This window comes from Pseudomonas sp. S1(2024) (genome assembly GCF_046557535.1).
Genome location: NZ_JBKGFP010000074.1, coordinates 1 through 51,214, shown reverse-complemented (window position 1 = coordinate 51,214; position 51,214 = coordinate 1). Strand labels below are relative to the sequence as shown.

Genomic DNA, 51,214 nt, shown 5'->3' with positions numbered 1-51,214 from the left:
AGCGGGTTCACCCGCGAATGCGTTGGTGGCTTCACCATCGCATTCGCGGGTGAACCCGCTCCTACAGGGCCCTGCCAAGTCAGTTGCTTCGGTGTTTTAGCCGACCATGTCCGGCTCGAAGGGGATGCTCTGCACCACCTCCAGCTCATACCCCGCCAGCCCCGCGTATTTCAGCGGCGGGCCCAGGTGGCGCAGCTTGCCCACGCCCAGATCCTGCAGAATCTGCGCGCCTGTACCCACCTCCGAGTACACCTTCGATTGCCCACGCTGGTAAGGCCGCACCGGCTGGGTCAGCTGCGGCACGCGCTCCAGCAGCGCCTGCGAGGACTCATGGTTGGCCAGGATCACCACCACGCCGGCGCCTTCCTCGGCCACCTTCTGCAGCGCCGCCCAAAGCGTCCAGTTGGCGGGGCCGGCGTATTCGGCGCCGACCAGGTCGCGCAGCGGGTCGATCACATGCACTCGCACCAGGGTCGGCTGCTCGCGGCGGATATCGCCCATGACCATGGCCATGTGTACGCCACCTTCGATGCGGTCTTCGTAGGTGACCAGGCGGAAGGTGCCATGCACGGTCGGCAGCTCGCGTTCGCCGATGCGCTTGATGGTCTGCTCGGTGCTCAGGCGGTAGTGGATGAGGTCGGCGATGGTGCCTATCTTGATGCCGTGCCGGGCAGCGAACACCTCCAGGTCCGGGCGGCGGGCCATGGTGCCGTCATCGTTGAGTACTTCGACGATAACCGACGCCGGGGTGAACCCGGCCAGGCGCGCCAGGTCGCAGCCGGCTTCGGTGTGGCCGGCGCGCGTCAGTACACCGCCTTCGCGGGCACGCAGGGGGAAGATGTGGCCGGGTTGCACCAGGTCTTCCGGGCGGGCATTGGGGGCCATCGCCGCTGCCACCGTACGTGCCCGATCAGCAGCGGAAATACCGGTGGTAACGCCCGTGGCAGCCTCGATCGACACGGTGAAGGCGGTACTGAAAACGCTGCCGTTGGCCGGCACCATCTGCTCCAGGCCCAGACGTTGGCAGTGATCGTCGGTCAGCGTCAGGCAGATCAGCCCGCGCGCTTCACGGGCCATGAAGTTGATGGCCTGGGCGTCGCAACGCTCGGCGGCGATCAGCAGATCGCCTTCGTTTTCCCGGTCCTCGTCATCCACCAGCAGGACCATCTTGCCTTGCCGGTAGTCCTCGAGAAGTTCTTCGATGCTGTTGAAAGCCATGTTGCACGCTCACTGTGGTGGGATGATTATTATGGTATACCATCATACACAAATATCGCCGTAACAGGAGAGCAGCGCATGAAGGCCTATTGGATCGCCCATGTGGACGTGAACGACCCCGAGCAATACCAGCAGTACACCCAGCGCGCCCCGGCTGCCTTCAAGGCATTCGGCGGCCGTTTCCTGGCCCGTGGCGGGCGTAGCGAGGCAATGGAAGGGCGGCCTACCCCTCAGCGTAGCGTGGTGATCGAGTTCGATTCGTACGAGCAGGCGCTGGCGTGTTACCGGTCCGAGCTGTACCAGGAGGCTTGCAGCCATCGCCAGGGGGTGGCGAAGGCTGAGGTGATCATCGTCGAAGGGTTGAGCCCTGAGTGATGGCTGTTGGCCCTATCGCCGGCAAGCCAGCTCCCACAGGTTAAACACTGCCTTGAAGACCTGTGCAGTACCTGTGGGAGCTGGCTTGCCGGCGATAGGGCCATTACTGTCGAAGCAGAAACTCAAGGCATGCCCGGCAATTCATGCGGCCGCAGGTCGAACACCAGCACCTCGGCATCCACCCCGTTGCCCAGCTCCAGCACCTGTTCCTGCCTCACCCGCACCCCATCCCCTTCATTCAGCAATTGCCCATTGAGCTCGATGCTGCCCCGGGCCACATGCACGTAGGCATGGCGGTTTTCCGGCAAGTTCAGGGTGGCACGCTCGTCACCGTCGAACAGGCCGGCATACACCCGCGCATTCTGCCGTACCTGCAATGACCCCTCGGCGCCATCCGGCGAGATGATCAGGCGCAGCTTGCCGCGCTTTTCCTCGGCACTGAAATGCTGTTGCTGGTAACGCGGCGTTGCCCCCTGCACGTTCGGTACGATCCAGATCTGCAGGAAGTGCACCGGCTGCACCTGGCTGTGGTTGAACTCGCTGTGGGCCACGCCGTGGCCAGCGCTCATCAGTTGCACATCGCCCGGGCGGATCACCGAGCCGGTGCCCAGCGTGTCCTTGTGCTCCAGCGCGCCTTCCAGCACGTAGGAGAAAATCTCCATGTCGCGGTGCGGGTGCTGGCCAAAGCCCTTGCCGGGGATGACGCGGTCGTCGTTGATCACCAGCAGGTCCGAGAACCCTTGCTCGTCCGGGTTGCGGTAGTGGCCGAAGGAGAAGGTGTGGAACGATTTCAGCCAGCCATGAAAGGCCAGGCCGCGGTCTTTGGCGTTGCGAACGGTGAGCATGACGGACCTCCTGAACCGGCAGGGCACCAGGCCCTGCCGCATGCGTGGATAAGGTTACTGCAGGTGCACTTTCAGCTCGCCGGCGGCCTGGCGCATGGCCGCTTGCACGGCCGGCACCTGATGCAGCGGGTTGAGCAGCCCGTAGTCATGGATCATGCCGTTGTAGCGCACCGAGGTCACAGTCACGCCAGCGGCATTCAGCTTGCGGGCATACGCCTCACCTTCATCGCGCAGCACGTCGAACTCGGCCGTTTGCACCAGGGCCGGCGGCAGGCCCTTGAGCTGTTCACTGCTGGCCCGCAGCGGCGAGGCGTAGATCTGTTCCCGCGCCTTGGCATCGGTGGTGTAGTTGTCCCAGAACCACTTCATCATCCCGGTGGTCAGGAAGTGCCCCTCGGCAAACTGCTTGTACGACGCAGTTTCGAAGCTGGCATCGGTCACCGGCCACAACAGCAGCTGGAAACGCAGGGCCGGGGTGCCGGCCTCTTTGGCTTTCAAGGCCACTACTGCCGCCATGTTGCCGCCGACGCTGTTGCCGGCCACGGCCAGGCGCTTGCCGTCCACGCCAATTTCCTTGCCATGCTCGGCCACCCAGCGGGTGGCGGCGTAGGCCTGGTTGATCGCGGTCGGGTAGTGCGCTTCCGGCGATGGGGTGTAGTCGACGTAGACCGCCACTGCGCCAGAGCCAACCACCAGGTCGCGGATCAGCCGCTGGTGGGTCGGGAAATCGCCGAGCACCCAGCCGCCACCGTGGAAGAACATGAACACCGGCAGGTCACCCTTCACGTTGGCCGGGCGCACCACTTGCAGTTTGATCGACTCGCCATTGGCCTGGATGGTGCGTTCCTTCACCTCGATACCCGAGAGATCGACCTTTACCGAGGCCTGGGCACCGGTCAGCACCGCGCGGGCGTCTTTCGGGCTGAGCTGCTCCAGTGGCTTGCCGCCGCCTTGTTCCAGGGCTTCGAGGAAGGCCTGGGTGTGCTGTTCGATACCCGGGCTGCCAGCGGCGAAGGCGCTGGAAACGGACAGGGCCAGAAGGGAAGCGGTAAGGGTTTTGTGGACAATGTTCATGAGCGAATCCTTTTCTGTTGAATGTTGGTAGTGGGCGTCTTGCCTGGCCTTCAGGGCCATCGCTGCGACTTGTGCGTAGATTAGGGAGATGCGTTGATGGGAAAAAGCCGCTATAAAGCGTTTGACTGTCACCAAGAGCGAGACAATGAACCCTTACGAAGACATGCGGATCTTTGCCCAGGTCATGGAAGCTGGCAGTTTCACTGCGGCTGCCGACCGCCTGGGGATGTCCAAGCAATCGGTCAGCCGGCGCCTGATGCAGCTTGAGGAGCGCCTGGGCGTGCGCCTGCTCAACCGCTCCACCCGGCGCCTGGATGCCACGCCACTGGGCCAGCACTACTACCAGTCGGCGTTGCGCCTGCTCGGCGAAGTGCAGCAGGTGGAGCACGACATCAGCGGCCAGGCCCAGGCCTTGCGTGGCACCTTGCGTCTGAGTGCGCCGCTGTCGTTCGCCATGGCGCACCTGGGGTGCCTGCTGACCGAGTTCCTGCAGTTGCACCCGCAGGTGGATGTGGAGGTGGATTTGAGCGACCGCGCAGTGGACCTGATCGGCGAGGGCTATGACCTGGCGCTACGGATTGGTGCGCTGGAGGATTCCAGCCTGATTGCGCGGCGCATTGCCAGTGTCGAGCGGGTGTATTGTGCGAGCCCGGCGTACCTGAAGGCTCGGGGCGTGCCGGCCAGGCCGGAGCAACTGGCTGGGCATGATTGCCTGCCGTATGGTCATTCGCGGCAGGTGCAGTGGCAGTTCCGCCAGGGCGGCAAGGTACAGGCGATCCAGGTAGTCGGGCGGATGCGGGCTAACAATGGCGAGCTGCTAAGGGATGCGGCGATTGCCGGGATGGGGGTGACTTATCTGCCAACCTTCATCGTGGGACAGGCGCTGGCGGATGGGCGACTGGTGAAAGTGCTGGATGAGTGGCAGCCGCCAGCACTGCAGTTGTCGGCGGTGTACCCCCAGCACCGGCAGGTGGCGCGGCCGGTTCAGGGGTTTGTGAACTTCCTGCGTGAGCGCTTGGTGCAGCTCTGACCTTCGGTACCGAGTGCGCTTCTTCGCGGGCACGCCCGCTCCCACAGGTACTCCAGAGCCCCCAAGCCCAGTGATTACCCTGTGGGAGCGGGTTTACCCGCGAAGAGGCCGGTGCAGGTCAACGCATCAGTTCATCTACCCCGACCCACCCACCATCGAACTCGTCCATGGCATCCAGCACCGCTTCACGGAAATACGCCAGCGACGCCCGATCAAACAGCAACTGCAAGGCCGGCCTCTCATCGCTCCCCACATTCAGCACGATCACGTTGATCCGCGCCGCCGAGGTCTGCGCCACCGCCCCAACGGGAAACGCCCGGGCGCGCAAGTCCACCCCGCACAACTTGGCCATCACCGCGCTGCAATGCACTCCCGAGAGCTGCAGCCAGGCATGGCTATCCTGGCGCGGCAGCAGGTAGTTGCGCCGAGCATCCTGCACCCCCCCAGCCTCTTCGGCAGCCACCCGTGCACCGCCGTCGGCCAGGCTGCCCAGCAGCAGGTACTCGGTCTGCGACAAGCGTGCTACCCAGCCACTGTCTTCCTGGCGCACGGCCTGGTTGGGTAGCGACGGCAAGCGGTAGCCACGCGCCTGCAGGCAAGCGGCACTGTCGCCCCCTCGAAACCCGACCCGTGCCAGATCGGTCAGGTCAGTCAACGCGCAGGTATGCAGCAGTTCGGCCCGCGGGCCGGGTGAAATAAAAGCTTTGGCTTGCAAACTGGTCATGGCTCAGAGCTCCTGGCGCAGGTTGTCGGGATCGTGAAACGGCAGTGGCACCACCTTGGCATTGACCATCACACCGCCCTCCACGCGGATCGGGATGTGCGTGCCAGGCGTGGCCTGATGGGCACCGGCGTAAGCCAGGCCGATGATCTGTCCCAGGGTTTGCGAGTATTCGCAGGATGTGACGTTGCCGCTGATGTCCGCCCCGTCCAGCACCAGATGCCCCTCCAGCGGCTGCGGGCTGCCCTTGGGCAGGGTGAAGCCGACCAGTTTGCGCTTGAGCGGCTGCGCTTCGAGGATCTCGATCGAGCGTTTGCCGACGAAGAATGGCTTCTTGCGGCCGATGGCCCACTGCATGTCGATCTCCGCCGGGTGGGTCATGCCGTCGGTGTCCTGGCTGATGATCACGTGGCCCTTTTCCAGGCGCAGCAGGCGCTGGGTCTCGACGCCGAACGGGCGAATGCCCAACCCCGCGCCAGCCTGCATCAAGGTATCCCACAGGCGCTCGGCGTGGCGCGCCGGCACATGCACTTCGTAGCCCAGTTCACCCACAAAGCCCACCCGCAGGATGCGCGCGGCAATGCCGGCCACTGTGCCCTGGCGTACGCCGAGGTAAGGGAAGGCCTCGGCCGACAGGTCCACATCGTCACACACCTTGGCCAGCACCTGGCGTGAAAGCGGCCCGGCCAGGTTGACCGCGGCCAGGGCGGCGGTGACGTTGGTGACGTCCACATCCAGGCGCCATTGCGCATTCCACTTCAGCATCTGCTGGTAGATGCGGTCGACACCGCTGGTGGTGGCGGTGACGTAGAAGTGCTGCTCGCCCAGCCGGGCGCACACGCCGTCATCGATCACCACGCCATGCTCGTTGGTCATCAGCGCGTAGCGGGTGCGGCCGATGGCCAGCTTGGCGAAGCCGAAGGTGTAAAGGCGCTCCAGCAGTTCGGCGGCGTCGGGGCCGCGCACATCCAGGCCACCGAGGGTGGAAACGTCGATCAGGCCGACCTTCTCGCGCACATGGCGGGCTTCCTCCTGCATGCAGCGTTCGCGGTCCTCGGGCTTGCCATAATAGGCCGGGCGCTGCCAGATGCCGGCCGGCATCATCTTCGCCCCGGCTTCCAGGTGGCGGCGGTGCATGGGCGTTTGCCGGTACGGGTCGAAGGCGCGGCCGGCGACGTGGGCCAGTTTTTCCGCCTGGAACGGTGGACGGGCGGTGGTCACCCCGGTTTCGCTGATGCTGCGCCCGGTGGCGTGGGCCACCAGGCGAGCGGTCGGCAGCGCCGAGTGGCGGCCCTGGGACGGGCCCATGCCGACCGTGGAGAAGCGCTTGACCAGTTGCACATCGCGGTAGCCGCTGCGCGTGGCGTTGACGATGTCGCGCACTTGCAGGTCTTCATCGAAGTCGACGAAATCCTTGCCCTTGGGGTGGGGGAAGATCGGCCAGGTGAAGTTGACCTTGGCTTCGGCGCTGAACACTGGCTGCACCGGCGCTTCCAGGCCCAGCGCTGCCAGCGCATCGGCAGCCCCGCGAGTGGCGTCGGCCAGCACATTGCCCAGTGCGTGACGGCCGTTCACCGAACCGGCGATATCCAGCCCGGCCGGCAGGTTGCTGATGACGAATTCGTCGCGGTTCACATCGTAGGCCAGCTTGCCGCCAGCCTGGCACGGCAACTGGTACACCGGCATGTAGCCTGCCGACATGCACAGCAGGTCGCAGGCCAGGCGCAGGCCATGCGGGCCGACCTTGCCCTGGCCGGTGATCGGGCGAATATCCACGCCACTCACGTGGCGCATGCCCGCTTCGTGCAGGGCTTCGTACACGGTGCTACCCAGCTGCACGGGTATATTGCGGCGCTTCAGTTCTGCGGCCAGTGCGGCATCGGCTGGCGCGGCGCGCATGTCGACCACCGCGGCCACGGCCACGCCTTGCTCCTGCAGGTCGAGGGCGGCGAGGTAGCCGTCATCGTGGCCGGTGAGGACTACCGCGCGCTGGCCGGGTTTTACCGCGTACAGCTTCATCAGCCGCTGCACGGCGCTGGTCAGCATGACCCCCGGCAGGTCGTTGTTGCGGAACACAACTGGCTGGTCGAACGAACCGGCCGCCACCAGGCCGCGGCTGGCTCGCACCTTGTACAGGCGTTTGTGCTGGATCACCGGCAGGTAGTTGTCGGTGAACCAGCCGTTGCAGGTGGCGTCCAGCAGCACCTGGATGTTCGGGTGGCCCTCGACGGCAGCCAGCAGTTCCTGGCGCAGGCTGGTAGCGCGGGTGCCGGCAATGTCGAAGCGGGCGTAGGTGAGCGAGCCGCCAAGTACCGGCTGTTGCTCGATCAGCAACACCTTGGCCCCGGCATTGGCCGCGTCCAGTGCCGCACGCAGGCCCGCCGGGCCAGCGCCGATGACGGCCAGATCGACGAACAGATAGGCCTTGTCGTAATACTGCGGCCTGAAGCCTAGGTCGAGCACGCCCAGGCCGGCCTTCTTGCGGATCAGCGGCTCCCACACCTTCCACATGCCCTTGGGCTTGTAGAACGAGCGGTAATAGAAGCCCACCGGCATGAAGCGCGAAAACTTGCCCAGGTAGGCGTCGCGATCGTGCGTCAGGCTACCGTTGAAGTTCTGCCCTTCGACTACCTGGCCATCGCGGGCGGCTTCCAGGTCGGCCAGCACATTGGGCTCGTCCGGCAGCTGCACAAGGGTGTTGGCATCCTGCCCGGCCATGCTCAGCGGGCCGCGCGGGCGGTGGTACTTGAACGAGCGCGACAGCAGCCAGCGGCCACTGCCGAGCAGGGCGCTGGCGATGCTGTCACCGGCAAAGCCCTGGCAGGCCTGGCCGTCGAACTGGAAGTGCAGGGGCCGCTCGCGGTCGATCAGCAGGCCCATGGGCGCGGGGAGGCGAGTGTGGCTGTTCATCCGGCAATCTCCGGGGTGGCGGCGGGGGTGAAGTCGACGCGGCGGTCGAACAGTTCTTTCGGGTCGAAGGTGCGCAGCACCTGGTCGCTCACCGTGTGGCGTTCGGCCAGGAACCAGTAGCTGGAGGCGTTGTGCAGCCACCATTCGATCACCACGCCGGCAAGGTTGTCGCTGTTGAACACATAGTCGGCCCATTCCGCATCGCTGCAGCTGGCCGGGTCGGGCATGTGCCTGAATTCGCCGCCGTAGGTGAACTCGCTGATATTGCGCGGGCCGTTCAAGGGGCAGGTCAGGATCTTCATCGTCGTCGCTCCTTAGTGGCTGGCCGCGGTGGCGCCCATTTCGTTGACTTGCTGGAAGCGGCTGAAGCGCTCCAGGGCAAAGGGTGCGATCAGTTCCGGCACCTTGCCGCCACTGGCGACCAGCTCGGCCATGGTCTTGCCGCAGATCGGCGTGGCCTTGAAACCCCAGGTGCCCCAGCCGGCGTCCAGGTAATAGTTGTGCACCGGCGACAGGCCCATGATCGGGCTGTAGTCCGGGGTCATGTCGGTGATCCCGGCCCACTGGCGCATCAGCTTGGCGTTGGCCATGAACGGGAACATCTCGATGGCGTGTGCCAGCAGGCTCTCCTTGAGGTCGAGGGTGGAGCGGGTGTTGTACAGCGGGTATGGGTCGGAGCCGCCGCCAAAGACGATCTCGCCGCGGCTGGTCTGCTGCACGTAGCAGTGCAGCGCCGAGGAGCTCACCAGTGGGTCGAGAAACGGCTTGAACGGCTGGGTGACCATGGCCTGCAGCGGGTAGGTGTGGATCGGCGCACGAATGCCGGCCTTGGCCATCAGCAGCGAACTGGCCCCGGCCACGGCCTGCACCACGCAACCGCACTGCACGGTGCCACGGTTGGTCTTCACCGCCTCGATGCGCCCGTTGCGGATCAGCAGGTCCTGCACTTCGGTCAGCTGGTGGATCTCGACGCCGCGCTTGGCCGCCTGCCTGGCGTAGCCCCAGGCCACTGCGTCGTGGCGCGCGGTGGCGCCGTCGATGTGCCACAGGCCGGCCAGCACTGGCAGGTGGCCCGGGTCCAGGTTCAGGCTTGGCACCAGTTCGTGGATCTGCTGGCGGTCGATCATTTCCGTGCGGCCACCGAAGTGCTTGTTGACCTCGGCGCGCTGGCGGAAGGCGCGCACGGTGGCGTCGGTGTGCGCGAGGGTGAGCTGACCGCGTTCGGAATACATGATGTTGAAGTCGAACTCGTTCGACAGGTTCTGGAACATGCGCACCGATTCTGCGTAGAAGCGCACACCCTCACTGGTGAGGTAGTTGGAGCGGATCACCGCTGTGTTGCGCGCAGTATTGCCGCCGCCCAGGTAGGCCTTTTCCAGCACGGCGACATTGGTGATGCCATGGTACTTGGCCAGGTAGTAGGCGATGGCCACGCCGTGGCCGCCGCCGCCGATGATCACCACGTCATAGCGTGGCTTGAGTTCGCACGGCGGTGGCAGGTCGACCTCTACCGGGTAGTCGGCGCTCAGGCCGTATTTCAGCAGGGCGAAAGGCATGGGGTGCGCTCCTGGTGGGCAGCCTGTTGTTGCAGGTCGAGGGCGAGCAGGGTGTTTTTCATCAGGTAGGCGATGGTCATCGGGCCGACCCCGCCGGGCACCGGGGTGATGCCGGCCACCTGGGGCAGGGCGGCGGCGAAGTCGACATCGCCGACCAGGCGGCTGTGGCCGCCTTCGTCGATGCGGTTGATACCGACATCGATCACAACCGCGCCAGGCTTGAGCCAGTCGGCACCGATCAGCCGTGGCTTGCCCACTGCGGCCACCAGGATGTCGGCCTGGCGACACAAGGCCTGCAGGTCGCGGCTGCGCGAGTGCACCACGGTCACCGTGCAGTCGGCCTGCAGCAGCAGGGCGGCCATGGGCTTGCCGACGATGTTCGAGCGGCCGACCACCACCGCATGCTTGCCATGCAGTTCGCCACAGGCATCGCGCAGCAGGCGCATGCAGCCGCTGGGCGTGCACGGGGTGAGCACATCGCGGCCCTGGGCCAGGCCGCCGACGTTCTCGCTGTGGAAGCCGTCCACATCCTTCAGTGGGCTGATCGCCTGGAGAATGCGGTGTTCATCGATATGGGCCGGCAACGGCAGTTGCACGAGAATGCCGTTGACCTCGGTGTCGCGGTTGAGGCGGTCGATCAGGGTCAGCAGCTCGGCCTGGCTGGTGCCTGCGGGCAGGCGATGCTCCAGCGAGCGGATGCCCACCTCTTCGGCACGCAGCACCTTGTTGCGCACGTACACCTGGCTGGCAGCGTCGGCGCCGACCAGCACCACCGCCAGGCCCGGTTGCACGCCGCCCTGGCGCAGCTCTTGCACCTGCTCGCGTACCTCGGCCAGCACCCGCGTCGCGGTGGCCTTGCCGTCGATCAGCTTGATACTGGGAGTGGCGTTCATTTGAAGATCACCGTGCGGTCGTGGTTCAGGAACACCCGATGCTCAAGGTGGTATTTCACGGCGCGGGACAGGGCGATGGTCTCGGTGTCGCGGCCGATGGCTACCAGGTCATCCGGTGCGTAGGCATGGTCCACACGCTGCACTTCCTGCTCGATGATCGGGCCTTCGTCCAGGTCGCTGGTGACGTAGTGGGCGGTGGCGCCGATCAGCTTCACCCCGCGCTGGTAGGCCTGGTGATAAGGCTTGGCGCCTTTGAAACCGGGCAGGAACGAATGGTGGATGTTGATCGCCCGGCCTGACAGCTGGCGGCACAGGTCGTCGGAGAGGATCTGCATGTAGCGCGCCAGCACCACCAGTTCGGTGCCGGTGTCCTCGACGATGCGCAGCAGCGCGGCTTCCTGTTCGGCCTTGGTGTCCTTGCTGACCGGCAGGTAGACGAAACGGATGCCTTGGCGCTCGGCCATCGGGCGCAGGTCCAGGTGGTTGGAGACCACGGCGGTGATCTGCATGTCCAGCTCGCCCTTGGCATGGCGGTACAGCAGGTCGGACAGACAGTGGTCGAACTTGCTCACCATCAGCAGCACGCGCATCGGCCGGGCACTGCTGTGCAGGCTCCACTGCATGTCGAAGCGCTGGGCGACATCGGCAAAGCCGGCTTCCAGCTGCGGTGTGTCACCCGTGACACCGGTGTTGTAGCGGAACACCGCGCGCATGAAGAAGCGCCCGTTGTCCTCGTCGTCGAACTGCGCCATCTCGCTGATGTAGCAACCGTGCTCGGCCAGGTAGGTGGTCACCGCGGCGACGATGCCGGACACGGCCGGGCAACTGACGCGCAGGATGAAGTGATCGGGAGCGGGATGCATGTCGGATAGGCCTCGTGATGGAGTGGGGCAGGTCGGGCACAAGGGCAAAAGAGGCTTCGCGTGGAGGCGAAGAAATATTTCTTGGTAGGAATATAAATTTCCTTTAGGCGATTTATAGGCGAAGAGTCGGGTGACGGTCTAGAGGTTTGTGAATTTTTTTTGCCTGGCAGGAAAGTTTTAGCCGGGACCTGTAGGAGCGGGTTCACCCGCGAATAGGCCGGTACAGGCTATGATTGCTCCATGAGCACTACACCGCCTCTGCGCCAACCTTGCCCCCCTGGCGCCTGCGACTGCGGCCGCGAACACCTGGTCGATCACCCGCAGGCCGCTCAGCGCATCCTCCTGCTGACCCGCCAGGAAGAGAAACGCCTGCTCGACCGCCTGGAAAACCTCAAGGACCTGGAAGACCTGCAACGCCTGCAGCAGCGGATGTATGAAAACCTCGGCATTCGCGTGCACATTGCCCCCGGTTTCAACGAAGTGCGAACCATGCGCGGCATCGTCATCGAACTGGACGACCAGCCCGGCCTATGCCGCAAGACCCGGCAGTCGATCCCGGCGGCGATCCGCCGTGGGCTGGAGCGCAACCCGCAGGTGGCCTTCCGCTTGCTCGATACCCACGACCTGTTGCGGGATACCTGAAGACCGCGTCAGCCCCACTAATTTTTTCGCCACTCGCCACGTCTACTTGAAAGCCCCCCTGCGCCAGGCGCGCAGCGGCACCCATCACTCAAGGAGACAGGCAATGACTTCCGTTTTCGACCGCGACGATATCCAGTTCCAGGTAGTGGTCAACCACGAAGAGCAATACTCGATCTGGCCCGATTACAAAGCCATCCCCAACGGCTGGCGTGCCGTAGGCAAGAGCGGCCTGAAGAAGGACTGCCTGGCCTACATCGATGAAGTCTGGACCGACATGCGCCCGCTGAGCCTGCGCCAGAAAATGGCCGAAGCCGCCGCCCAGTGACTGCATTGAACCTGCTGTGCCTGCCGTATTCCGGGGCCAGCGCCATGGTCTACAGCCGCTGGCGGCGCAAGCTGCCGACGTGGCTGCAGGTACGCCCGGTGGAACTGCCCGGGCGTGGTGCTCGCATGGCCGAGCCACTGCACACCGACATGCAGGCCCTGGCCCGGCAACTGGCTGCCGAACAGCGCCTGGCGGCCAGCACCCCCTACGCGCTGCTCGGCCATAGCCTGGGCGCCTTGCTGGCCTTCGAGCTGGCCCATGAGCTGCAAGCGCTGGGCTGCCCGGCGCCACTGGCCCTGTTTGCCTGCGGTACCGCAGCGCCGACCCGCCGCGAGGACTACGATGGCAAGAACTGGCGCGAGCCCAAGAGCGACGCCGAGTTGATCGGCGAGTTGCGCGAGCTTCAGGGCACGCCCGAGGAAGTGCTGGCCAACGCCGAGCTGATGAGCCTGACCTTGCCCACCCTGCGCGCCGACTTCCTGCTGTGTGGTACCTATGCCTACCGCCAGCGGCCAGCGTTGCAGTGCCCGCTGCACGTGTTGGGCGGCATGCAGGACCGCGCCAGTGACGAGCAATTGCAGGCCTGGCGCAAGGAAACCCTCGGGGCGTTCTCGCTGCAGATGTTCCCAGGCGGCCACTTCTTCATCCATGAGCATGAAGACCGGGTGCTCGCTGCGCTGACCGCGTCGCTGCAACCGCTTCGGCTGTCCGCCTGATTGACGTCACCGCTTGCCTGGGGGAGGCTAGGCCTTTTCCCAGGCAAGAGGCAGACAATGCTGATCGATCCCCACAAGGCCACGCTGCTGGTCGTCGACATCCAGGAAAAACTCATCGGCGCCATGAGCGACCCTGAAGGCACCCGCGCGCGGGCCCGATGGCTGCTGGCAGCGACGAACGAGCTGGAACTGCCGACGGTGATTTCCGAGCAGTACCCCAAAGGCCTGGGCCATACCCTGGCCGAACTGCTGGCCGCAGCGCCGGCCGCCGAGGTGGTGGAGAAAAGCCATTTTTCCTGTGTGGCCGCCGAGTGCCTGCCAGCAAGTCTGATGACGCGCGAGCAAGTGATTGTCTGTGGCATGGAAACCCATGTCTGTGTGCTGCAGACCGTGCTTGGCCTGCTGGCACTGGGCAAGCAGGTGTTCGTGGTCGAGGATGCCTGTGATAGCCGTACGCCGGCGAGCAAGGCCGCAGGGCTGGCACGCATGCGGGCCGCGGGGGCGCAGGTGGTGACCCGCGAAATGGTTCTGTTCGAGCTCATGGGTAGTGCCAGCCACCCGCTGTTCCGGTACATCAGCAAGACCTACCTGGTCGGTGAACAGCCCTGAACGGCCGGTTACTGGCTGCCGGGTTGATGGCCCTGGCGCTGCTGCAAGGTTGCGCCGGGCGTCGTGAGGAAGCGCCCGAGACGGACCCGGCCAAGGTCCGCGCCCAACTGCTGCGGCTGTTACCCGCCCAGGCCAAGGACCGCGATGGCTGGGCCCGGGACATTCAGGTGGCGTTCGAGGCCCAGCGAATTGCCCCCAGCAAGAGCAACCTGTGCGCGGTGCTGGCGGTGACCGAGCAGGAGTCGACCTTCAATGCCGACCCGCAAGTGCCCAACCTGGGGCGTATCGCCCGAGAGGAAATCGACCGCCGCGCTGCGCGCCTGCACATCCCCAAGCTGCTGGTCGACGGTGCACTGAAGGCGCCGTCGGGTAATGGCAAGAGCTACCAGCAACGTTTGCAGGCGGTGCGCAGTGAGAAGCAGCTGAGCGAACTGTACGACGAAGTCATCGCTCGCGTACCGCTGGGCAAGACCTTGCTGGGCGGGCTGAACCCGGTGCATACCGGTGGGCCGATGCAGGTCAGCATCGACTTTGCCGAAAAGCATGCGCGGGATTACCCCTACAGCCACGACGGCAGCATTCGCCAGGAAGTGTTCACCCGGCGCGGCGGCATGTATTTCGGTATCGCCCACTTGCTGGGCTATTCGGCCAACTACGATCGCCAGCTGTACCGCTTTGCCGATTTCAACGCGGGCTGGTACGCCAGCCGCAATGCGGCATTTCAGGCGGCACTGAGCAAGGCGACGGGGGCGACGCTGGCGCTGGATGGCGACCTGGTGGCGCCGGGCTCGATCATGCCCGGGACCACTGAAAAGGCGGCACGCAAACTGGGAGGAAAGCTGGGCCTGCGCAACCCGCAGATTCGCAGCCAGCTGGAGCAGGGCGATAGTCTGGCCTTCGAGGACAGCAAGCTGTACAGCGGGGTGTTCGCCCTTGCTGATGCTGCGGCCGGCAAGCCGGTGCCACGGGCGGTGCTGCCGGGGATCCAGCTGAAAAGCCCGAAGATCACCCGCAAGCTGACCACGGCGTGGTTTGCCGGGCGGGTGGATGAGCGTTATCAGCGGTGCATGAAGCGCTAGCTGTCCATTGCTTGCACCGGCCTCTTCGCGGGCTTGCCCGCTCCCACAGGTACCTCACTGTTCTCTGGCCCTGTGCTATCCCTGTGGGAGCGGGCAAGCCCGCGAAGAGGCCGGCACAGCCAACATCAGCTTTCGCCCAGGGCGGCAACCACCAGATCCACACTGGCCTTCAACCCGGCAAACGCATCCTCAGGGTCACTCTCCACCACCACCAACTTCGCCCCGGACGCCTTGATCACCTCGGCCACAGCCGCTTCCGGCTGCCGGTGGTCCAGCACCAGCGCTACGTCCTGCGCCTTCAGGTTGTCCCCCAGCGCCCTCAGCGCAGCCGCATCCCACTCGGCCGGAAGTGGCTGCTCGACCACATCCAGGTTCAACCCGCTGGCCAGATAACCCAGCCGTTCCGACAGGCTCACCACCGTCAGGTTGTCGACCTTGGCCAAGCGTGTCTGGCTGCTGGCCGAAAGCTCCAGCAACTGGCGTTTGAGCCCGGCCAGGTTGCCCTGGATCTGCGCCTTGTCGCCCGGCGCCAACCGCTCCAGGTCATTGGCTACCACGTCGGCCATGCGCCCGAAGTTGGTCGGGTTGAGCCAGGGGTAGGCGCCATAGGCCTCGTCGCCGCTCACCGCTATGCCCGGCAGCGCGCCATCCACTGGCCGTGCGGCGTCGATTTCGACGATCCGGATATTGCTACGCCGGGCCATCGGGTACAGCGGGTCGTCACGCCAGATCGAGCGCACGCCGATCACCGCGTCGGCCTGCTGCGCGGCCTTGTGCAGGCTGGCGCCACCGCGACCGCTGAAATAGGAAGGCTGGCGGCTGGCAGGCAGGTTGGCGGGTGCTGCACGCTTGAGCTGCACCTTGGTGCCCTCGAGCAAGGCGCTGGCCAGGCTGTGGGTGACGGGCAGGGTGGTCAGCACTTGCGTGGCGAAAGACAGCGACGGCAGGCCGGCCAGGGCCAGCGCCAGGGTCAGGCGTTTCAGGTTCATGCCGGGTTTCCTTGCAGGCGGGGGACGAGGGCGCGGGCCAGCGCTGCCAGCGCGAAGCAGATGCCCGCGACCAGGATGATCGCGGCGCCGGACGGCACCGGCAGGTCGAAAACGATCGGCAGCAGGATGCCCAGCAGCGTGCTCAGCGTGGCGATCAGCACCGACAGGAAGAAAAAGCCCTTCAGCGACTGGCTGACCAGGCGTGCGGCGGCAGCGGGGATCACCAGCAGCGCCCCGACCAGGATCGCCCCGATCACCTTCACCGAGGCCACGGTGACCAGGGTCACCAGTACCACGAACAGGTAGTCCAGGGTTTTCACCGCCACCCCGCGCACGGCTGCCAGCTGTGGGTTGAAACTGGCCAGCATGATGCGGTTGTACAGCGGCACGGCCAATGCCAGCACCAGCACCGCGACGATGCCCAGCACCACCAGGTCCTGGCCGCTGACGGTCAGCACCGAGCCGAACAGCACGTTCTCGAGGATGTGCACGTTGATCTTGCCCGCCAGCATCAGCAGCAGGCTGGCGCCCAGCGCCAGCGACACTGACAGGAACACGCCGATCAGCGTGTCCGGCGACAGCCCGGTGCGGTTGCGCAGGAAGTTGAGCAAGATGCCGAACAGCAGGCAGTAGCCGAACAGGCTGCCGTAGGGGCCGGTGTAGGGCTCGCCCAGCAGGATGCCGATGGCCACGCCGGTCAGTGCGGCGTGGCCGACGGCTTCGGAGAAGAAGGCAAAGCGCTTGACCACCACCAGGGTACCCAGGCCGCCCAGCACCGGGCCGATCATCAAACCGGCCAGCAAAGCGTTGACCACGAAGCCGTAGGTCAGCGCCTCGGGCAGGTAGCCGGCAGTGGCCCAGTCCTGGACCGTTTGCCGAAAGATTTCAAAACTCATCAGGCAAGGCTCTCGCTACGTGGGTGAACGGAGAACAGGCCGAGCAGGCGCTCCGGGGTCAGGGCCTGGGCGGGCGGGGCGTCGAACAGTACCTGGCGGCTCAGGCCGGTAACTCGGTCGGCCAGACGCATCACGGCTTCCAGGTCATGTTCGATCCACAGCACGGTGGTGCCGGCCTGGCGCCAACCCTGCAGCAGTTGTTCGAACACCTGGATGCCGGCTTCATCCAGGGCCGACATCGGTTCGTCCAGCACCAGCAGTTGCGGCTCGGGGATCAGGCCCTGGGCCAGCAGCACGCGTTGGCGTTCGCCACCGGAAAGCGCGCCCATGCGCCGTTTGCGCTTGTCGAGCATGCCGACCCGCGCCAGGGCTGCGTCGATGGCCGGCTGCACACGGCGCGACAGGCCGAGGAAGGCGGGGCGGCGCTGGCACATGGCAGCCATGAAGTCGTCCACGGTCATCGGCAGGCCACGGTCGAACTCCAGCGCCTGCGGCACATAGCCGATCACTTCGCGTTCGCTGGGCCAGTGCAGGGTCAGCTGGCCCTGGTGCGGCATCTGCCCGAGCAGGGTCTTGATCAGTGAACTCTTGCCGCCGCCGTTGGGGCCGACGATGGCATGCACGCTGCCGGCGGCGACGTTGAAGCTGACCTGTTCGAGGATGCGGGTGCGGCCCAGGGTGAGGTCGATGCCGGCGAACTCGATGCGCGGCCCGCAGGCTGTCACCAGGTTGGCGGCGGCGGTCATGCGCGGTTCTCCTGGATGGCGCGGACCACGGTGTCGAGGTTGCGCTTCATCTCCACTTCGTACTTGTCCTTGGTGTATTCGCCGTAGGAGATGTGCGTAAGCGGGTACAGGCGCACGCCGGATTCACGCTGGATGGTTTCGACATAGGCCGACGGGAAGTCCATTTCCGAGAAGATCACCCGCACGTCCAGCGCCTTGAGCTGGTCGATGGTCTTCTTCAGCTGGGCCGGGCTGGGTTCGATGCCATGGGCTGGCTCGACCACCGCGGTCACCTCCAGGCCGAAGTCGCGCACCAGGTAGTCGTAGGCGGCATGGATGGTGGCGACCCGGAAGGTGGCGCTGGGCGCCTCGGTGACCTTGGCCAGTGCTTCGGCACGCAGTGCGCGCAGGCGCTTGGCATAGGCGCGGGCGTTTTGCGTGTACAGCTTGGCATTGTCCGGGTCGAGCTTGCCCAGTTCGCGGGCGATGTTGTTGACCTGGGCGATGGTGGTGCTGATCGACAGGAAGGTATGCGGGTTGACCACCTTGCCGGCGCCGCGGGCGGCAATGCCGGTGGCCGCCAGCAAGGGTACGTTCTGGTTGGCCTCTATGGTGTTTATGTCGGGCTTCTCGCTGGCGGCGATCATGCGGTCGGCGAAATCGTCATGGCCGACGCCGTTCAGTACCACCACGTCCAGGGTGCCGATGCGCTTGATGTCCTCGGCCCGTGGCTCGTAGGCATGGGGGTTGAACCCTGCCGGAATCAGCGGCACCACTTCGGCCTTGTCGCCGACGATGTTGCTCACATAGCTGTAGTAGGGGTGCAGGGTAATGCCGATACGCAGGGGCTTGCCGTTATCGGCCAGGGCCTGTGCCGGCAGGGCAATGGCCAGGAGCAGGGCGAGGGCGGAGCGGAGCATGGGGAAGTCCTTGGGTTCAATGACGGTGTTCACGGGTGACCCCGGCGTCGTAATGGCTGACCACCTGCTGCCAGCCGGCGGCGATCAGGGTGGCCTGGCCAAGGTCGTCCGGGGTCACGGCGGCGCTGTCGCGGCGCAGCCAGACATCGGCCTGGCCGGTGCTGTCGGCCGGCAGGATCAGCAGCAGGCTGCCGGCCACTTCCGGGGCCTGGCTGCGGCCAAGGTAGGCCCCGGTCTCCAGCCACGACCATTGGTGGCTGCCGCGGCTCTGGCTGCCGGCATCGACCACGAACGGCGGCAGGCCTTGCTCGGCAAGTGCCTGGACGCTGGGCGCAGCGGTGTTCTCTTCACGCAGCAGCTGGATTTCGTCGAAGGCCACCCGCAAGTCGGTGTACAGGCCTTGCTCGGCGGCGGTCAGGTCGCGACGGGCGTCTATCTGGTGGCTGGCGATGGCCTGTTCATCCTCGCGTTCGCCGCGCAGCAGCACCACACCGATGGCGAGTACCGCGATCAGCAGGCTGACCAGCAGCACGTACAGGGTTTCGTGCCCGGCGCCGGCCGGGCGAATCACTTGGGCGCGGCTCATGGCTGGGCTATATCGGCGTAGTCGACTTCCACCACGTGCCCGGGGCCGGCATCGAACAGCACGTAGAACTCGCCGTCCGGGCGCTTGAAGGTCAGGGTCGAGTCATCACCGAGCTTGCCGCCGACCAGCACCTGTTCGTCGTAGCCGATCACATCCAGGGTAACTCCGGGGGCGCCGCTGCCGTCCGAGAAGCCGCCGGTGCACTTGACCTGGCCGCCGGCCAGCTCTTCACACTCGCACATCGGGTTGTGCGCCAGTGCCGGGCAGGCGGCCAGCACCAGCAAGGGCAGGGCGAGGGTGCGTATCAGGTGTTTCATTTCTTGCTTCCTTGTTTCTCGAGCCAGGCCACGGTGGCTGGCGATGCCTTGGCCAGAGGGACGGACGCCTGGTGCATGCTGCCGTCCCAGCCTTCCAGGGTGATCCAGATCTGCGCGTCGGGCTTGGTGCGTGGCGGGATCGGCAACGAGGTGCCCATGTTGTACGGCGCGCCGAAGAAAATCGTGCCGGCGGCGCGCAGGCTGCGCGGTTTGCCGATGCGCAGGTAGGCCGCCTTGACGCCGTTGACGCAGGCCTTGCACAGCGATGCATTGAAGACCTTGAAGTGGCCGGCCGGGCCATCGGCGCGGGGAGCCTCGTCACGCATCTCGGCCAGGTCCAGGGTATAGGGGCCGACCTGGATGTCGTGGATCACATTGGCGCCGAGCCCCGCTTCGCCGCGAAACAGCTTGGCCTCGGCGAAGTACTTGGGCATGAAGCCCAGCGGGATGAGGATCAGCAGGATGTTCAAGTGAAAACGCCACTTCAGCCACAGTTGCTTCAGCGGGCTGACGGTCACGGCTTGGGCCTGGCTCATGGGCGGATCTCCACTGTGGGTTCATGGCGCGCCATGCGCGGTGCGCGCTCGCTGCGCTTGAGGGCGGCGGCGGTGGCCTGGGCGGTGCGTTTGGTCCAGATCAGCAAACCGCTGAACACCATCAGGGTGAGGACCAGGCCGAAGAAGAACCACACCAGCTTGATCGGCAGGCCGCCGAAATCGCCGGTGTGCAGCGGGCGCATCGACTCGGTGACGAACTCCAGGGCGGAGCGGTCGCTGATCAGGAACTGACTGTCGACATTACGCGTGTACGGGTTCACCGAGGCGCTCTGGAACATCAGCGGGTACCAGCCTGGTCCGGCCAGGGTGATGTGGCTGTAGGCGGTAGCCGGCAGCGAGATGAAGCTGATCTCCAGCCCCGGGACCGCCAGGCCGGCGATGCGTGCCGCTTCATCCAGGTCGATGCGCGCTGCCGGGCTGCCATTCGGGGTTTGCGGCACGTCCTCACGGGCGATCACCGGCACGATGGGCCGGCTGGAAATGGTGATGTGGTTGTCGGCCAGGATTGCCTGGATCAGGAACCAGGTGCCGGTGATGGAAATGACCGCAATGAACCAGATCGACCAGACCCCGGCCAGGCGGTGCAGGTCGCCCCAGAAAATTCGCGAACCATGGCCGGTGCGCACTGGCTTGAAGAAGCCCCTCCAGAACTTCTTGTACACCACCAGGCCGGTTACCAGCGAAGCCAGCATGGGCAGCCCGAGCAACGACACCAGGTACCAGCCCCAGCTGAAACCGCTGGTGAACGGCACCAGCCACCAGCCGTGCAAGGCGCGGGTGAAGGCTTCGAAGTTGAAGTCCGGGGTCTTGCCCTGGATGGCCCCGGTGTAGGGGTTTACATACAGCGTCGGGCTGGTGCCGTCAGGCAGGGTGACATTGGCCTTGACCGCGAAGTGCGAACCGTCGGGCTGGATCAGCCGCTCCACCACCATGTCCGGCTCGGCCTTGTGCAGGGCGTCCAGTACCTGCTGGAAGCTCAGGCGCTCGGCGTCGGCGTCGGGCTTGTTGGCGCGCACGGCGGGGTCGGCCAGCCAGACGATTTCCTGGCTGACCACCGCGAGCATGCCGGTGAAGCAGACGATCAGGACAAAGAACCAGATCGGCAAGGCGAGCCAGCTGTGGACCAGGAACCACAGCCTGGATTTGGATTTTTTTGGTGATTTGGCCATCTGACGGTCTTCTGCAATGGGGAGTCGAGCGTGTGCCCAGCCAAAGAGGGGCTGTATTGATAAGGACGAATGAGAATCGAAAACCTGCCGTTTTAAATGCAAGCAAATGTTTCAAGGCCGAGGGCACAATGCCTGTGCGCCAGTGTCATTTGGGGGCTGCTGCGCAGCCCATCGCCGGCAAGCCGGGCTCCCACAGGGAACGCGCAACCTTGAGGTCAGTGTTGTACCTGTGGGAGCCCGGCTTGCCGGCGATGGCCGCACAGCGGCCCCAATCGATTCAGGCCAAGGTCGGCCTGAAGGGTATGAGGCAGAAGGGATCAGGCGCGGGTCAGGGCCACGGCCGGTTGCGGCTTGCCGTGCAGCTGCGCAAGGTCCTGGTACAGCGCGCGGCCAATTTCCGCAGCGCGCGCCGGCAGCACCGAGAGCAGGGTGTCACTCAGGCCGTGGCTGTTTTCGCAGAAGCCCTGCAGGTACACCGAGGCCTGCAGGTCGGGGCTGGCCAGCACGCGGTAGTTGCGGTCGACGCTGAAATCTTCCAGGTAGTCGGCCAGGGGCGCCAGCAGGTCACGGTGCGAGCGGCGCTCGTAACCGGTGGCGAGTATCACCGCGTCGTAGCGGTGGGTCTGCTGCTGGCCGGTGGCGAGGTCGCGCAGTGTCAGCTCCAGGCCTTCGCGGGTGGCCACCACGGCTTCGACCTGGCGCCGGCACAGCACGTTGTGGCGGTACTGGTGGGCGACCTTCTGCCGGTAGAGGATGCCGTAGATGCGTTCGATCAGGTTGAGGTCGACCACCGAATAGTTGGTGTTGTGGTATTCACCCAGCAGCTTGCTGCGCTGGTCGGCCGGTTCGTTGTAGACCAGGTCGGTGTAGTCCGGCGAGAAGATCTCGTTGACGAACGGGCTGTCATCGGCAGGCTTGAGGGCCGAACCGCGCAGGATCATGTCGACCTTGACCGACGGATAGCTGTCGTTGAGATCGATGAACGCCTCGGCGGCGCTCTGGCCCGAGCCGATCACGGCAATGCGCATCGGCTTGCCGGTGGTGCATGGCAGCTTGTTCAGGCTGCTCAGGTACTGGGAGTGGTGGAATACCCGCGGGTCGTCCTTGAAGGCACCGAACTTTTCCGGGATTTTTGGCGTACCGCCGCTGCCGACCACTACCGAACGGGTGCGGCGGCTGTATTCGCGGCCTTGGGCGTCGCGCGAGACCAGGCGCAGGTGCTCGACCCGGCCGGCCTGCACGTCCGGCTCGATGCGCAGCACTTCCTCGCCATATACCGCCTGGGTGGCGAAGTGCTCGGCGGCCCAGCGCAGGTAGTCGTTGTACTCGAGGCGGCAGGGGTAGAAGGTGCCGAGGTTGATGAAGTCGGCCAGGCGCTGCTTCTGGTGCAGGTAGTTGACGAAGCTGTAGGGGCTGGTGGGGTTGCGCAGCGACACCAGGTCCTTGAGGAACGAGATCTGCAGCTCGCTCTGAGTGGCCAGGGTTTCGCCGTGCCAGCGATAGTCCTGCTGCTTGTCGATGAACAGCGCGTCGAGGGCATGGCCCTGAGACTCGGCGAGTTCCTCCAGGGCGATGGCCAGGGCCAGGTTGGAAGGGCCGAAGCCCACGCCGATCAGATCTTTGATGGTTTCCTGCTGTGAGGGCTGGCTCATGGCTGCGATTCCCTGAATGGTCGAATTTGGACGCCCGCCGGGGCTCCGGCTCCTGCGCAAGTACATGTGTTGGAACGAGCCAGTCGGGGGGGAATTTAAGCGGACTAAAGAACTGTGAGGGGTGGCCGATAGGGGGTACGACAAGAAGCCAACTCGAGGCAAGGAACCGAGATGAGCGGGATAACAGCAAGCAATTTGATAATCAACGGCGTTTCGGCCCAGACGCTGAGTGCGAACGCAACTGCCGATCGCGAGCAGGCGAAACAGGCTGGTGAGGCACTGGGGCCCTTGAGCATCAGTAGCGACAGCATGAAGGTTGGCGGGGCTGGCCAGGCGCAATCCACGGACAGTGAAGGCAGTGGGGAGTCACAGGCCGTGTCCGAGCTGCGTCAGTTGATCAAGGATTTGCAGAAGCAGCTGGCCGAGGAGCAGAAGCAGCTTGCTGCATTGATGGACAGCAAAATGGACGAGGCTGCCAAGGCGGCTGCGGTGGGAGCCAAGCAGGCGAGCATTGCCACTATCAACGGGCAGATCATGGCGGCCACGGCGCAGTTACTGGAGTTGTTGCAGCAAGAGGGTGGCAGCAGCGCGGGCGGAATGGTCAGCGCCACGGCCTGACGAACTTGGGGCTGCTGTGCAGCCCATCGCCGGCAAGCCGGCTCCCACATGGACCGCGCAGGGCAGTTGCTCTCGCAGGCCTGGTGCTGTCCCTGTGGGAGCTGGCTTGCCGGCGATAGGGCCGGTGCAGGCCCCATCATTCCGGCTCCGGTCATTCGGCCGCCAGGCGCCCCTTGTTCTGCCGCTCTGCCTTGTACTGCATGGCCACCGCCGGCGCCGGCTTGGCAGCACCGGTTTCCAGCCACTGACGCATGCGGCTGGCATCGGCGAAGTGGGTGTACTTGCCAAAGGCGTCGAGGATCACCATGGCCACCGGGCGGTTGTCCATGCGGGTCAGCAGCACCAGGCAGTGCCCGGCTTCATTGGTGAAGCCGGTCTTGGTCAGCTTGATGTCCCAGTTGCTCTTGTTCACCAGGTGGTCGGTGTTGCGGAAGCCCAGGGTGTAGTTGGGCTTGCGGAAGGCCACGGTCTTCTCGCGGGTGGTCGACAGTTCGCTCAGCATCGGGTACTTGCGCGACGCCATCAGCAGCTTGGCCAGGTCACGGGCCGTGGACACGTTCTGCGTCGACAGGCCGGTCGGCTCGACGTAGCGGGTGTGCGCCATGCCCAGGCTGCGGGCCTTGGCGTTCATCGCCTTGATGAACGCCGGGTAGCCGCCAGGGTAATGGTTGGCCAGGGTGTTGGCCGCACGGTTTTCCGATGACATCAGGGTAATCAGCAAGGTTTCGCGGCGGTCGAGCTGGCTGCCCAGCCGCACACGCGAATACACGCCTTTCATTTCCGGGTTGTTGGCAATGGTCATGGTGAGCATCTCATCCATGGGCTGCTTGGCATCCAGCACTACCATCGCCGTCATCAGTTTGGTCACCGAGGCAATCGGCACCACGCGGTCGGCGTGGCTCGAATACAGCTCCTGGTTGGTGTTCAGGTCGATCAGCAGGGCGCTGCCCGAGGCGAGGTGCAGCTTGGATGGGTCACGTTGAACCTGGGCCGGGGGTTGTGCAGCAGCGGTCGACGGAAGGGTCGCAGTACCTGTGAGCAACAGCAGCAGGCTGAGGATGGACAGGGATGTTTTCACGTTGAGGCTCACTAAAAGTTGGTATGTCGTTGGCTGTGCAAGGGTTTTCCCCCAAAAAACCGCTGCATTCTGGAGTATGGCTGAATTGCTGTCGAATGCCTTATGACTAAAGGGCGCAACGTGAACGAAATTTAATCCTGTACCAATTACGTTTGTCTCCAGTTTCGCCAGTTCGCCATGTCGCAGCAGTGATTTGGGGGGGGGAATCTGGGAGCAAACAGCCAATTGTCGGGTTGGCTTTCAAACCTGTTGGACAGCCTTGATCACCGCTTCGTCTTGGCTATTTTTTGGATTAATGACCATCCACCAAACGGTTGCAGGAGGGCTGTATGCGCGCGCGCGGCGATGTGTACTGGGCCTGGGCGGACCCTACGCTCCACCACCGATCTCACGAGGAAGCCCTTGTTGACGGCACTTTTATCGATGTGCGGGTGAGGCTTTCGCGCACCGGCAGCACGCAGGTGTTCATCGGTATCTATGCGCGGTCCGGCATGGCACTCCACGAGGAGGCCTTCGACTCCCGGCCAAATGAGTCTATGGCCCGAGCGCTTGCTTGGGGAGTTGGCCGCGCGCGTCGAGTCGCCGATGAGGTCGCTCCCGCTGCAGACCCTGTCACCGCCTCGAGATAGGGGGCAAAACCTATAAGGAAATGCCCGGCTATACGCTGGGCACTACCAGGAAATGCTGAGAGCTAACCTGGGTTCACAAGAAAATCAAATCAACCCGTCAAGTGTAATAGTTAGGGTAGAGTTGCTTGTCTTGTTCCAGTTTTTCAGCATCAGTCACCCGTTTGCGAACCTCTGCATAAAATTGCTGGCTGTGATTCTGAAACCTTTTATAGTCCTGCGCACTAGCTTTCAGGGCAGCCTTGAGTTCGGATCCGCTTAGGCCTTCAGTATTTTTTTGGGAAATTACATACTTTTGCCAGCTGCTTTCTACTTGCGAGAGACCTTGCGCAAGAGCTTGAGTCTCGATTGTCGCCATGGGTGCATCCTCTTCAAGGCCAAATCTGGCCAGGTGGTATGGATCGCGAGAGCGACGATGTAGATGCATGGTGCCGGGGCCATCGAAAAAGCGCCCGAAGGTGGAGCTTAGCTTGTATGTAGCGCTTGGGGGCGGCTCAACGCCAATCGGCATCCCGATGCAACCTGCGCTGGGATGCAGGGCATCGGGATGTCTCGCCGGCTGCCTGGGTTCAGGCATGGATCAACGATAGGTCGCTGATGATGCAGATCGAGCCGTCATCGGCGGGCGTGGTATCGGTGTAGTCCACCTGGTTGTACACCCCGCCGTGGAACTCGAATAACTGCGAAGCCCAGGTGCTGTCGAACTGCAGATCGCCGGACGATCCGGTCATCCCGTTGCACTTGGCGGTAACGGTGACCACGCCTGCCGACGTGGCATGGATGCTCACCTCGAACTTTGCCCCCAGCGGTACCCCCTTGAGCACCGTCGAGTTGATCGGGTCAGTCTGGTTGTAGGTCCGCCGAAAACCCAGGGTGATGTCGCCCTTTTTCCAGAACACCTTCACGGGCGGGCTGTCGTCCCCGTAGACGTGCATCTGCGCGATAACCACCTTCTGCGCCCAGTTGACCTTGGTCAGTGTCATTTCCTGGCGATTCCAGTGATCCAAGGCGCCGCCCAGGCTCCAGTATTCCGGCTCCGACCACTCGCAGCGGGTCCTGCGGGTGCTTTTGCTCGAAGCGCCTTTGGTGGGGGCAGACAACTGGACCGAACCATCGCTGAGCACTGTCACGTAGTTCGGGTACAGGGCAATAGCTTCGCTGCCGGTGAGTTCGACCGCTACGGTGCTGATCGACGATTCGGCCACCGGAACGGCGATGGTGAGGTTGCTAATATCTACGCTCATGGGGGGAACTCCTGAATGGAAATGTCGGTTGGTGCCGCAGCAGCACGGTGGCGGCTGCTGGAGTGGAATTTAGCCTTACGCTAAATCATCGTCAATAGCTTATGGCTAAAATTATTTCGCCGGGCGACAAATTACCTGTTGGCGAAAATTTTCCGCAGCGGGGCTTTACGCTTGATTTGGCGGTGAGATAAGCTTCCCTTGAATACTGTACGAATATACAGCTGTCAGGATAAGAATATGTCTAAGCACATGAAGTCGACGCCCCATCAGCGCCAGGAAATGACCGGAATGGAGCGGCTGAGCTTGCGCGTGTCAGCGATGATCAACCACCCGCTCGCGCAGACGCAGCGCTGGGTGACGGTGCATCGCCTGGATACCGACGGTGATGCCGAGTGGGAGGAGGTGATGGGCCTGCTGGCCGAGACGCCCGAGTTGGAACTGACCTTCAACGACGACGAGAGCGTGACGGTACGCTGGGAGCGCGGCAGCGTGGAGGAGCGCGACGACTTTATCGTCGAGCAGGACAGCGAGCAGCAGGTCGAGGAGGCGGCACCTTTCTGAAGGTCAGAAAGAGCCTGCGGTAACGTAATACTGTTCACTCAAGTCTGATGTGACATCGATTGGGGCTGCCTTGCAGCCCTTCGCGGGCAAGCCCGCTCCCACAGGAATGTGCATTCCTTGAGGCTTGCATCGTACTTGTGGGAGCGGGCTTGCCCGCGAAGGGCCGCAAGGCGGCCCCGGTTGCGCGAATGGACAGCATTACGCCGGGGTGGTGGGCTTCGCTTTACACAAGGTGCGCATTCCACACCAGCAGCACCCTGGCCTGGATGTAGGTCTCTTCCCGGCGAATCATGCGGTCCTTGTGCCGCGAGTTGTCGGAAATCATCTCGAAATGCTCTTCGTCGGCAATTTGCAGCCGCTTGATGTAGATGTGGTCGCCCCAGGAGAAGAAGTAGACTCCATCGCCGACGAACTCGCGGATGCTGACGTCCACGATCAGCGGGTCGCGGTGCTTGATGGTCGGTTCCATCGACTGGCCCCAACCGGTCACCATCTTCAGGTGGTGGTGCTCGCTGAACTCCACGCCAAGCTCGCGCAGGTGGCTTGGGCTGACGCGAACATCCTTGAACATCTCGGGGTAGTCGTGGGGGATCTGCCCGCCACCCATGGCTGCGCGGACGTCGTAGTGGGCAATCCACACTTCGTCGCCCACCAGGCCTGGCCGAGCAGGTTCAGCGGCCACCAGTGTCGAATCTGCCGGCTCCTCGGCGGCGGCCAGCAGCCTTTGCCGGGTTTCTTCAGGGATGCCTCTGCCGCTTCTGGCAAGCATCTGCTTGACCAGGTCGGCCGCGGAAAGCTTGCTGTCGCCAGCCTCGACCGGTGCCTGCGCCTGCTCGCCCGCTGCCATCGCGTCGAACCACCCCCGCGGCAAGCCTTCGATGCCCTCGATTCGGCGGGCCACGTCATCGCCCAGATTCTTCGCTGTCTTGTCCGAAAGGATCTGGCTCAGGTGTGCAGGCGCCATCCCCCAGCGCTCCGCGCAGGATCCCTTTCTCTGGTTGCCGATCAGCTTGACCAGGTTGTGCTTGCGAATTTCGTAGATGTCCATGGGGCGAAGCATGCCAGTGTTTAGCTTGCTGCTAAATATGCTTAAGGCTAAATTCCTCTTGTCATGATATTAGCTGTGAGCTAAATTAAATATGCAAGCAAGGAAAGCCACCGAGAAGCTGTTCTCCAGGCTTACGACATCACCATTCGTTATGAGGTTTTCATGGATCCGACTGACCTCGGCCCAGGCACCATCACCTGGCTGGGCGGAACAGGCACCGTGTTGCTGGGTGCATTCCTCTGGCTGCGCAAGTGGCTGTCCAGGGATGCGGCTGACCGTGCCATGGACAACGCTGATATTGGCGTGGTCCGGCGCCTGAACGAGTTGCTCGATATCGAGCGTGATGCCCGAAGGGAAGCGCAGGCCAGGGCCGATCAGTTTGCAAAGGAACGCAATGAACTGGTGATCACTGTAGGGCGCCTGGAAGGCAAGATCGAAGCGCTGACCATTCGGGGCGGCCATCCTCCCCGGCAGGTCACCGTCCAGGGCGAGGGCTTCGCCCGCCTGCGCGGGAAGCAGGGTGAGTGAGGCGGCCCGCAAGACAAATTCTGTTCACGCCCATGCGTATGGGCTTCTTCTGCATGGAGACAACATGGCTCGATTGGATTCTGCCGCTGTCGGCGGTGCGAACGTGCTCGCGTTCCTGGACATGCTGGCCTGGTCCGAAGGTACCTCGACCATCGCTGCCAGCGACGATGGCTACAACGTCCTGGTCGGCGGCCAACTGTTCAATGACTACAGCGGGCACCCGAAGCAGAAGGTGTGGTTGCCCAGCTACGGCATCCACAGTTCTGCGGCTGGGCGGTACCAGATTCTGGCCGGTACCTGGGATGCCATCGTGAGCACCTATGGCTTCAATGGCCGCTTTACCCCTGAGGCCCAGGACCTGGCGGCAATCAAGTTGCTGAGCGAGTGCGGCGCACTGGCACTGATCAAGGCTGGCCGCATTGCCCAGGCGATCGCCAAGGCCGCGCCTATCTGGGCCAGCTTGCCTGGCGCGGGCTACGGTCAGCGTGAGCACCAGTTGGCCGCGTTGTTGGCAATGTTCATAGCCTGCAGTGGGGAGGTGCAGGCGTAACGCTCAGGCAAAAAAAGACCCGCCAGGTAGGCGGGCCAGAAGGGCGTAGGGAGCAACGCACAACAAATACGGGTCAGGCGGCCAAAGTGCCTGGTTGCAACTGTTCGACCAGGGCCTGGGCCGAGGCGCGGGTCGGCATCGGGCCGCTTACGGCTTCGCCGTTGCGCACCAGGTACCAGCATGCGAGCAGGCCCTGCTCACGCAGCGAAGCGGGGACGGCACTGCCAACAACGGACATGATCTGGATAGTGGCCATGTGGACCTCCTGTAAACATGGCCCTACCTTACGCAGCAGCCGGTGCGGTTTGAAATTAACTTCCTCGATAGTGGTCATTGGTTCCATCAACATTTACCAGCGCGGCGGGCCGTAATACACCGGTGGCGGGCCGTAGTAGGTGCGGTAGCCCGGGGGCGGTGGTGCTGGCACGTAGTACGGCTGGTAGTACACCGGCGGTGGCGGTGGTTGCACGTACACGGGTGGCGGCCCGTAGTAGACCGGCTGGCGCTCGACGTACACGGTACGGTCACGCCCGCCATAAACCGTCGCCCCGACCACGGCGCCAACCACGGCCGCACCCAGCAGCGGGCCGGGGCCATACCAACCGCCATGGCCATGGCCGCCGTGGGCGACAGCGGGCGCGCTGATGGCCAGGGCACCGACCAGCAGGGCGATTCCGGGAATGTGACGGTTCATGAAGAAACCCTCGCAAGGACACCCCAAGTGTGGGGTCCTATTACTATGACTCCACTCTTCGTCAGCTGAGCACGGGGGAACGGTAAAGGTTGTGTAAGGGACGACCAGCGGTTACCTCTGTTACGCTGAACAAACGTTTCAGTTATGACAAAGGAGCAGGTTATGTCGGCAACTCCAAGCAGAGACACCGTGCTGTGCATTTCCTTGGCCGGCCGCCCCGGCACCTTCGGTGTACGGTTCCACAACCACCTTTACCAACAGCTGGGCCTGGACTTCTACTACAAGGCCATGCGCACCGATGACCTGCCGGCGGCGGTGGCGGGCATTCGCGCTTTGGGCATCCGCGGTTGCGGGGTATCGATGCCATACAAGGAGGCCTGCATGGCCCTGGTCGACGAGATCGACCCATCGGCTGCGGCCATCGAGTCGGTCAATACCCTGGTCAATACCAATGGCCACCTGAAGGCCTACAACACCGATTACCTGGCCGTGCGCCAATTGCTGGCGCAGCACAAGGTCGACCCGTCCACGGCGTTTGCCCTGCGCGGCAGTGGCGGCATGGCCAAGGCGGTAGCCAGTGCCTTGCGCGATGCCGGGTTCGCCGAAGGCATCATCGTTGCGCGCAACGAGCAGGCGGGGCGGCAGCTGGCGGATGTGTGTGGTTATCGCTGGGTGGCGGAGCTGGGCGATCTGTGCCCACCCATGCTGGTGAACGTGACGCCGATCGGCATGGCGGGCGGGCCCGAGGCCGAGGAGCTGGCGTTTTCCGAGAACGCCATCGCCGCGGCGGCGCGGGTGTTCGATGTTGTGGCGATGCCGGAGAGCACTCCGTTGATCCGACGGGCGCGGGCGTTGGATAAGCCGGTGATCACCGGGCTGGAGGTGATTGCGCTGCAGGCGCTGGAGCAGTTCGTGCTTTACACCGGGGTGCGACCCACCCTGGCGCAGGTGGAGGCGGCGGTGGCGTACGCCCGGGATATCTGATTACTCCTGTGCCGGCTCTTTCGCGGGCTTGCCCGCTCCCACAGGTACTGCACAGATTTCAGATCCTGTGAGGTCCCTGTGGGAGCGGGCAAGCCCGCGAAAGGGCCGGCACAGGCATAAACAAGGTCAAAATACCTTGTGCCCCTCATCCAGCTGCTGGTCGACCAGTGCCCGGCCATGGGCCAGCGACACATGCTGTGCATTCTCGAGGTCGGAGAAGAACTTCATCGGCATCGACATGCGCCTGCTGGTGTGCCCGTCGGGGTCGGTAATCAGGCACCCGGCGGCATAGGGCAGGGGGGAATCGGGGTGGGGCATCACGCTGGCGGTGATGGTGTGCTTGCGATATTCACAGTGAAGAGATTGCATCGTCCTTACCTCGCTGTGGCATGTGAAGCAGTTACCTTCATATACCACAGCAAAGGGCCGGGAGTTCCCGGCCCGACGAGCGAACAGCGATGAATGCTCAGCCTTTGAGTTCGGTCGGCTGGATGACTTCGACCCAGTAACCGTCCGGGTCCTTGACGAAGGCCAGGTGGTTCATGCGCCCGTCCTGCAGGCGTTTCTGGAACGGTACACCCAGTGCCTCGAAGCGTGCGCAGGCGGCGCGTACGTCCGGTACCGAGACGCAGATGTGGCCAAAGCCGCGCGGGTCGGTGTTGCCGTTGTGGTAGGCGAACTCGGCATCGTTTTCTGTGCCGTGGTTGTGGGTCAGTTCCAGCACGCCCGGAATAGACTTCATCCACTGGTGGCGTTCGTTGTCATCGGCCGGGATCTGCGCCGGGTCGACCAGGGCCAGGAAGTAGAGGCTGAAGGCAGCTTCGGGGAAGTCGCGCTTGTCCACCAGGCGGAAGCCCAGCACGCGGGTGTAGAAGTCCAGGGACTTCTCGATGTCCTTGACCCGCAGCATGGTGTGGTTGAAGACGAACTGGGCGGTGGCGGCATCCGGTTGGGCGGTGACGCCAGGCAGGGTTTGCAGATCGTGCAGGCTCATGGGAACTCCTGAGACGGGGCCGGGCGCAGGGCACCGGCAAAACAGACAGGCTGGCCATGATACGGCAGTGTGCCGATTGCGCAAATGAAAGCGCCCTGCACAAGGCAGGGCGCTGGAATTAGAGGCCCGCATGTGCGGGCGCGTGATGGGGTCGCTAGTCCTTTAGCTGTCTCGATACTGAGCCAGCCCTTGTGAAAAAAGTGTGAAGTGTGTGTGGACGTTTCATCAGCGTACCCAGCTTTCTACCGTGGCGGCGCCGTATTGCTCTTTCCAGGCCTTGAGCCCACGGTGGTTGCCGCCTTTGGTCTCGATTCGCTCGCCGGTATGCGGATTGGTGTAAACCTTCACCACGCGCGCGCGGCGCTGTTGCTTGGGTGCTGCACTGGAAACCCGGGCCACTGCCTTCGGGTCGAGGATGGCGATGATATCGCGCAGGCTCTTGTCGTAGCTTTTCATCAGGCCGACTAGTTTCTGCTCGAATTCGATTTCGCGTTTGAGGCCGGCATCCTTTTTCAACGCTTCCAGTTGCGCCATCTGTTCCTGGAGCGCTTTTTCGGCAGCACGAAACTCTGCAAGTCTGGACACTGTAATCACTCCTGTACGTCGGTCGTGGCAGGGCGTGACGAACATTGAAGAAGAATAAAAACGCCGGCCACGCGGGTGGGTTCCGCTGTTCGCTGATATCGAGTGTAGTCATTCATGGGCACTGGGTAAACTGCAAACTTTTGTAAGTAAGCAAGGAACTTTCCTAGTTTTGCGTGCGGTATTGTCCGGATTTTCCGCGGTTGTCTTGTGGCGCGCTTAGACCATGGTCCAATGGCCCGTGCCAGAGCCTTCGCGCGATCATTTCAGATGATGGCCGGCTATTGTTCGGCCCCCTCGCAGTACCGTGGCCAACACGTGCCACAGGTTGTTTACTCGCCTTGATTCTGGATGTTTTCTCCCATGTTTGCCCCTTTCCCCATCGCCCCCGGGCGTCGTGTTGCCGGCTTGTTCCTGTTGTGTGCCGGCGTCAATGCCCAGGCCGCCGGTTTTCTTGAAGACAGCAGTGCAAAGGTCGAAGCACGCAATGTCTATTTCAACCGGGATTTTCGTGACGGCCACAGCAGTTCCAGCCAGGGTGCGTCCAAACGCGAAGAATGGGCACAAGGTTTCATCCTCAATGTGCAGTCGGGTTATACCCAGGGCCCGGTAGGTTTTGGCGTGGATGCGCTGGGCATGTTCGGCTTCAAACTTGACTCCAGCCCGGCGGACAGTAACAGCGGCCTGTTGCCGTCTTCCGGTCACGACCCGCGCCACTCGGCCGACCAGTACGCGAAGATGGGCCTGGCGGCCAAGGTCAAGGTTTCCAGTACCGTGCTTAAATACGGTTCGATGATGCCGGATGTACCGCTGCTCAAGTACAACGATGGCCGCCTGCTGCCGACCATGTTCCATGGCGCCATGCTCACTTCCGAAGAAGTGCGCGACCTGAAGTTCACCCTGGCCCGCCTGGACAAGTACACCGCACGGGATTCCACCGACCGCCAGGACATTCGCGTGCATTGCAAGAACAAGCGCTATGCCTGCGATATCGAGGCTGATCACTTTGACCTGGCTGGTGTCGATTACCGTTTCAACGAGCGCTTCAGCGCCCAGTACCAGGTGGCCAAGCTGGAGAACATCTACCGCCAGCACTTCCTCGGCCTGGTGGCCAGCCAGCCATTGGCGGTGGGCAGCCTGTCGGCAGACCTGCGCTTGATCAAGAGTGATGACATCGGCAATGCCCGCGCCGGCGAAATCGACCATCGCGCGTTCAGCGGCATGCTCGGCTACAGCCTGGGTGGCCACAAGCTCAGTGCCGGTTGGCAGCGCATGTACGGTGACAGTGCCATGCCATACCTGGATGGCACCAACCCGTACCTGGTCAACTACGCCCAGGTCAACGACTTCGCCGCCGCCCAGGAGCGTTCCTGGCAGGTGCGTTATGACTATGACTTCAAGGCCCTGGGCGTGCCTGGCCTGACCTTCTTCACCCGTTACATCAACGGTGACAATATCAAGGTGCCGGGCAGTACGGCCGAAGGCAAAGAATGGGAACGCGACACCGAGTTCAAGTACCAGGTGCAAAGTGGCACGTTCAAGGACGTAAGCGTGCGCCTGCGTAATTCCACTTACCGCAGCAATTATGAAAAATGGGCGCGTGACATGGACGAGACACGAGTCATCGTCAGCTACAACTTCTCCATCTTCTGACGGGGCGCTTTGCCAAATACCGGCAGCCACCTGACAATGGCTGCTGGTTCCCGCAAAGGGCAGGGCAATGAAAGACCTGTTGTTGATCGGCATCGGCCCGGGTGACCCGCGCCAGGTCACCTACGAGGCGGTCGATGCACTGCGCCAGGCCAGTGTGTTCTTCGTGCTCGACAAAGGCGGCGACAAGGACGAACTGCTGCGCCTGCGCAAGGCCATCCTGCAACGCTACCGGCCCGAGGGCGGCTATCGCCTGGTGCAGGTGGCCGACCCTGCACGCGATGGCCGCGCGGAAGACTACCTGGGCGCGGTGCAGGACTGGCACCGGCAGCGTGCGGCGCTGTATGCCCAACTGATCGAACAGGAGATAGGCGACGGTGAAACCGGCGCCTTTCTGCTGTGGGGCGAGCCGACGCTGTACGACAGCACCCTGCGCATCCTTGGCCTGGTCCGCGAGCGTGGTGTGGCGCTGCGCCTGCAGGTCATTCCGGGCATCAGCAGCGTGCAGGCGTTGGCTGCGCGCCATCAGGTGCCGCTCAACCGCATCGGTGAGCCGTTGACCGTATTGCCAGGGCGGCGCCTGGCTGGGCAGGGGCAGATCGACAATGTGCTGGTGATGCTCGACGGGCAGTGCGCGTTTGCCCGGCTCGATGACCCGGCGTTGATGATCTACTGGGGCGCGTACCTGGGGACTGCGGATGAGGTGCTGATTGCCGGGCCGTTGCAAACGGTGAAGGCACAGATACTGGAGGTGCGTGAGCGGGAGCGGGCGCGCAAGGGGTGGATCATGGATAGCTACCTGTTGCGCAGGGAGCTGTAGTCAGCTACAGCCTGTGCCGGCCTCTTCGCGGGCTCGCCCGCTCCCACAGGTATTCCACTGCACTCAAACTTGTGCTGACCCTGTGGGAGCGGGCAAGCCCGCGAACCAGGCGACACCGATTTCAAGGGTTACCCAGAATGGCCTGTACCTTGTCGCGCAACTGGTCGATGCTGAACGGCTTGCCGATCAGGTGCATGCCCTCCGGTACATTGACGTTCTCGGCATAACCACTGGCGAACAGCACCGGCAACAGCGGCCGCAGCTCGCGCGCCTTGCCGGCCAGCTCTTCGCCACCCATGTCCGGCAACCCCACGTCGGTCAGCATCAGCGCCAACTCCTGGCCCGGGTCCTCGATAATGCGCAGCGCCGCGCCGGCACTGTCCGCCTCGATGACCGTGTAGCCCAGTTCGTCGAGCACTTCGACCATCAGCATGCGTACGATGTCGTCGTCTTCGACTACCAGAAGGTGCATGGTTCGGATCCTGTGCTAATGAATGTCTTTAATCTGTGCTCCAGATGGCAGCAGAAGTTCCCGAGGATACCGGGCACTGCAATCAGATGGAACGTTTGGCGCACGCTGCCTTCAAATACTGGCTAAATGCCCTGCCAGACCCGGCAAAGCTGGTTAGACTCGCTTAACAGGACGGCGCAGTGGCAGATAATGACAAAGACAGATCCGCCACACTTTTCAATGGACTTTTAGCTCGGGCGTTTTCACATGATTCAAGCAGCCTCGATGGACCAGCGAAGCTTCCGCAAGCTGTTGAGCCGCAACGTCGGCCTACCCCTGGGGGTTGGCCTGCTGGGGGCCGTGGCCTTCGTTGCGGTGATCAACTACCTGCTTTCGGCCTTGCAGTGGGTCGAGCACACCGACCGGGTGATCGGCAATGCCAACGAAACGGTCAAACTGTCGATCGACATGGAAACCGGCATGCGTGGCTTCCTGATCACCGGCGACGAGCGTTTCCTCGACCCCTACGAGGTGGCCAAGCCGCGTATCTTCGGTAGCCTGCAGAGCCTGCGCGGCATGGTCGAGGACAACCCGCAACAGGTCGAACGCATCGACCGGCTGATCGCCCTGCAGCAAGCGTGGAACACCTTCGGCAGCGAGATGATCAACTTGCGCCGCAGCCAGGGTGATTACCGCGCCTTGATCGGCAACGGCCGCGGCAAGCGCCTGACCGACGAGATCCGCAAGGAGTTCGACAACCTCATCGGCAGCGAACAACAATTGCGCATGGCGCGCAACGAGCGGGTCAACAGTGTGACCGTCACGGTCATGTCGTCCTTCGTGCTGTTCATCGTCGGCCTCAGCGCCTTGCTGGCCTACCTCGGGCGGCGCGACCTGCTGACGCTGTCCGCTACCTATGACGAAAACTTCCAGGCCCAGCAGCGCGCCGCCGAACGCCTGGAGCATCAGGCCTGGCTGCGCAACGGGCAGACGCAACTGTCCGAACAGGTGCTCGGCCAGCTGACCCTGCCCATGCTCGGTGACAACATCCTGCGTTTCTTCGCCAGCTACCTGGGCAGCGTGGTAGGCGCGTTGTACGTGCGTGACGAACATGGCCGCCTGGTGCGTGTTGCCAGCTATGGCCTGGATGCCGAGGAGCAGGCGCGCGAGCAGGTACTGGGTGACCACGAGGGGCTGCTGGCCCAGGCCGTGCGCGAAGCGAGGCTGCTGCGTCTGGACGACTTGCCTGAAGACTATTTCCACCTCAGTTCCGGCCTTGGCAGGGGCCTGCCGCGCAGTGCCATGCTGATGCCCTCCAGCGACGACGGGCAGATCAACGGCGTGCTGGAGCTGGGCTTCCTGCGGCCGTTGCAGGAGCGTGACGAAGAGATGCTGCAGCGGGTCCGTGGCAACGTCGGTATTTCCATCGAAAGCGCCCGTTACCGGCAGCGCCTGCAGGAGGTGCTGGCCGAAACCCAGCAACTGAACGAAGAGCTGCAAGTGCAGCAGGAAGAACTTAAAACAGCCAACGAAGAGCTCGAAGAGCAATCCCGCGTGCTCAAGGAGTCCCAGGCCCACCTGGAAACCCAGCAGGCGGAGCTTGAGCAGACCAACGAGCAGCTGTCGGAGCGCACCGAGGCGCTGGACCGCAAGAACGACGAACTGCTCCAGGCCCAGGACGAGCTGCAGGCGCGCGCCGAGGAACTGCAGCGTTCGAGCAAGTACAAGTCCGAATTCCTCGCCAACATGTCCCACGAGTTGCGCACGCCGCTGAACAGCTCGCTGATCCTGGCCAAGCTGCTGGCGGAAAACGGCGAGGGCAACCTCAGCGACGAGCAGGTCAAGTTCGCCGAATCCATCTATTCGGCCGGCAACGACCTGCTCAACCTGATCAACGACATTCTCGACATCGCCAAGGTGGAAGCAGGCAAGCTCGAAGTGCGCCCCGAAAGCACCCAGTTGGAACGCCTGGTCGAAGGCCTGCGTGGCATGTTCGAGCCGTTGGCCGGGCACAAGGGCCTTGCCTTCGAGGTGACCACCGAGGCGCAGGTGCCGGCCACGCTGTTCACCGACCGCCAGCGCCTGGAGCAGATTCTCAAGAACCTGCTGTCCAACGCCATCAAGTTCACCGAGCGCGGCCAGGTCAGCCTGAACATCGGTTACCAGCCTGGCACCGGCATCGTCTTTGCCGTGCGCGATACCGGCATCGGCATCGCCGCCGACCAGCAGCAGGCGATCTTCGGCGCATTCCACCAGGTGGATGGCACCAGCAACCGCCGTTATGGCGGCACTGGCCTGGGCCTGTCGATTTCCCGCGACCTGGCGCACCTGCTGGGTGGGCAGATCAGCGTCGACAGCAGCCCCGGCCAGGGCAGTGTATTCAGCCTGATCCTGCCGGAGCGCTATGAGCGCGTGGCGCAGGATATCGAGCCGCTCAGCCTGCGCCCTGCGGTCGATAGCCTGCCACCCGCGCCGCAGGCACCAGTGGTGGCGGCACCGAAACGCCCGACACCAGTGTTTGCCGATGACCGTGAGCGCGCGCCGTTCGGCAACCGCTGCATCCTGGTGATCGAAGACGAACCGAACTTCGCCCGCATCCTCTTCGACCTGGCCCACGAGCTGGGTTACAGCTGCCTGGTGGCGCAGGGCGCCGACGAGGGCTTCGAACTGGCCGTGCAGTACATCCCCGATGCCATCCTGCTGGACATGCGCCTGCCCGACCATTCCGGCCTGACCGTGCTGCAACGCCTGAAGGAGCAAGCGAGCACCCGGCACATCCCGGTGCATATCATTTCCGTTGAGGACCGCGTCGAGGCCGCCATGCACATGGGTGCCGTCGGCTACGCGGTCAAGCCCACCAGCCGTGAACAACTCAAGGAAGTTTTCGCCCGGCTGGAGGCCAAGCTGACCCAGAAGCTCAAGCACATCCTGCTGGTGGAAGACGACGACCTGCAGCGCGAGAGCATTGCCCGCCTGATCGGCGACGACGATGTCGAGATCACCGCTGTGGCCATGGCCCAGGATGCCCTGGCGTTGCTGCGCGAGAATATCTACGACTGTATGATCATCGACCTCACGCTGCCGGACATGCTCGGCAACGAGTTGCTCAAGCGCATGACCGCCGAAGACATCCGTGCCTTCCCGCCGGTGATCGTGTATACCGGGCGCAACCTTACCCGCGAAGAAGAAGCCGACCTGCTCAAGTATTCGCGCTCGATCATCATCAAGGGCGCCCGCTCGCCGGAGCGCCTGCTCGACGAAGTGACGCTGTTCCTGCACAAGGTCGAGTCGCAGCTGTCCAACGAACGCCAGCGCATGCTCAAGACCGCGCGCAGCCGCGACAAGGTTTTCGAAGGCCGCAAGGTGCTGCTGGTGGACGACGACGTGCGCAACATCTTTGCCCTGACCAGCGCGCTGGAGCACAAGGGCGCGATCGTCGAAATCGGCCGCAACGGCCGCGAGGCCATCGAGCGCCTGGAGCAGCATGACGACATCGACCTGGTGTTGATGGATGTGATGATGCCGGAAATGGACGGCTTCGAGGCTACCCGGCTGATCCGCCAGCAACCACGCTGGCGCAAGCTGCCGATCATTGCCGTGACCGCCAAGGCGATGAAGGATGACCAGCAGCGTTGCCTGCAGGCTGGCGCCAACGATTACCTGGCCAAACCGATCGACCTGGACCGCTTGTTCTCGCTGATCCGTGTGTGGCTGCCGCAACTGGAGCGAATTTGACTAGCGAACGTAACACCGATATCGAAATCCGCTTGCTGATCGAGGCCATCTACCTCAAGTACAGCTACGATTTCCGCAACTATTCCGGCGCGTCGATCAAACGCCGGATCCTGCATGCGCTGCGCCAGTTCGACTGCCTGACGGTGTCGGCGCTGCAGGAGCGCGTGCTGCACGACCCTGGCATGTTCATGCAGTTGCTGCAGTACCTGACGATTCCGGTCAGCGAGATGTTCCGCGACCCGGGGCACTACCTGGCGCTGCGCAACGAAGTGGTGCCGCTGCTGCGCACCTGGCCGTCGATCAAGGTGTGGATTGCCGGCTGCAGCACGGGCGAGGAGGTGTATTCGATGGCCATCCTGCTACGCGAGGAGGGCCTGCTGGAGCGCACCATCATCTATGCCACCGACATCAACCCGCATTCGCTGGACAAGGCCAAGCAGGGTATCTACTCGATGCAGAGCATGCGCGAGTACGCCGAAAACTATCGCATCGCCGGTGGCCGACGGGACTTTGCCGAGTACTACACGGCAGCCTACGGTAACGCCATCATGGACAGCACCCTGCGGGACAACGTGACTTTCGCCGACCACAGCCTGGCCACCGACAGCGTGTTTTCCGAAACCCAGCTGGTGTCGTGCCGCAACGTGCTCATCTACTTCAACAAGGAACTGCAGGACCGCGCCCTGGGCCTGTTCCACGAGTCCCTGTGCCACCGCGGCTTCCTGGTGCTGGGCAGCAAGGAATCGGTGGATTTCTCCGCCTACAGCGAGCGCTTCGAGCCGCTGGTCAAGCCCGAACGGATCTACCGCAAGTCATGAAAGGCGTACGCGCGATGGTGATCGGCGCCTCGGCCGGCGGCGTTACCGCGCTATTCAGTGTGCTGGGCGCGTTGCCGGCCGGCTTCGCCATTCCGGTAATTTGCGTGCTGCACCTGCCGGATGACCGCCACAGCCAGCTGGCCGAGGTGCTGCAACGTCGCCTGCGGCGGCCAGTGTGCGAGGCCTGTGACAAACAGCCGCTGCGCCCCGGGCAGATCTACGTGGCCGGGCCGGGTTATCACCTGTCGGTGGAGCGTGACCTGACCCTGTCGCTGAGCCAGGAGCCGCCGGTGCATTTTTCCCGGCCGGCGATCGACTACCTGTTCATGTCGGCGGCCGATGCCTATGGTGCCGGCCTGCTGGGCATGTTGCTCACCGGGGCCAACGAGGATGGCGCAGAAGGCCTTGCCTATATCAAGCGCAACGGGGGCCGGACCGTGGTCCAGGACCCTTGCGACGCACAGGTGGCGCTGATGCCGGAGGCCGCACTGGCCCTGCACCAGCCCGACCATATTCTTTCTCTGAGTGGCATCGAGCGATTGCTCGCCGCCCTGGAACCCAGCGCATGCTAAGCCACACCATCGCCAAACTGCTGATCGTCGACGACCTGCCAGAAAACCTGCTGGCCCTCGACGCCCTGCTCCAGGGCCAAGACCGCGAGGTGCACCAGGCCCAGTCGGCCGAGGCAGCGTTGTCACTGTTGCTCGAGCACGAGTTCGCCCTGGCCATTCTCGACGTGCAGATGCCGGGCATGAACGGTTTCGAGCTGGCCGAGCTGATGCGCGGCACGGAAAAGACCCGCAACATCCCCATCGTGTTCGTCACTGCCGCCGGGCGCGAGATGAACTACGCGTTCAAAGGCTATGAAAGCGGCGCGGTGGACTTTCTGCACAAGCCGCTCGACACCTTGGCGGTGAAGAGCAAGGTGTCGGTGTTCGTCGACCTGTACCGCCAGCGCAAGGTGCTCGACCGCCAATTGCAGGCCCTGGAACGCAGCCGCCAGGAGCAGGAGCTGCTGCTGGCCCAGCTGCAGACGGCGCGGGGTGAACTGGAGCATGCCGTGCGCATGCGCGATGACTTCATGTCGATCGTGTCCCACGAGGTGCGCACCCCGCTCAATGGCCTGATCCTGGAAACCCAGCTGCGCAAGCTGCACCTGGCACGCGGCAACCTTGCCGCCTTCAGCGTCGACAAGCTGCAGGCCATGGTCGAGCGCGACGAGCGGCAGATCAACAGCCTTATTCGCCTGGTCGAAGACATGCTCGATGTATCGCGCATCCGCACCGGCAAACTGTCGCTGCGGCCCAAGGCGTTCGACCTGGGCCTGCTGGTGCGCGGCCTGGTGGAGAACTTTGCCGCCCAGGCCAGCGCACTGGACACCCATATCGAGTTGCAACGCTGCGAGCCGCTGCTGGGCGAGTGGGACGAGTTTCGCATCGAGCAGGTGCTGGCCAACCTGTTGTCCAATGCCTTGCGTTATGGTGAGCGCAAACCGGTACAGGTGCGGGTGTTCGAGCAGGACGGCCAGGCCTGCGTGCAGGTGCAGGACCATGGCATCGGCATCTGCGTGGCCAACCAGCAGCGCATCTTCCAGCAGTTCGAGCGGGTCGCCACCCAGCAGGCCAGTGGTGGGTTGGGCCTGGGGCTGTACATATCGGAGCAGATCGTCCAGGCCCATGGCGGGCGCATATTGGTGGAGAGTGAAGAGGGCAAAGGCGCCACCTTCACCTTGCAATTGCCACTGGCAACCTGCGAACAACAAAACGACCAGGCAAGGGCAACCTCTGCGTGAGCCTGGGGTCTGATGGCCAGTTGTAAGTATTTCAAGGCGTTGACATGAGTGAAGATGCACAAGATGTAGTACTGGTGGTCGAGGACGAACCGGCGATTCGCATGATCCTGCGTGATTACCTGGCAGGCGAGGGCTACCACGTGCTGGTGGCCGAGGATGGCGAGCAGGCGTTCGCGATCCTGGCGAGCAAGCCGCACCTCGACCTGATGGTGACGGACTTCCGCTTGCCGGGCGGGATTTCCGGGGTGGACATTGCCGAGCCGGCGGTGAAGTTGCGGCCGGACCTGAAGGTGATCTTCATCAGCGGCTACCCGGCGGAGATTCTCGAGTCCGGCAGCCCGATCACCCGCAAGGCACCGATCCTGGCCAAGCCGTTCGACCTGGATACCTTGCACGAGCAGATCCAGTTCCTGTTGCGTTAAAGCTGATGGCCTTATCGCCGGCAAGCCAGCTCCCACAGGTACACCACAGGTCTTCAGGCTTGTGGTGTACCTGTGGGAGCTGGCTTGCCGGCGAAAGGGCCGGAGCAGGCTAGCGCAGGGTCCGCTCCAGCCCACCCACCAGCATGCTTTCCATCAACCCCAGCCCCTGTTCTTCGGGCAAGGCCTTCAACAGCCCCGGCAACTGGTTCAGCAGTGTCGCCACCACATGCGCCGTGGCCACAAGGGCCTCCCCCTGCAACTTCGCCTGCGGTGCGATCAACCTCAGCAACCCCGCCTCATAGCGCTTGCGCAACAAGGCCAGGCGCGCCTGCTGGTCGTCGCTCAGGCAGCAGAAATCACGCTCCGCCAGGCGAAACTGCATGGGCCGCTCGGCATGCAGCTGCCAGTGCGCGGCAATCAGGCAACTCAGCGCCGACGCCCCGCGAGCCATTGCCCGGCGCCCCTGGTCCAGGGTGGCCTGCAATTCCTCGTACAACTCCTCGATCAGGTCGTACAACAAGTCCTGCTTGCTGGGGAAGTGGTGATACAGCGAGCCTGCGGTAAGCCCCACATGGGCCGCCAGCTCGCGCATGCTGACCTGGCCGAAGCCCTTTTCGGCAAACAGCGCCATGGCCCGGTCACGTCGCTCTTCAAAGTTGGCACAGCGCATCGCGGCATTGACCGGGGGCATGGCGTTCGCTCCTCAGTAGGTGAAGAAACCGCGGCCGCTCTTGCGCCCCAGCCAACCGGCCGCGACCATTTCCTTGAGCAACGGGGCAGGGCGGTACTTGCTGTCGTTGAAGCCTTCATGGAAGGCCTCCATGATCGCCAGCAGGGTGTCCAGGCCGATCAGGTCGGCCAGGGCCAGCGGGCCGATCGGCTGGTTGCAGCCCAGGCGCATGCCGGTGTCGATGTCCTCGGCACTGGCCAGGCCTTCCTGGCGTACGAAGATCGCTTCGTTGATCATCGGCACCAGGATGCGGTTGACCACGAACCCTGGGCGGTTGCCGGCGGTGATCGGGGTCTTGCCGACCTTTTCGGTCACCACCAGCGCCTGGGCGTAGGTGCTGTCGCTGGTCTGCAGGCCGCGAATGATCTCGACCAGCGCCATCATCGGCACCGGGTTGAAGAAATGCACGCCGATGAAGCGTTCGGGGTGCTCGATGCTGGCCGCCAGCTGGGTGACCGACAGCGACGAGGTGTTGGTGGCGATCAGGCAGTCGGCGGCGACGTTGGCGGCCACCTGCTGCAGGATGCGCTGCTTGAGCTGCAGGTTCTCGGTGGCGGCTTCGATCACCATTTGCGCGCTGCTGAGCTGGGTGTAGTCGGTGCTGGTGCGAATGCGGGCGCGGGCAGCGGCCGCCTTGTCGGCGTCGAGGGTACCCTTGGCGACCTGGCGCTCGAGGTTCTTGCTCAAGGTGGCCACGCCGCGCTCCAGCGCAGCGTCGGAAACGTCCACCAGCAGCACCTGGTAGCCGGCCACCGCACACACCTGAGCAATGCCGTTGCCCATGGTGCCTGCGCCGATCACGGCAATCTGTTCAATGCTCATGTGTCAGGCTCCGTCAGACGCGCTCGAAGACCAAGGCGATGCCTTGGCCACCACCGATGCACATGGTGGCCAGGGCATAGCGGCCCTGGATGCGCTGCAGCTCATGGATGGCCTTGGTGGCGATGATCGCGCCGGTGGCGCCCACCGGGTGACCCAGGGAAATGCCCGAACCGTTGGGGTTGACTTTTTCCGGGTCGAAGCCCAGTTCGCGAGCCACGGCACAGGCCTGGGCAGCGAAGGCTTCGTTGGACTCGATCACGTCCAGGTCCTGCACACTCAGGCCGGTCTTCTCCAGCACCTTGCGGGTGGCCGGGATCGGGCCAAGGCCCATCAGTTCAGGCTCGACGCCGGCATGGGCATAGCCCACCAGGCGGGCCAGGGGCTTCAGGCCCAGGCGGCGCACCGCATCACCAGTGGCCAGTACCAGGCCGCCAGCGCCGTCGTTGATGCCACTGGCGTTGCCGGCGGTAACGGTACCGTCTTTCTTGAACACCGCCTTCATCCCTGCCAGTTGCTCGGCGGTCACCTCGCCACGCACATGCTCGTCAGTGCTGAACTGCACGCTGCCCTTGCGGGTTTTCAGTTCCAGCGGAACGATCTGGCTGTTGAAGCGGCCTTCGGCTATGGCGCGGGCAGCGCGGCGCTGGCTGGTCAGGGCCAGTTCATCCTGCATTTCGCGGGTAATGCCGTGCTTGGCCGCAACGTTCTCGGCGGTGATGCCCATATGGAAGTGTTCGAACGGGTCCTGCAGCACGCCGACGGTGTAGTCGATGCCTTGCAGGTCACCCATGCGAGCGCCCCAGCGTGCCTGCGGCAGCAGGTACGGGCCACGGCTCATGGATTCGGCGCCCGCCGCCACGGCCACGTCGGTGTCGCCGAGCAGCAGGCATTGGGCTGCCGAGACGATGGCCTGCAGGCCCGAGCCGCACAGGCGGTTGACGTTGAATGCCGGGGTTTCCTTGGGGATGCCGGCGTTCATTGCCGCTACGCGGGCCAGGTAGGCGTCACGCGGTTCGGTGGGGATCACCGTGCCCATCACCAGGTGGCCGACTTGCTCGGCGGCCACGCCCGAGCGCTCGATGGCGGCGCGGGTGATGGCGCTGGCCAGGTCGGCCAGCGGCAGGTCCTTGAGGGAACCGCCAAAACCACCAATGGCTGAACGGACGGCACTGACGACGTAGATTTCTGCGCTGCTCATAGGGGCTCCGATTGCGAAGGCATGGCGGGACCGGGCCAGGCTCTGCGAGAATGGCCGACGATCCCGGAGTGGGACCGAGTCTAGGCAAAGGCTCTGTTGCAGCCTATGCCGGAACTGTTCAGACAACCTGGCACTTTTTGCCACTCAGCATAGACAGCGAAAACCGCCATGCGCGATAGCGATTCGGTCGCCGTGTACTTCCTCAATGCCATGCTCCATGCCCTGCGCGACTGCCCCGCCGAACGCGATGCGCAGCTGCGTGCGGTGGGCATCGACCCACAACTGCTCGAGCAGCCCCAGGCGCGTGTACCGGCCAAGGCCTTCGCCCAGCTGTGGCTGGCGCTGATCCAGCGCCTGGACGATGAGTTCTTCCGCCTCGACAGCCACGGCATGCCGCCGGGCAGTTTCGCCCTGATCTGCCGGGGCCTGATCCTGGAGCCGAACCTGGAGAAGGCCTTGCGCCAGTGCATGGGCGGTTTTGGCCTGTTCCTGCGCGATCTGCGCGGCAGCCTGACGGTACGTGGCGGGCGGGCGCTGATCAGCGTGCAGTCGAGCATCGCCGACCCGCTGACCCGGGTATATGCCGAGGAAACCTACCTGGTGCTGATGATCGGCATGCTGTGCTGGCTGGCCGGGCGGCGGATCGCCATCGACCGCACCGAGCTGGCGGTGTCGCGCCCGGCCCAGGAAGACGACCTGCTGCTGTGGGGGCCGGACCTGCGCCTGGGCAGCGGGCGCACCGAGGTGGAGTTCGACAGCGCCTACCTGCGCCTGCCGGTGGTGCAGGACCTGGCGGCCCTGAAAACCTTCCTGCGCAGTGCGCCGCAGGGGCTGGTGATTCGCTTTCGCAACCAGAACGGGCTGGTGGCCGAAGTGTACCGGCACCTGCGGGCGCGGCGTTATGGGCAGTGGCCGACGCTGGCGGCGCTGGCGCAGCTGCAGGGGGTCAGTGCCAGTACTTTCCGTCGGCAGCTGGAGCGGGAAGGGCGTTCGTACCAGCAGATCAAGGATGAGGTGCGCCGGGCAATGGCCTTCGAGCGGTTGCGCGAAGGGGAGTTGAGCATTGCCGAGATTGCCGAGCAGACCGGGTTCCAGGAGCCCAGTGCGTTTCACCGGGCGTTCAAGAAGTGGACCGGGCAGAGCCCCGGCAGCTACCGGGCGCGGTTGGCCGGGCGGTAGCGTCCACCTGCACCGGCCCTTTCGCGGGCTTGCCCGCTCCCACAGGTGCAGCACAGCTTTCAGGCCCTGTGCGATCCCCGTGGGAGCGGGCAAGCCCGCGAAGAGGCCGGTACAGGCTACCGATCAATGATCAGGCCGGCACCATGGCAAACCCGACCCCGAAGCGGTTCCAGGCATTGATGGCGGCAATTGCCAGGGTCAGGTTGGCCACCTCGGCCGGCTCGAAGTGTTCCTGCAAGGCTTCATATTCCGCCTGCGGCGCGCCGTGCTCGGGCAGCCTGGTCAGGCTCTCCACCCAGGCCAGCGCAGCACGTTCGCGCGGGGTGAAGTAGGCGGTTTCCTGCCAGACGCACAAGGTCTGTAGGCGTGCCTCGGTCTCACCGGCCTTGCGCGCATCGTTGGCGTGCAGGTTGACGCAGTAGGCGCAGCCGTTGATCTGCGAAGCCCGCAGGCGCACCAGTTCCAGCAGGGAATTCTCCAGGCCGCTCTTGGCCAGGGCCTGCTCCAGGCCGACCATGGCTTTGTAGGCCTCGGGGGCGTGCTTGGCCCATTCGATACGGTTGTGCATGGCTGTCTCCAAAGGGTGTGGGGTGGGGATGGCGCTACTGTAGCGCCGCACGTTGGCCTCCCCGATAGCCAATCACGCGCATAAGCGGGAGGCCAATCGGCCATTTGGGAGGCCACTGACAGGCATCCAATCTCTTCATTTCTGCCAGGCCGCCGAAGCCCGGATAATGATCAGGTCTTGCAACAGGGGAACCGATTCATGTCCGAAGAACGCTACATGCGCGAAGCGCTCGACCTTGCCCGCGCCAACATTCAGGCCGGTGGCCGGCCCTTCGGCGCCGTGCTGGTGTACCAGGGGCAGGTGCTGGCGCGTGCGGTCAACGAGATCCACAGCACCCAGGACCCGACCGCCCACGCCGAGATGCAGGCCATCCGCAAGGCCAGCCATGCCCTGGGTCAGGCACGCCTGGACGGCGCCGAAGTCTACGCCAGCGGCCACCCATGCCCGATGTGCCTGGCGGCCATGCACCTGTGCGGCATCGAGCGGGCCTGGTTTGCCTACGACAACGCCGAGGGCGAACCCTACGGCTTGTCCACCGCGGCGGTATACGCGCAGATGGCTCGCCCGCCCCAGCAACAGTGCCTGCCGCTGCGCGCCCTGAAGCCCAGCGGCGAAGCCGGTCTTTACCTTGGGTGGAAACAGGCCAACGCACAATGAGAGCGGCATTGAACCTGCTGCTGGTCATCCTGCTGGCACTGAACCTGCGGCCGATCCTGACCAGCATCGGCCCGTTGCTCGAACCCATGCGCGCAAGTACTGGCCTGGGTTACCAGCAGGCGGCCTTGCTGACGGCGTTGCCGGTGCTGTGCATGGGCCTGGTGCCCTTGCTGCAACCCTGGTTGCGGCGCTGGATCAGCGAACATGGCGGCATGCTCGCTGGCCTGTCTGCCATCGCCCTGGCCTGCCTGTGGCGCCTGCAACTGGGCAGCGCCTGGGCGCTGATTGCCAGTGCGGTGGTCGCCGGCCTGGGGGTGGCGGTAGTGCAGGGCATGATGCCGGGGCTGGTCAACCGCTGGTTTCCCGGCCGCCTGGCGGGGGCGATGGGCCTGTATTCGGCAGCGCTGATGAGCGGCGGCGGCCTGGCCGCCGTGCTTGGGCCGCACATCAGTGGCTACTTCGGCCACTGGCAGGTCGGCCTGGGCGTGTGGGCGATCCCGGCTGTGCTGGCGGTGCTGACCTGGGCCGTGCTGCGGCCGCGCCAGGAGGCGCCGAAACTGGCCGGTGCCGCCGGCGGTCATTGGTTCGGTACGCGTCGGGCCTGGTTGCTGGCGCTGTACTTTGGCTTGATCAACGGTGGCTACACCAGCATGGTGGCCTGGTTGCCGGCCTATCACATCGAGCATGGTGGCAGCGCCCAGGGCGGTGCCGACCTGGTTGGCCTGATGACCATCTTCCAGGTGGCCGGTGCATTGGGCTTGCCGCTGTTGCTGCGGCGCTGGGCAGACCGACGCCCGGGCCTGTGGCTGGCCTTGGCGATCCAGCTGGTGGGTTTTCTCGGCCTGCTGCTGGCACCCACGCTGGCCTCGGGGCTGTGGGTGGCGATGATCGGTTTCGGCCTGGGCGCCTGCTTCAGCCAGAGCCTGACGCTGACCCTGGAGCACCTGAAGACGCCTGCCGAGGCTGGCAGCCTGGCGGCGTTCGTGCAGGGCATCGGCTTCATCATCACCGGCATGGTGCCTTACGTCACCGGCTGGTTGCGCGACATGAGCGGTGATTTCCAGGCCTCGTGGACGCTACTGACCGTGACCGTGGTGGCGATGCTGCTGGTTACCACGTGGTTCAACCCTCGCGGTTATGCCGCGGCGATTGCCCGCCCGGTAGTGGCGGGCAAGGCCGCGCCGGTCAACTGAGGCGCTGCAGGGTGTCGCGCACCCGGTCCAGCGCCGGGTCGATATCCAGCAGCTCTATGGCGCCGAAGCCCAGCAATAGCCCCGGGCGCACTGGCGCTTCGCTGAAAAACGGCGCGAGCGAATACAGGCCGACCTCCACCTTGCGTGCGAGGTTGGCCAGCAGCTCGACATCGACCCCAGGTTTGGCCAGGGCGCTGAGGTGGAACCCGGCGCTGGCGGGGATGGCGCTGAACCACGGTGCCAAGTCGCCGCCCAGCCGCGCGAGGATGCGTTCGCGACGGGCGCTGTAGACCTCGTGGCAACGGCGGATGTGCTTGTTCAGGTGGCCTTCGCCGAGAAAGCGCGCCAGTGCCCACTGCAACAGGGTCGGGCTGTGCCAGTCGCTGAGGTGCTTGGCCACGCAGGCGGCCTTCAGCACGTCGGGCGGCAGTACGGCGTAGCCCAGGCGCAACTCGGACAGCAAGGTCTTGGAAAAGGTCCCCACATAGGCCACCAGGCCATGGCGGTCGAGGCGCTGTAGAGCGTCTGCGGCTGGGCCGTGGTAGCGGAACTCGCAGTCGTAGTCGTCTTCGATGATCAACGCACCCAGCTCGGCGGCCCGTGCCAGCAGGGCGTGCCGGCGTGGCTCGCTCATCGGCATGCCCAGCGGGAACTGGTGCGAGGGCGTCACATAGATCAGCCGGGTGCCGTCGGCGATCTGCTCCACGCACAGCCCTTCATCGTCCACCGGTACCGATTGCAGGCGCGCACCCAGGGCCAGGAACAGTTGCCGCGCTGGCGGGTAGCCCGGGTCTTCCATGGCTACCTGGCAACCCGGCTCGACCAGTACCCGTGCGATCAGGTCCAGTGCCTGCTGGGCGCCGTTGCACACCAGCAGGTCAGCGGCGCTGCAGTGCACGCCGCGGGCATAGGCGACATGATGGGCAATGGCCTCGCGCAGCTCCGGCAGGCCCTGGGCAGGGAACTGCCGCTCGGGATGGCGCTGGCTGCGGCGCAGGGCATAGTTCAGGCAACTGCGCCACTGGTCGAACGGAAACTGCGCCTTGCTCGAGGCCCCGCCGATGAAGTCGTAACGCGACGGAGCCTCCAGCTGGCGTCGGCTCAGCACGGTGGCGCGCTGCTGCCAGCGCTCGAGCGACGCGGCACCAGCCAGGGGAATGGCGGGCGATTCGCTGCTGCGCAGCGGCTGGCGCGGGGTGACGAAGGTGCCCCGGCCGACCACGCCGCTCAGCAGGCTGTCGTAGGTCAGCCGGGAATAGGCCTCGGCCACGGTCTTGCGCGACACGCCCAACTGCTCTGCCAGCAGGCGGCTTGGCGGCAGTTGGGTGCCGGCGGCCAGGTGGCCGCTGTCGATGCCGGCACGCAATTGCTGGTAAAGCTGGTCGGCCAGGCCTTTGCGGCCTTCCAGGCGAATGTGCAGTTCCATGGAGCGGTCCGGAGCGGGGAAGTGCTCAGGATAGCGGATTGGCCGCCGAAGGGCATGGGGCCGCTTTGCGGCCCATCGCCGGCAAGCCAGCTCCCACAGGGATAGCACATGGCTTGAGGTCTTCGCGGTCTGCCTGTTCTGGCCTCATCGCCGGCTAGCCAGCTCCCACAGGGATAGCACATGGCTTGAGGTCTTCGCGGTCTGCCTGTTCTGGCCTCATCGCCGGCAAGCCAGCTCCCACAGGTACTGCACAATGCTTGAGGTCGGTGCAGTCGAGGTGGGAGCTGGCTTGCCGGCGATGGGCCGCAATGCGGCCCCCAGGCAAGCGGTAGGTAATCAGAAGCGTGCCGTGCTCACCGTGATGTAGCCCTTGTCTGCCAGCGCGATACGTATCACCGTCTCGTCCGCCGGCGCCTTGCGGTTGCGCTTGATGCGAACGCCTTCCACCGCCGCCGCTTTCATATGCTCGGTGATGGCCCGCCCGTTCGGGTCGAAGAACAACTCGCTGGCCAGCAACTCGATACGCTCGATCAGTTGGCGGGAGCGTTCATCGGTGGCGCAGAAGAACATCACCCCCGACAGGTGGGGGTCTTCGTCCGGGTTGTTCATGTCATGGGCCAGCAGTTCGCGCAGGGTGCTGCGCAATTCGGCAGTGGGGCGGGCGTACAGGTGCATGCGGAACCTCCTCTGGATCGCGACCTTGCGTCATCCAGTGCCGATCATGTTTTCAGTGGGCAGGGGGCAACAAGTAGGACGCATCCGAGCAATGCGTAGGAGTTTTCTGAAGATGCAGGAGTGACACCGCAAGCTGGCGGGAGGACGGTCCCTGCGGCACAATTTGCCGCCCGCTACCCGCCTTGCCGAGGATTGCCATGAACAGCCATTTCCAAGCCGTCGACCTGAAAAAGGCCTATCGCCTGCTGAACCACGGCCCGACGGTGCTGGTGTCGGCCAGCCACGAAGGGGTGGACAATGTGATGGCGGCCGCCTGGGCCTGTGCGCTGGATTTCGACCCCCCCAAGGTGACCGTGGTACTCGACAAGACCGCCCGCACCCGGCAGTTGGTGGAGGGCAGTGGCTGGTTCGTGATCCAGGTGCCAACCGCGGCGCAGTCGCAGCTGACCCACCAGGTGGGTACCCGCAGCCTGTTCGACCAGCCCGACAAGCTCGCCAGCATTGGTGTGCAGCTGGCGCGGGTCGAGGGGCATGCGGCGCCCTTGGTGGAGGGCTGTTCGGCCTGGTTGATGTGCCGGGTGATCGACGAGCCGCACAACCAGAACACTTACGACCTGTTCATTGGCGAGGTGGTGACGGCCTGGGCCGATGACCGGGTGTTCCGCGATGGCCACTGGGCCTACGAAAATGCCGACCCGCAGTGGCGCAGTTTGCACTACGTGGCGGGTGGGCATTTTTATGCGATAGGCGAGCCGGTGGTGGTCGATTCGCAAAGATGATTACACCTGTCCCGGCCTCATCGCCGGCAAGCCAGCTCCCACAGGTATCACACCAGGCCTGAAGCCTGTGCAGTACCTGTGGGAGTTGGCTTGCCGGCGATAGGGCCGCATGGGGGCCCCCTGTC

Annotated in this window: 58 protein-coding genes; 24 read left to right on the top strand and 34 right to left on the bottom strand. The window is 64.2% G+C overall.

The genetic code is table 11. The features are described 5' to 3' along the window. Positions 1–96: 96 nt before the first annotated feature. Positions 97–1,218, bottom strand: coding sequence for a bifunctional 3,4-dihydroxy-2-butanone-4-phosphate synthase/GTP cyclohydrolase II (gene ribBA, locus ACLCGK_RS21110; protein ID WP_410952829.1), 1,122 nt, complete (start codon positions 1,216–1,218; stop codon positions 97–99). Positions 1,219–1,296: 78 nt separating this feature from the next. Between ribBA and ACLCGK_RS21105 the strand changes: the two genes are divergently transcribed. Beyond that, positions 1,297–1,593, top strand: a complete 297-nt coding sequence (locus ACLCGK_RS21105) for a DUF1330 domain-containing protein (protein WP_410952828.1) — start codon at positions 1,297–1,299, stop codon at positions 1,591–1,593. Positions 1,594–1,715: 122 nt separating this feature from the next. Here the strand turns inward: ACLCGK_RS21105 and ACLCGK_RS21100 are convergent, their stop codons facing one another. Beyond that, positions 1,716–2,438, bottom strand: a complete 723-nt coding sequence (locus tag ACLCGK_RS21100) for a pirin family protein (protein ID WP_410952827.1) — start codon at positions 2,436–2,438, stop codon at positions 1,716–1,718. 54 nt (positions 2,439–2,492) lie between these two features. Further along, on the bottom strand, positions 2,493–3,512 hold the full coding sequence (locus tag ACLCGK_RS21095; protein ID WP_024087356.1) for an alpha/beta hydrolase: 1,020 nt from the start codon (positions 3,510–3,512) through the stop codon (positions 2,493–2,495). Between the two features lie 145 nt (positions 3,513–3,657). Here ACLCGK_RS21095 and ACLCGK_RS21090 point away from each other — a divergent pair, with 145 nt between their 5' ends. Then, the gene (locus ACLCGK_RS21090; RefSeq protein WP_410952826.1) at positions 3,658–4,542 is read left to right on the top strand and encodes a LysR family transcriptional regulator; all 885 of its coding nucleotides are present in this window, start codon (positions 3,658–3,660) and stop codon (positions 4,540–4,542) included. Between the two features lie 118 nt (positions 4,543–4,660). On the opposite strand, the gene ACLCGK_RS21085 is transcribed toward ACLCGK_RS21090, so the two are convergent. Genes ACLCGK_RS21085 through purU form a run of 6 tightly spaced genes read right to left on the bottom strand, consistent with a single transcriptional unit; the run spans position 4,661 to position 11,485 of the window. Continuing rightward, positions 4,661–5,266, bottom strand: coding sequence for a sarcosine oxidase (locus ACLCGK_RS21085; RefSeq protein WP_410952825.1), 606 nt, complete (start codon positions 5,264–5,266; stop codon positions 4,661–4,663). Between the two features lie 3 nt (positions 5,267–5,269). Continuing rightward, positions 5,270–8,173, bottom strand: a complete 2,904-nt coding sequence (locus ACLCGK_RS21080) for a 2Fe-2S iron-sulfur cluster-binding protein (RefSeq protein ID WP_410952824.1) — start codon at positions 8,171–8,173, stop codon at positions 5,270–5,272. Then, positions 8,170–8,475, bottom strand: a complete 306-nt coding sequence (locus ACLCGK_RS21075; protein ID WP_054572077.1) for a sarcosine oxidase subunit delta — start codon at positions 8,473–8,475, stop codon at positions 8,170–8,172. The genes ACLCGK_RS21080 and ACLCGK_RS21075 overlap by 4 nt, the downstream gene beginning before the upstream one ends. Positions 8,476–8,487: 12 nt before the next feature. Beyond that, entirely contained in the window at positions 8,488–9,729 is a 1,242-nt protein-coding gene (locus ACLCGK_RS21070; RefSeq protein ID WP_100412867.1) for an FAD-dependent oxidoreductase, read from the bottom strand. Then, positions 9,711–10,622 carry a bifunctional methylenetetrahydrofolate dehydrogenase/methenyltetrahydrofolate cyclohydrolase FolD gene (gene folD, locus ACLCGK_RS21065; protein WP_410952823.1) on the bottom strand — a complete coding sequence of 304 codons (912 nt, stop codon included), beginning with the start codon at positions 10,620–10,622 and terminating at the stop codon, positions 9,711–9,713. The genes ACLCGK_RS21070 and folD overlap by 19 nt, the downstream gene beginning before the upstream one ends. After that, positions 10,619–11,485 carry a formyltetrahydrofolate deformylase gene (gene purU / locus ACLCGK_RS21060; protein ID WP_013973142.1) on the bottom strand — a complete coding sequence of 289 codons (867 nt, stop codon included), beginning with the start codon at positions 11,483–11,485 and terminating at the stop codon, positions 10,619–10,621. The genes folD and purU overlap by 4 nt, the downstream gene beginning before the upstream one ends. Positions 11,486–11,725: 240 nt before the next feature. On the opposite strand from purU, the gene ACLCGK_RS21055 reads away from it, so the two are divergent. From ACLCGK_RS21055 to ACLCGK_RS21035, 5 genes are all read left to right on the top strand, one after another. Further along, positions 11,726–12,127 (top strand): hypothetical protein, encoded by a 402-nt coding sequence (locus ACLCGK_RS21055; RefSeq protein WP_015270832.1) that lies wholly within the window; start codon positions 11,726–11,728, stop codon positions 12,125–12,127. A 103-nt stretch (positions 12,128–12,230) separates the two neighbouring features. After that, positions 12,231–12,452 (top strand): MbtH family protein, encoded by a 222-nt coding sequence (locus ACLCGK_RS21050; protein WP_003256222.1) that lies wholly within the window; start codon positions 12,231–12,233, stop codon positions 12,450–12,452. Then, the gene (locus ACLCGK_RS21045; RefSeq protein ID WP_025338668.1) at positions 12,449–13,168 is read left to right on the top strand and encodes a thioesterase II family protein; all 720 of its coding nucleotides are present in this window, start codon (positions 12,449–12,451) and stop codon (positions 13,166–13,168) included. Before ACLCGK_RS21050 ends, ACLCGK_RS21045 begins: the two co-directional genes overlap by 4 nt. Positions 13,169–13,225: 57 nt before the next feature. After that, complete coding sequence (locus ACLCGK_RS21040) at positions 13,226–13,777, top strand: hydrolase (protein ID WP_410952822.1); 552 nt, start codon at positions 13,226–13,228, stop codon at positions 13,775–13,777. A gap of 26 nt (positions 13,778–13,803) precedes the next feature. Further along, positions 13,804–14,856, top strand: a complete 1,053-nt coding sequence (locus ACLCGK_RS21035) for a DUF1615 domain-containing protein (RefSeq protein WP_410952821.1) — start codon at positions 13,804–13,806, stop codon at positions 14,854–14,856. 125 nt (positions 14,857–14,981) lie between these two features. Here the strand turns inward: ACLCGK_RS21035 and ACLCGK_RS21030 are convergent, their stop codons facing one another. The 9 genes from ACLCGK_RS21030 to ACLCGK_RS20990 all read right to left on the bottom strand — a co-directional run bounded on the left by ACLCGK_RS21030 (position 14,982) and on the right by ACLCGK_RS20990 (position 22,667). Beyond that, positions 14,982–15,845, bottom strand: a complete 864-nt coding sequence (locus tag ACLCGK_RS21030; protein ID WP_410952820.1) for a metal ABC transporter substrate-binding protein — start codon at positions 15,843–15,845, stop codon at positions 14,982–14,984. Continuing rightward, complete coding sequence (locus ACLCGK_RS21025; protein WP_410952819.1) at positions 15,842–16,741, bottom strand: metal ABC transporter permease; 900 nt, start codon at positions 16,739–16,741, stop codon at positions 15,842–15,844. Before ACLCGK_RS21025 ends, ACLCGK_RS21030 begins: the two co-directional genes overlap by 4 nt. Beyond that, positions 16,741–17,487 (bottom strand): metal ABC transporter ATP-binding protein, encoded by a 747-nt coding sequence (locus ACLCGK_RS21020; RefSeq protein WP_410952818.1) that lies wholly within the window; start codon positions 17,485–17,487, stop codon positions 16,741–16,743. The genes ACLCGK_RS21025 and ACLCGK_RS21020 overlap by 1 nt, the downstream gene beginning before the upstream one ends. Further along, positions 17,484–18,386, bottom strand: a complete 903-nt coding sequence (locus ACLCGK_RS21015; RefSeq protein WP_015270825.1) for a metal ABC transporter substrate-binding protein — start codon at positions 18,384–18,386, stop codon at positions 17,484–17,486. Before ACLCGK_RS21015 ends, ACLCGK_RS21020 begins: the two co-directional genes overlap by 4 nt. Positions 18,387–18,402: 16 nt before the next feature. Next, entirely contained in the window at positions 18,403–18,972 is a 570-nt protein-coding gene (locus tag ACLCGK_RS21010) for a DUF6162 family protein (protein ID WP_410952817.1), read from the bottom strand. Then, a complete protein-coding gene (locus ACLCGK_RS21005) occupies positions 18,969–19,289 on the bottom strand; it encodes a hypothetical protein (protein ID WP_013973133.1) in 321 nt (106 codons plus the stop codon). The genes ACLCGK_RS21010 and ACLCGK_RS21005 overlap by 4 nt, the downstream gene beginning before the upstream one ends. Beyond that, positions 19,286–19,825 (bottom strand): thiamine pyrophosphate-binding protein, encoded by a 540-nt coding sequence (locus ACLCGK_RS21000; RefSeq protein WP_410952816.1) that lies wholly within the window; start codon positions 19,823–19,825, stop codon positions 19,286–19,288. Before ACLCGK_RS21000 ends, ACLCGK_RS21005 begins: the two co-directional genes overlap by 4 nt. Further along, the gene (locus tag ACLCGK_RS20995; RefSeq protein WP_015270822.1) at positions 19,822–21,015 is read right to left on the bottom strand and encodes a PepSY-associated TM helix domain-containing protein; all 1,194 of its coding nucleotides are present in this window, start codon (positions 21,013–21,015) and stop codon (positions 19,822–19,824) included. Before ACLCGK_RS20995 ends, ACLCGK_RS21000 begins: the two co-directional genes overlap by 4 nt. Positions 21,016–21,332: 317 nt before the next feature. Then, positions 21,333–22,667 carry a lysine N(6)-hydroxylase/L-ornithine N(5)-oxygenase family protein gene (locus tag ACLCGK_RS20990; protein ID WP_410952815.1) on the bottom strand — a complete coding sequence of 445 codons (1,335 nt, stop codon included), beginning with the start codon at positions 22,665–22,667 and terminating at the stop codon, positions 21,333–21,335. A gap of 171 nt (positions 22,668–22,838) precedes the next feature. On the opposite strand from ACLCGK_RS20990, the gene ACLCGK_RS20985 reads away from it, so the two are divergent. Continuing rightward, a complete protein-coding gene (locus tag ACLCGK_RS20985) occupies positions 22,839–23,285 on the top strand; it encodes a hypothetical protein (protein ID WP_013973129.1) in 447 nt (148 codons plus the stop codon). A 151-nt stretch (positions 23,286–23,436) separates the two neighbouring features. On the opposite strand, the gene pbpG is transcribed toward ACLCGK_RS20985, so the two are convergent. Next, entirely contained in the window at positions 23,437–24,363 is a 927-nt protein-coding gene (pbpG, locus tag ACLCGK_RS20980) for a D-alanyl-D-alanine endopeptidase (RefSeq protein WP_023662495.1), read from the bottom strand. Positions 24,364–24,692: 329 nt separating this feature from the next. Between pbpG and ACLCGK_RS20975 the strand changes: the two genes are divergently transcribed. After that, complete coding sequence (locus ACLCGK_RS20975) at positions 24,693–24,992, top strand: hypothetical protein (RefSeq protein WP_367245588.1); 300 nt, start codon at positions 24,693–24,695, stop codon at positions 24,990–24,992. A gap of 97 nt (positions 24,993–25,089) precedes the next feature. On the opposite strand, the gene ACLCGK_RS20970 is transcribed toward ACLCGK_RS20975, so the two are convergent. Both ACLCGK_RS20970 and ACLCGK_RS20965 read right to left on the bottom strand, forming a co-directional pair. Beyond that, entirely contained in the window at positions 25,090–25,347 is a 258-nt protein-coding gene (locus ACLCGK_RS20970; RefSeq protein WP_410952814.1) for a hypothetical protein, read from the bottom strand. 211 nt (positions 25,348–25,558) lie between these two features. Next, positions 25,559–26,233 (bottom strand): polysaccharide lyase family 7 protein, encoded by a 675-nt coding sequence (locus tag ACLCGK_RS20965; RefSeq protein WP_410952813.1) that lies wholly within the window; start codon positions 26,231–26,233, stop codon positions 25,559–25,561. Positions 26,234–26,470: 237 nt separating this feature from the next. Between ACLCGK_RS20965 and ACLCGK_RS20960 the strand changes: the two genes are divergently transcribed. Next, the gene (locus ACLCGK_RS20960; RefSeq protein ID WP_039614851.1) at positions 26,471–26,794 is read left to right on the top strand and encodes a DUF1654 domain-containing protein; all 324 of its coding nucleotides are present in this window, start codon (positions 26,471–26,473) and stop codon (positions 26,792–26,794) included. A 223-nt stretch (positions 26,795–27,017) separates the two neighbouring features. Here ACLCGK_RS20960 and ACLCGK_RS20955 read toward each other — a convergent pair whose 3' ends face one another. Continuing rightward, positions 27,018–27,842: a helix-turn-helix transcriptional regulator gene (locus ACLCGK_RS20955; RefSeq protein WP_410952812.1), complete on the bottom strand. Its 825-nt coding sequence runs from the start codon at positions 27,840–27,842 to the stop codon at positions 27,018–27,020. 162 nt (positions 27,843–28,004) lie between these two features. Between ACLCGK_RS20955 and ACLCGK_RS20950 the strand changes: the two genes are divergently transcribed. Both ACLCGK_RS20950 and ACLCGK_RS20945 read left to right on the top strand, forming a co-directional pair. Continuing rightward, entirely contained in the window at positions 28,005–28,370 is a 366-nt protein-coding gene (locus ACLCGK_RS20950) for a chemotaxis protein (RefSeq protein ID WP_410952811.1), read from the top strand. A 64-nt stretch (positions 28,371–28,434) separates the two neighbouring features. Then, positions 28,435–28,920, top strand: a complete 486-nt coding sequence (locus ACLCGK_RS20945; protein ID WP_015270814.1) for a glycoside hydrolase family protein — start codon at positions 28,435–28,437, stop codon at positions 28,918–28,920. Positions 28,921–28,993: 73 nt separating this feature from the next. Here ACLCGK_RS20945 and ACLCGK_RS20940 read toward each other — a convergent pair whose 3' ends face one another. Both ACLCGK_RS20940 and ACLCGK_RS20935 read right to left on the bottom strand, forming a co-directional pair. After that, positions 28,994–29,176: a hypothetical protein gene (locus tag ACLCGK_RS20940; protein WP_410952810.1), complete on the bottom strand. Its 183-nt coding sequence runs from the start codon at positions 29,174–29,176 to the stop codon at positions 28,994–28,996. A gap of 93 nt (positions 29,177–29,269) precedes the next feature. Next, entirely contained in the window at positions 29,270–29,614 is a 345-nt protein-coding gene (locus ACLCGK_RS20935) for a hypothetical protein (protein WP_025338687.1), read from the bottom strand. 162 nt (positions 29,615–29,776) lie between these two features. Here ACLCGK_RS20935 and ACLCGK_RS20930 point away from each other — a divergent pair, with 162 nt between their 5' ends. Then, positions 29,777–30,598, top strand: a complete 822-nt coding sequence (locus ACLCGK_RS20930) for a shikimate 5-dehydrogenase (RefSeq protein WP_015270812.1) — start codon at positions 29,777–29,779, stop codon at positions 30,596–30,598. A gap of 126 nt (positions 30,599–30,724) precedes the next feature. Here ACLCGK_RS20930 and ACLCGK_RS20925 read toward each other — a convergent pair whose 3' ends face one another. The 3 genes from ACLCGK_RS20925 to ACLCGK_RS20915 form a co-directional block, all read right to left on the bottom strand. After that, positions 30,725–30,967 (bottom strand): hypothetical protein, encoded by a 243-nt coding sequence (locus ACLCGK_RS20925; protein WP_013973119.1) that lies wholly within the window; start codon positions 30,965–30,967, stop codon positions 30,725–30,727. Between the two features lie 97 nt (positions 30,968–31,064). Continuing rightward, entirely contained in the window at positions 31,065–31,592 is a 528-nt protein-coding gene (gloA, locus tag ACLCGK_RS20920; protein ID WP_061551716.1) for a lactoylglutathione lyase, read from the bottom strand. 225 nt (positions 31,593–31,817) lie between these two features. Next, a complete protein-coding gene (locus ACLCGK_RS20915) occupies positions 31,818–32,177 on the bottom strand; it encodes a histone-like nucleoid-structuring protein, MvaT/MvaU family (RefSeq protein ID WP_015270810.1) in 360 nt (119 codons plus the stop codon). 360 nt (positions 32,178–32,537) lie between these two features. On the opposite strand from ACLCGK_RS20915, the gene ACLCGK_RS20910 reads away from it, so the two are divergent. Continuing rightward, on the top strand, positions 32,538–33,827 hold the full coding sequence (locus ACLCGK_RS20910) for an OprD family porin (protein WP_309668714.1): 1,290 nt from the start codon (positions 32,538–32,540) through the stop codon (positions 33,825–33,827). Between the two features lie 67 nt (positions 33,828–33,894). After that, complete coding sequence (cobF, locus tag ACLCGK_RS20905) at positions 33,895–34,644, top strand: precorrin-6A synthase (deacetylating) (protein WP_410952809.1); 750 nt, start codon at positions 33,895–33,897, stop codon at positions 34,642–34,644. A 121-nt stretch (positions 34,645–34,765) separates the two neighbouring features. Here the strand turns inward: cobF and ACLCGK_RS20900 are convergent, their stop codons facing one another. Beyond that, entirely contained in the window at positions 34,766–35,116 is a 351-nt protein-coding gene (locus ACLCGK_RS20900; RefSeq protein WP_015270807.1) for a response regulator, read from the bottom strand. 246 nt (positions 35,117–35,362) lie between these two features. On the opposite strand from ACLCGK_RS20900, the gene ACLCGK_RS20895 reads away from it, so the two are divergent. Genes ACLCGK_RS20895 through ACLCGK_RS20875 form a run of 5 tightly spaced genes read left to right on the top strand, consistent with a single transcriptional unit; the run spans position 35,363 to position 41,862 of the window. Continuing rightward, positions 35,363–38,830: a response regulator gene (locus tag ACLCGK_RS20895; protein WP_410952808.1), complete on the top strand. Its 3,468-nt coding sequence runs from the start codon at positions 35,363–35,365 to the stop codon at positions 38,828–38,830. Next, complete coding sequence (locus tag ACLCGK_RS20890; RefSeq protein ID WP_003259474.1) at positions 38,827–39,648, top strand: CheR family methyltransferase; 822 nt, start codon at positions 38,827–38,829, stop codon at positions 39,646–39,648. The genes ACLCGK_RS20895 and ACLCGK_RS20890 overlap by 4 nt, the downstream gene beginning before the upstream one ends. Continuing rightward, entirely contained in the window at positions 39,645–40,220 is a 576-nt protein-coding gene (locus ACLCGK_RS20885) for a chemotaxis protein CheB (protein WP_013973112.1), read from the top strand. Before ACLCGK_RS20890 ends, ACLCGK_RS20885 begins: the two co-directional genes overlap by 4 nt. After that, positions 40,214–41,440 (top strand): hybrid sensor histidine kinase/response regulator, encoded by a 1,227-nt coding sequence (locus tag ACLCGK_RS20880; protein ID WP_015270804.1) that lies wholly within the window; start codon positions 40,214–40,216, stop codon positions 41,438–41,440. The genes ACLCGK_RS20885 and ACLCGK_RS20880 overlap by 7 nt, the downstream gene beginning before the upstream one ends. A 44-nt stretch (positions 41,441–41,484) precedes the next feature. Beyond that, positions 41,485–41,862 (top strand): response regulator, encoded by a 378-nt coding sequence (locus ACLCGK_RS20875; RefSeq protein ID WP_085591025.1) that lies wholly within the window; start codon positions 41,485–41,487, stop codon positions 41,860–41,862. A 109-nt stretch (positions 41,863–41,971) separates the two neighbouring features. On the opposite strand, the gene ACLCGK_RS20870 is transcribed toward ACLCGK_RS20875, so the two are convergent. Genes ACLCGK_RS20870 through ACLCGK_RS20860 form a run of 3 tightly spaced genes read right to left on the bottom strand, consistent with a single transcriptional unit; the run spans position 41,972 to position 44,612 of the window. Next, a complete protein-coding gene (locus ACLCGK_RS20870) occupies positions 41,972–42,553 on the bottom strand; it encodes a TetR/AcrR family transcriptional regulator (protein ID WP_013973110.1) in 582 nt (193 codons plus the stop codon). Positions 42,554–42,565: 12 nt separating this feature from the next. Beyond that, positions 42,566–43,414 (bottom strand): 3-hydroxybutyryl-CoA dehydrogenase, encoded by an 849-nt coding sequence (locus tag ACLCGK_RS20865; protein ID WP_061551711.1) that lies wholly within the window; start codon positions 43,412–43,414, stop codon positions 42,566–42,568. A gap of 13 nt (positions 43,415–43,427) precedes the next feature. Beyond that, complete coding sequence (locus tag ACLCGK_RS20860) at positions 43,428–44,612, bottom strand: acetyl-CoA C-acyltransferase family protein (protein ID WP_061551710.1); 1,185 nt, start codon at positions 44,610–44,612, stop codon at positions 43,428–43,430. A gap of 168 nt (positions 44,613–44,780) precedes the next feature. Between ACLCGK_RS20860 and ACLCGK_RS20855 the strand changes: the two genes are divergently transcribed. Continuing rightward, entirely contained in the window at positions 44,781–45,791 is a 1,011-nt protein-coding gene (locus ACLCGK_RS20855) for an AraC family transcriptional regulator ligand-binding domain-containing protein (RefSeq protein ID WP_410952807.1), read from the top strand. 130 nt (positions 45,792–45,921) lie between these two features. Here the strand turns inward: ACLCGK_RS20855 and ACLCGK_RS20850 are convergent, their stop codons facing one another. Continuing rightward, the gene (locus tag ACLCGK_RS20850) at positions 45,922–46,359 is read right to left on the bottom strand and encodes a carboxymuconolactone decarboxylase family protein (RefSeq protein ID WP_015270800.1); all 438 of its coding nucleotides are present in this window, start codon (positions 46,357–46,359) and stop codon (positions 45,922–45,924) included. A gap of 198 nt (positions 46,360–46,557) precedes the next feature. Between ACLCGK_RS20850 and ACLCGK_RS20845 the strand changes: the two genes are divergently transcribed. Continuing rightward, complete coding sequence (locus ACLCGK_RS20845; RefSeq protein WP_410952806.1) at positions 46,558–47,016, top strand: nucleoside deaminase; 459 nt, start codon at positions 46,558–46,560, stop codon at positions 47,014–47,016. After that, a complete protein-coding gene (locus tag ACLCGK_RS20840) occupies positions 47,013–48,209 on the top strand; it encodes a CynX/NimT family MFS transporter (protein WP_410952805.1) in 1,197 nt (398 codons plus the stop codon). The genes ACLCGK_RS20845 and ACLCGK_RS20840 overlap by 4 nt, the downstream gene beginning before the upstream one ends. Here ACLCGK_RS20840 and ACLCGK_RS20835 read toward each other — a convergent pair. After that, positions 48,202–49,635: a PLP-dependent aminotransferase family protein gene (locus ACLCGK_RS20835; protein ID WP_410952804.1), complete on the bottom strand. Its 1,434-nt coding sequence runs from the start codon at positions 49,633–49,635 to the stop codon at positions 48,202–48,204. The two genes, ACLCGK_RS20840 and ACLCGK_RS20835, sit on opposite strands and share 8 nt — an antisense overlap. 336 nt (positions 49,636–49,971) lie before the next feature. Next, complete coding sequence (locus ACLCGK_RS20830; RefSeq protein ID WP_085591035.1) at positions 49,972–50,310, bottom strand: hypothetical protein; 339 nt, start codon at positions 50,308–50,310, stop codon at positions 49,972–49,974. A gap of 197 nt (positions 50,311–50,507) precedes the next feature. Here ACLCGK_RS20830 and ACLCGK_RS20825 point away from each other — a divergent pair, with 197 nt between their 5' ends. Further along, positions 50,508–51,089, top strand: coding sequence for a flavin reductase family protein (locus tag ACLCGK_RS20825; RefSeq protein ID WP_410952803.1), 582 nt, complete (start codon positions 50,508–50,510; stop codon positions 51,087–51,089). The last annotated feature ends 125 nt before the right edge of the window (positions 51,090–51,214 follow it).

Coding starts and splice junctions, on each gene's coding strand:
- ACLCGK_RS20900 (WP_015270807.1), bottom strand. CDS start 35,116: ATGCACCTTCTGGTAGTCGAAGACGACGACATCGTACGCATGCTGATG.
- ACLCGK_RS21000 (WP_410952816.1), bottom strand. CDS start 19,825: ATGAGCCAGGCCCAAGCCGTGACCGTCAGCCCGCTGAAGCAACTGTGG.
- ACLCGK_RS20930 (WP_015270812.1), top strand. CDS start 29,777: ATGTCGGCAACTCCAAGCAGAGACACCGTGCTGTGCATTTCCTTGGCC.
- ACLCGK_RS21095 (WP_024087356.1), bottom strand. CDS start 3,512: ATGAACATTGTCCACAAAACCCTTACCGCTTCCCTTCTGGCCCTGTCC.
- ACLCGK_RS21070 (WP_100412867.1), bottom strand. CDS start 9,729: ATGCCTTTCGCCCTGCTGAAATACGGCCTGAGCGCCGACTACCCGGTA.
- ACLCGK_RS20870 (WP_013973110.1), bottom strand. CDS start 42,553: ATGCCCCCGGTCAATGCCGCGATGCGCTGTGCCAACTTTGAAGAGCGA.
- ACLCGK_RS20875 (WP_085591025.1), top strand. CDS start 41,485: ATGAGTGAAGATGCACAAGATGTAGTACTGGTGGTCGAGGACGAACCG.
- ACLCGK_RS20935 (WP_025338687.1), bottom strand. CDS start 29,614: ATGAACCGTCACATTCCCGGAATCGCCCTGCTGGTCGGTGCCCTGGCC.
- ACLCGK_RS20960 (WP_039614851.1), top strand. CDS start 26,471: ATGTCTAAGCACATGAAGTCGACGCCCCATCAGCGCCAGGAAATGACC.
- ACLCGK_RS21055 (WP_015270832.1), top strand. CDS start 11,726: ATGAGCACTACACCGCCTCTGCGCCAACCTTGCCCCCCTGGCGCCTGC.
- ACLCGK_RS20865 (WP_061551711.1), bottom strand. CDS start 43,414: ATGAGCATTGAACAGATTGCCGTGATCGGCGCAGGCACCATGGGCAAC.
- ACLCGK_RS20925 (WP_013973119.1), bottom strand. CDS start 30,967: ATGCAATCTCTTCACTGTGAATATCGCAAGCACACCATCACCGCCAGC.
- purU (WP_013973142.1), bottom strand. CDS start 11,485: ATGCATCCCGCTCCCGATCACTTCATCCTGCGCGTCAGTTGCCCGGCC.
- ACLCGK_RS20885 (WP_013973112.1), top strand. CDS start 39,645: ATGAAAGGCGTACGCGCGATGGTGATCGGCGCCTCGGCCGGCGGCGTT.
- ACLCGK_RS21030 (WP_410952820.1), bottom strand. CDS start 15,845: ATGAACCTGAAACGCCTGACCCTGGCGCTGGCCCTGGCCGGCCTGCCG.
- ACLCGK_RS20845 (WP_410952806.1), top strand. CDS start 46,558: ATGTCCGAAGAACGCTACATGCGCGAAGCGCTCGACCTTGCCCGCGCC.
- ACLCGK_RS21100 (WP_410952827.1), bottom strand. CDS start 2,438: ATGCTCACCGTTCGCAACGCCAAAGACCGCGGCCTGGCCTTTCATGGC.
- ACLCGK_RS20860 (WP_061551710.1), bottom strand. CDS start 44,612: ATGAGCAGCGCAGAAATCTACGTCGTCAGTGCCGTCCGTTCAGCCATT.
- ACLCGK_RS21010 (WP_410952817.1), bottom strand. CDS start 18,972: ATGAGCCGCGCCCAAGTGATTCGCCCGGCCGGCGCCGGGCACGAAACC.
- ACLCGK_RS21085 (WP_410952825.1), bottom strand. CDS start 5,266: ATGACCAGTTTGCAAGCCAAAGCTTTTATTTCACCCGGCCCGCGGGCC.
- ACLCGK_RS20855 (WP_410952807.1), top strand. CDS start 44,781: ATGCGCGATAGCGATTCGGTCGCCGTGTACTTCCTCAATGCCATGCTC.
- ACLCGK_RS21005 (WP_013973133.1), bottom strand. CDS start 19,289: ATGAAACACCTGATACGCACCCTCGCCCTGCCCTTGCTGGTGCTGGCC.
- ACLCGK_RS20995 (WP_015270822.1), bottom strand. CDS start 21,015: ATGGCCAAATCACCAAAAAAATCCAAATCCAGGCTGTGGTTCCTGGTC.
- ACLCGK_RS20950 (WP_410952811.1), top strand. CDS start 28,005: ATGGATCCGACTGACCTCGGCCCAGGCACCATCACCTGGCTGGGCGGA.
- ACLCGK_RS20880 (WP_015270804.1), top strand. CDS start 40,214: ATGCTAAGCCACACCATCGCCAAACTGCTGATCGTCGACGACCTGCCA.
- ACLCGK_RS20965 (WP_410952813.1), bottom strand. CDS start 26,233: ATGAGCGTAGATATTAGCAACCTCACCATCGCCGTTCCGGTGGCCGAA.
- ACLCGK_RS21075 (WP_054572077.1), bottom strand. CDS start 8,475: ATGAAGATCCTGACCTGCCCCTTGAACGGCCCGCGCAATATCAGCGAG.
- ACLCGK_RS21020 (WP_410952818.1), bottom strand. CDS start 17,487: ATGACCGCCGCCGCCAACCTGGTGACAGCCTGCGGGCCGCGCATCGAG.
- ACLCGK_RS20990 (WP_410952815.1), bottom strand. CDS start 22,667: ATGAGCCAGCCCTCACAGCAGGAAACCATCAAAGATCTGATCGGCGTG.
- ACLCGK_RS20830 (WP_085591035.1), bottom strand. CDS start 50,310: ATGCACCTGTACGCCCGCCCCACTGCCGAATTGCGCAGCACCCTGCGC.
- ACLCGK_RS21050 (WP_003256222.1), top strand. CDS start 12,231: ATGACTTCCGTTTTCGACCGCGACGATATCCAGTTCCAGGTAGTGGTC.
- ACLCGK_RS20945 (WP_015270814.1), top strand. CDS start 28,435: ATGGCTCGATTGGATTCTGCCGCTGTCGGCGGTGCGAACGTGCTCGCG.
- ACLCGK_RS21035 (WP_410952821.1), top strand. CDS start 13,804: ATGGCCCTGGCGCTGCTGCAAGGTTGCGCCGGGCGTCGTGAGGAAGCG.
- ACLCGK_RS20975 (WP_367245588.1), top strand. CDS start 24,693: ATGCGCGCGCGCGGCGATGTGTACTGGGCCTGGGCGGACCCTACGCTC.
- ACLCGK_RS21080 (WP_410952824.1), bottom strand. CDS start 8,173: ATGAACAGCCACACTCGCCTCCCCGCGCCCATGGGCCTGCTGATCGAC.
- ACLCGK_RS20840 (WP_410952805.1), top strand. CDS start 47,013: ATGAGAGCGGCATTGAACCTGCTGCTGGTCATCCTGCTGGCACTGAAC.
- ribBA (WP_410952829.1), bottom strand. CDS start 1,218: ATGGCTTTCAACAGCATCGAAGAACTTCTCGAGGACTACCGGCAAGGC.
- ACLCGK_RS20940 (WP_410952810.1), bottom strand. CDS start 29,176: ATGGCCACTATCCAGATCATGTCCGTTGTTGGCAGTGCCGTCCCCGCT.
- ACLCGK_RS20825 (WP_410952803.1), top strand. CDS start 50,508: ATGAACAGCCATTTCCAAGCCGTCGACCTGAAAAAGGCCTATCGCCTG.
- ACLCGK_RS20895 (WP_410952808.1), top strand. CDS start 35,363: ATGATTCAAGCAGCCTCGATGGACCAGCGAAGCTTCCGCAAGCTGTTG.
- ACLCGK_RS21090 (WP_410952826.1), top strand. CDS start 3,658: ATGAACCCTTACGAAGACATGCGGATCTTTGCCCAGGTCATGGAAGCT.
- gloA (WP_061551716.1), bottom strand. CDS start 31,592: ATGAGCCTGCACGATCTGCAAACCCTGCCTGGCGTCACCGCCCAACCG.
- ACLCGK_RS20970 (WP_410952814.1), bottom strand. CDS start 25,347: ATGGCGACAATCGAGACTCAAGCTCTTGCGCAAGGTCTCTCGCAAGTA.
- ACLCGK_RS21015 (WP_015270825.1), bottom strand. CDS start 18,386: ATGCTCCGCTCCGCCCTCGCCCTGCTCCTGGCCATTGCCCTGCCGGCA.
- ACLCGK_RS20910 (WP_309668714.1), top strand. CDS start 32,538: ATGTTTGCCCCTTTCCCCATCGCCCCCGGGCGTCGTGTTGCCGGCTTG.
- ACLCGK_RS20850 (WP_015270800.1), bottom strand. CDS start 46,359: ATGCACAACCGTATCGAATGGGCCAAGCACGCCCCCGAGGCCTACAAA.
- ACLCGK_RS20955 (WP_410952812.1), bottom strand. CDS start 27,842: ATGGACATCTACGAAATTCGCAAGCACAACCTGGTCAAGCTGATCGGC.
- ACLCGK_RS20835 (WP_410952804.1), bottom strand. CDS start 49,635: ATGGAACTGCACATTCGCCTGGAAGGCCGCAAAGGCCTGGCCGACCAG.
- ACLCGK_RS21105 (WP_410952828.1), top strand. CDS start 1,297: ATGAAGGCCTATTGGATCGCCCATGTGGACGTGAACGACCCCGAGCAA.
- ACLCGK_RS21040 (WP_410952822.1), top strand. CDS start 13,226: ATGCTGATCGATCCCCACAAGGCCACGCTGCTGGTCGTCGACATCCAG.
- ACLCGK_RS20985 (WP_013973129.1), top strand. CDS start 22,839: ATGAGCGGGATAACAGCAAGCAATTTGATAATCAACGGCGTTTCGGCC.
- ACLCGK_RS21025 (WP_410952819.1), bottom strand. CDS start 16,741: ATGAGTTTTGAAATCTTTCGGCAAACGGTCCAGGACTGGGCCACTGCC.
- folD (WP_410952823.1), bottom strand. CDS start 10,622: ATGAACGCCACTCCCAGTATCAAGCTGATCGACGGCAAGGCCACCGCG.
- cobF (WP_410952809.1), top strand. CDS start 33,895: ATGAAAGACCTGTTGTTGATCGGCATCGGCCCGGGTGACCCGCGCCAG.